Origin of the sequence: Microcoleus sp. AT9b-C3 (assembly GCF_036705485.1) — a bacterium.
In the GTDB taxonomy this organism is placed as follows: domain Bacteria; phylum Cyanobacteriota; class Cyanobacteriia; order Cyanobacteriales; family Microcoleaceae; genus Microcoleus.
Map to the genome: position 1 here is coordinate 47,194 of NZ_JAUBUR010000017.1, position 56,696 is coordinate 103,889.

General features: G+C 46.1%; 58 protein-coding genes and 1 pseudogene (1 of these 59 running past the window's edge). 28 read left to right on the forward strand and 31 right to left on the reverse strand.

Annotation, left to right across the window (positions count from 1 at the left end):
- Positions 1-342: 342 nt before the first annotated feature.
- Positions 343-1,020 (reverse strand): hypothetical protein, encoded by a 678-nt coding sequence (locus QUB77_RS16560; RefSeq protein WP_333175030.1) that lies wholly within the window; start codon positions 1,018-1,020, stop codon positions 343-345.
- A 281-nt stretch (positions 1,021-1,301) separates the two neighbouring features.
- Between QUB77_RS16560 and QUB77_RS16565 the strand changes: the two genes are divergently transcribed.
- Positions 1,302-1,781, forward strand: a complete 480-nt coding sequence (locus QUB77_RS16565) for a hypothetical protein (protein WP_333175028.1) — start codon at positions 1,302-1,304, stop codon at positions 1,779-1,781.
- A 132-nt stretch (positions 1,782-1,913) separates the two neighbouring features.
- Here the strand turns inward: QUB77_RS16565 and QUB77_RS16570 are convergent, their stop codons facing one another.
- Positions 1,914-2,417, reverse strand: coding sequence for a hypothetical protein (locus QUB77_RS16570; RefSeq protein WP_333175026.1), 504 nt, complete (start codon positions 2,415-2,417; stop codon positions 1,914-1,916).
- A gap of 445 nt (positions 2,418-2,862) precedes the next feature.
- Between QUB77_RS16570 and aroA the strand changes: the two genes are divergently transcribed.
- Positions 2,863-4,218, forward strand: coding sequence for a 3-phosphoshikimate 1-carboxyvinyltransferase (gene aroA, locus QUB77_RS16575; RefSeq protein WP_333175024.1), 1,356 nt, complete (start codon positions 2,863-2,865; stop codon positions 4,216-4,218).
- A gap of 162 nt (positions 4,219-4,380) precedes the next feature.
- Here the strand turns inward: aroA and QUB77_RS16580 are convergent, their stop codons facing one another.
- Both QUB77_RS16580 and QUB77_RS16585 read right to left on the reverse strand, forming a co-directional pair.
- Entirely contained in the window at positions 4,381-4,818 is a 438-nt protein-coding gene (locus QUB77_RS16580) for a CAAD domain-containing protein (protein ID WP_333077422.1), read from the reverse strand.
- Positions 4,819-5,014: 196 nt separating this feature from the next.
- Positions 5,015-6,022, reverse strand: coding sequence for a 2-hydroxyacid dehydrogenase (locus QUB77_RS16585; RefSeq protein ID WP_333175021.1), 1,008 nt, complete (start codon positions 6,020-6,022; stop codon positions 5,015-5,017).
- A gap of 244 nt (positions 6,023-6,266) precedes the next feature.
- Between QUB77_RS16585 and QUB77_RS16590 the strand changes: the two genes are divergently transcribed.
- On the forward strand, positions 6,267-7,271 hold the full coding sequence (locus QUB77_RS16590) for an ion transporter (protein WP_333175020.1): 1,005 nt from the start codon (positions 6,267-6,269) through the stop codon (positions 7,269-7,271).
- 104 nt (positions 7,272-7,375) lie between these two features.
- Here the strand turns inward: QUB77_RS16590 and arr are convergent, their stop codons facing one another.
- The 4 genes from arr to QUB77_RS16610 form a co-directional block, all read right to left on the reverse strand.
- On the reverse strand, positions 7,376-7,792 hold the full coding sequence (arr, locus tag QUB77_RS16595) for an NAD(+)--rifampin ADP-ribosyltransferase (RefSeq protein WP_333175018.1): 417 nt from the start codon (positions 7,790-7,792) through the stop codon (positions 7,376-7,378).
- 247 nt (positions 7,793-8,039) lie between these two features.
- Positions 8,040-8,774 carry an ABC transporter ATP-binding protein gene (locus QUB77_RS16600; RefSeq protein WP_333175016.1) on the reverse strand — a complete coding sequence of 245 codons (735 nt, stop codon included), beginning with the start codon at positions 8,772-8,774 and terminating at the stop codon, positions 8,040-8,042.
- 219 nt (positions 8,775-8,993) lie between these two features.
- Positions 8,994-9,668: an energy-coupling factor transporter transmembrane protein EcfT gene (locus tag QUB77_RS16605; RefSeq protein ID WP_333175015.1), complete on the reverse strand. Its 675-nt coding sequence runs from the start codon at positions 9,666-9,668 to the stop codon at positions 8,994-8,996.
- Positions 9,661-10,590: an energy-coupling factor ABC transporter permease gene (locus tag QUB77_RS16610; RefSeq protein ID WP_333175013.1), complete on the reverse strand. Its 930-nt coding sequence runs from the start codon at positions 10,588-10,590 to the stop codon at positions 9,661-9,663. Before QUB77_RS16610 ends, QUB77_RS16605 begins: the two co-directional genes overlap by 8 nt.
- Before the next feature lie 2 nt (positions 10,591-10,592).
- On the opposite strand from QUB77_RS16610, the gene QUB77_RS16615 reads away from it, so the two are divergent.
- The 8 genes and pseudogenes from QUB77_RS16615 to QUB77_RS16650 all read left to right on the forward strand — a co-directional run bounded on the left by QUB77_RS16615 (position 10,593) and on the right by QUB77_RS16650 (position 17,290).
- On the forward strand, positions 10,593-10,724 hold the full coding sequence (locus QUB77_RS16615; protein ID WP_333175011.1) for a hypothetical protein: 132 nt from the start codon (positions 10,593-10,595) through the stop codon (positions 10,722-10,724).
- 494 nt (positions 10,725-11,218) lie between these two features.
- Positions 11,219-11,518, forward strand: coding sequence for a hypothetical protein (locus QUB77_RS16620; protein ID WP_333175008.1), 300 nt, complete (start codon positions 11,219-11,221; stop codon positions 11,516-11,518).
- A gap of 256 nt (positions 11,519-11,774) precedes the next feature.
- Entirely contained in the window at positions 11,775-12,248 is a 474-nt protein-coding gene (locus tag QUB77_RS16625) for a hypothetical protein (protein ID WP_333175006.1), read from the forward strand.
- 116 nt (positions 12,249-12,364) lie between these two features.
- On the forward strand, positions 12,365-12,799 hold the full coding sequence (locus tag QUB77_RS16630) for a ferritin-like domain-containing protein (protein WP_332954961.1): 435 nt from the start codon (positions 12,365-12,367) through the stop codon (positions 12,797-12,799).
- Positions 12,800-12,909: 110 nt separating this feature from the next.
- Entirely contained in the window at positions 12,910-13,872 is a 963-nt protein-coding gene (locus QUB77_RS16635; RefSeq protein WP_333175004.1) for an FTR1 family protein, read from the forward strand.
- A 598-nt stretch (positions 13,873-14,470) separates the two neighbouring features.
- Positions 14,471-15,208, forward strand: coding sequence for a response regulator transcription factor (locus QUB77_RS16640; RefSeq protein ID WP_333175087.1), 738 nt, complete (start codon positions 14,471-14,473; stop codon positions 15,206-15,208).
- Between the two features lie 549 nt (positions 15,209-15,757).
- Positions 15,758-16,234, forward strand: a pseudogene (locus tag QUB77_RS16645) (chlorophyll a/b binding light-harvesting protein); the annotation flags it as partial.
- Positions 16,235-16,774: 540 nt separating this feature from the next.
- Entirely contained in the window at positions 16,775-17,290 is a 516-nt protein-coding gene (locus QUB77_RS16650) for a transcriptional repressor (RefSeq protein WP_333175001.1), read from the forward strand.
- A 251-nt stretch (positions 17,291-17,541) separates the two neighbouring features.
- On the opposite strand, the gene QUB77_RS16655 is transcribed toward QUB77_RS16650, so the two are convergent.
- The gene (locus tag QUB77_RS16655) at positions 17,542-18,393 is read right to left on the reverse strand and encodes an Npun_R2479 family HD domain-containing metalloprotein (protein WP_333174998.1); all 852 of its coding nucleotides are present in this window, start codon (positions 18,391-18,393) and stop codon (positions 17,542-17,544) included.
- Between the two features lie 221 nt (positions 18,394-18,614).
- A complete protein-coding gene (locus QUB77_RS16660) occupies positions 18,615-18,818 on the reverse strand; it encodes a hypothetical protein (protein WP_333174995.1) in 204 nt (67 codons plus the stop codon).
- Between the two features lie 216 nt (positions 18,819-19,034).
- Between QUB77_RS16660 and QUB77_RS16665 the strand changes: the two genes are divergently transcribed.
- The 8 genes from QUB77_RS16665 (at position 19,035) to QUB77_RS16700 (ending at position 26,751) form a co-directional block, all read left to right on the forward strand.
- A complete protein-coding gene (locus QUB77_RS16665) occupies positions 19,035-19,178 on the forward strand; it encodes a hypothetical protein (protein ID WP_333174992.1) in 144 nt (47 codons plus the stop codon).
- A 99-nt stretch (positions 19,179-19,277) separates the two neighbouring features.
- A complete protein-coding gene (gene rpsL, locus QUB77_RS16670; RefSeq protein ID WP_006632197.1) occupies positions 19,278-19,658 on the forward strand; it encodes a 30S ribosomal protein S12 in 381 nt (126 codons plus the stop codon).
- A 144-nt stretch (positions 19,659-19,802) separates the two neighbouring features.
- On the forward strand, positions 19,803-20,273 hold the full coding sequence (gene rpsG, locus QUB77_RS16675; RefSeq protein WP_006632196.1) for a 30S ribosomal protein S7: 471 nt from the start codon (positions 19,803-19,805) through the stop codon (positions 20,271-20,273).
- 345 nt (positions 20,274-20,618) lie between these two features.
- Complete coding sequence (fusA, locus tag QUB77_RS16680) at positions 20,619-22,691, forward strand: elongation factor G (protein WP_333174989.1); 2,073 nt, start codon at positions 20,619-20,621, stop codon at positions 22,689-22,691.
- Positions 22,692-22,793: 102 nt separating this feature from the next.
- Positions 22,794-24,023: an elongation factor Tu gene (tuf, locus tag QUB77_RS16685; protein WP_190660866.1), complete on the forward strand. Its 1,230-nt coding sequence runs from the start codon at positions 22,794-22,796 to the stop codon at positions 24,021-24,023.
- A gap of 190 nt (positions 24,024-24,213) precedes the next feature.
- Positions 24,214-24,531 carry a 30S ribosomal protein S10 gene (rpsJ, locus tag QUB77_RS16690; RefSeq protein ID WP_006632193.1) on the forward strand — a complete coding sequence of 106 codons (318 nt, stop codon included), beginning with the start codon at positions 24,214-24,216 and terminating at the stop codon, positions 24,529-24,531.
- 408 nt (positions 24,532-24,939) lie between these two features.
- Positions 24,940-25,581: an LON peptidase substrate-binding domain-containing protein gene (locus tag QUB77_RS16695; RefSeq protein WP_332977659.1), complete on the forward strand. Its 642-nt coding sequence runs from the start codon at positions 24,940-24,942 to the stop codon at positions 25,579-25,581.
- A 219-nt stretch (positions 25,582-25,800) separates the two neighbouring features.
- Positions 25,801-26,751 (forward strand): PspA/IM30 family protein, encoded by a 951-nt coding sequence (locus tag QUB77_RS16700; protein WP_333174984.1) that lies wholly within the window; start codon positions 25,801-25,803, stop codon positions 26,749-26,751.
- Between the two features lie 33 nt (positions 26,752-26,784).
- Here QUB77_RS16700 and QUB77_RS16705 read toward each other — a convergent pair whose 3' ends face one another.
- Together QUB77_RS16705 and pheA are read right to left on the reverse strand one after the other, a co-directional pair.
- Positions 26,785-27,426 carry a pentapeptide repeat-containing protein gene (locus QUB77_RS16705; protein WP_333174981.1) on the reverse strand — a complete coding sequence of 214 codons (642 nt, stop codon included), beginning with the start codon at positions 27,424-27,426 and terminating at the stop codon, positions 26,785-26,787.
- Positions 27,427-27,476: 50 nt separating this feature from the next.
- A complete protein-coding gene (gene pheA, locus QUB77_RS16710; RefSeq protein ID WP_333174979.1) occupies positions 27,477-28,403 on the reverse strand; it encodes a prephenate dehydratase in 927 nt (308 codons plus the stop codon).
- A 219-nt stretch (positions 28,404-28,622) separates the two neighbouring features.
- On the opposite strand from pheA, the gene QUB77_RS16715 reads away from it, so the two are divergent.
- The gene (locus tag QUB77_RS16715) at positions 28,623-29,201 is read left to right on the forward strand and encodes a DUF1997 domain-containing protein (RefSeq protein WP_333174977.1); all 579 of its coding nucleotides are present in this window, start codon (positions 28,623-28,625) and stop codon (positions 29,199-29,201) included.
- A 169-nt stretch (positions 29,202-29,370) separates the two neighbouring features.
- Here QUB77_RS16715 and QUB77_RS16720 read toward each other — a convergent pair whose 3' ends face one another.
- From QUB77_RS16720 to pgl, 6 genes are all read right to left on the reverse strand, one after another.
- Complete coding sequence (locus tag QUB77_RS16720) at positions 29,371-29,823, reverse strand: FHA domain-containing protein (RefSeq protein ID WP_333174975.1); 453 nt, start codon at positions 29,821-29,823, stop codon at positions 29,371-29,373.
- The gene (locus tag QUB77_RS16725; protein ID WP_333174973.1) at positions 29,820-30,509 is read right to left on the reverse strand and encodes a hypothetical protein; all 690 of its coding nucleotides are present in this window, start codon (positions 30,507-30,509) and stop codon (positions 29,820-29,822) included. Before QUB77_RS16725 ends, QUB77_RS16720 begins: the two co-directional genes overlap by 4 nt.
- A 31-nt stretch (positions 30,510-30,540) precedes the next feature.
- Complete coding sequence (locus QUB77_RS16730; RefSeq protein WP_333174971.1) at positions 30,541-31,278, reverse strand: PRC-barrel domain-containing protein; 738 nt, start codon at positions 31,276-31,278, stop codon at positions 30,541-30,543.
- Positions 31,279-31,333: 55 nt separating this feature from the next.
- Positions 31,334-31,825: an FHA domain-containing protein gene (locus QUB77_RS16735; protein ID WP_333174968.1), complete on the reverse strand. Its 492-nt coding sequence runs from the start codon at positions 31,823-31,825 to the stop codon at positions 31,334-31,336.
- An 82-nt stretch (positions 31,826-31,907) separates the two neighbouring features.
- Positions 31,908-32,696 carry an FHA domain-containing protein gene (locus QUB77_RS16740; RefSeq protein WP_333174966.1) on the reverse strand — a complete coding sequence of 263 codons (789 nt, stop codon included), beginning with the start codon at positions 32,694-32,696 and terminating at the stop codon, positions 31,908-31,910.
- Positions 32,697-32,902: 206 nt separating this feature from the next.
- The gene (gene pgl, locus QUB77_RS16745) at positions 32,903-33,622 is read right to left on the reverse strand and encodes a 6-phosphogluconolactonase (protein ID WP_333174964.1); all 720 of its coding nucleotides are present in this window, start codon (positions 33,620-33,622) and stop codon (positions 32,903-32,905) included.
- A 463-nt stretch (positions 33,623-34,085) separates the two neighbouring features.
- Here pgl and QUB77_RS16750 point away from each other — a divergent pair, with 463 nt between their 5' ends.
- The gene (locus QUB77_RS16750) at positions 34,086-35,450 is read left to right on the forward strand and encodes a hypothetical protein (protein ID WP_333174961.1); all 1,365 of its coding nucleotides are present in this window, start codon (positions 34,086-34,088) and stop codon (positions 35,448-35,450) included.
- A 172-nt stretch (positions 35,451-35,622) separates the two neighbouring features.
- Here the strand turns inward: QUB77_RS16750 and QUB77_RS16755 are convergent, their stop codons facing one another.
- The 6 genes from QUB77_RS16755 to QUB77_RS16780 form a co-directional block, all read right to left on the reverse strand.
- Positions 35,623-36,789: an LptF/LptG family permease gene (locus tag QUB77_RS16755; protein WP_333174958.1), complete on the reverse strand. Its 1,167-nt coding sequence runs from the start codon at positions 36,787-36,789 to the stop codon at positions 35,623-35,625.
- An 81-nt stretch (positions 36,790-36,870) separates the two neighbouring features.
- Positions 36,871-37,599, reverse strand: a complete 729-nt coding sequence (gene lptB / locus QUB77_RS16760; protein WP_333034782.1) for an LPS export ABC transporter ATP-binding protein — start codon at positions 37,597-37,599, stop codon at positions 36,871-36,873.
- 172 nt (positions 37,600-37,771) lie between these two features.
- Positions 37,772-38,242, reverse strand: coding sequence for an LptA/OstA family protein (locus QUB77_RS16765; RefSeq protein ID WP_172186331.1), 471 nt, complete (start codon positions 38,240-38,242; stop codon positions 37,772-37,774).
- Positions 38,243-38,543: 301 nt separating this feature from the next.
- Complete coding sequence (locus QUB77_RS16770; protein WP_333174954.1) at positions 38,544-38,930, reverse strand: cytidine deaminase; 387 nt, start codon at positions 38,928-38,930, stop codon at positions 38,544-38,546.
- Between the two features lie 149 nt (positions 38,931-39,079).
- The gene (locus QUB77_RS16775; RefSeq protein WP_333174952.1) at positions 39,080-39,487 is read right to left on the reverse strand and encodes a DUF309 domain-containing protein; all 408 of its coding nucleotides are present in this window, start codon (positions 39,485-39,487) and stop codon (positions 39,080-39,082) included.
- 147 nt (positions 39,488-39,634) lie between these two features.
- Positions 39,635-39,997: a ferredoxin-thioredoxin reductase catalytic domain-containing protein gene (locus QUB77_RS16780; protein WP_333174949.1), complete on the reverse strand. Its 363-nt coding sequence runs from the start codon at positions 39,995-39,997 to the stop codon at positions 39,635-39,637.
- A 300-nt stretch (positions 39,998-40,297) separates the two neighbouring features.
- Between QUB77_RS16780 and cas6 the strand changes: the two genes are divergently transcribed.
- A complete protein-coding gene (cas6, locus tag QUB77_RS16785) occupies positions 40,298-41,422 on the forward strand; it encodes a CRISPR-associated endoribonuclease Cas6 (RefSeq protein ID WP_333174947.1) in 1,125 nt (374 codons plus the stop codon).
- A 70-nt stretch (positions 41,423-41,492) separates the two neighbouring features.
- Here cas6 and QUB77_RS16790 read toward each other — a convergent pair whose 3' ends face one another.
- Positions 41,493-42,929, reverse strand: a complete 1,437-nt coding sequence (locus tag QUB77_RS16790) for a DUF2079 domain-containing protein (RefSeq protein WP_333174944.1) — start codon at positions 42,927-42,929, stop codon at positions 41,493-41,495.
- A 9-nt stretch (positions 42,930-42,938) separates the two neighbouring features.
- Entirely contained in the window at positions 42,939-44,531 is a 1,593-nt protein-coding gene (locus QUB77_RS16795; RefSeq protein WP_333174943.1) for a DUF2079 domain-containing protein, read from the reverse strand.
- A 279-nt stretch (positions 44,532-44,810) separates the two neighbouring features.
- Between QUB77_RS16795 and dxr the strand changes: the two genes are divergently transcribed.
- Positions 44,811-46,001 carry a 1-deoxy-D-xylulose-5-phosphate reductoisomerase gene (gene dxr / locus QUB77_RS16800; protein ID WP_333174941.1) on the forward strand — a complete coding sequence of 397 codons (1,191 nt, stop codon included), beginning with the start codon at positions 44,811-44,813 and terminating at the stop codon, positions 45,999-46,001.
- Between the two features lie 228 nt (positions 46,002-46,229).
- On the opposite strand, the gene QUB77_RS16805 is transcribed toward dxr, so the two are convergent.
- Entirely contained in the window at positions 46,230-46,742 is a 513-nt protein-coding gene (locus QUB77_RS16805; protein ID WP_333174939.1) for a phosphoribosyltransferase family protein, read from the reverse strand.
- Between the two features lie 116 nt (positions 46,743-46,858).
- Between QUB77_RS16805 and QUB77_RS16810 the strand changes: the two genes are divergently transcribed.
- Positions 46,859-48,046: an RNA-guided endonuclease TnpB family protein gene (locus tag QUB77_RS16810; protein ID WP_333174935.1), complete on the forward strand. Its 1,188-nt coding sequence runs from the start codon at positions 46,859-46,861 to the stop codon at positions 48,044-48,046.
- A 96-nt stretch (positions 48,047-48,142) separates the two neighbouring features.
- Positions 48,143-48,892 carry a pentapeptide repeat-containing protein gene (locus tag QUB77_RS16815; RefSeq protein ID WP_333174933.1) on the forward strand — a complete coding sequence of 250 codons (750 nt, stop codon included), beginning with the start codon at positions 48,143-48,145 and terminating at the stop codon, positions 48,890-48,892.
- 327 nt (positions 48,893-49,219) lie between these two features.
- Here QUB77_RS16815 and QUB77_RS16820 read toward each other — a convergent pair whose 3' ends face one another.
- Positions 49,220-49,420: a hypothetical protein gene (locus tag QUB77_RS16820; RefSeq protein ID WP_041622289.1), complete on the reverse strand. Its 201-nt coding sequence runs from the start codon at positions 49,418-49,420 to the stop codon at positions 49,220-49,222.
- A 711-nt stretch (positions 49,421-50,131) separates the two neighbouring features.
- Positions 50,132-50,329 (reverse strand): hypothetical protein, encoded by a 198-nt coding sequence (locus QUB77_RS16825; protein ID WP_333174931.1) that lies wholly within the window; start codon positions 50,327-50,329, stop codon positions 50,132-50,134.
- A gap of 1,633 nt (positions 50,330-51,962) precedes the next feature.
- Here QUB77_RS16825 and QUB77_RS16830 point away from each other — a divergent pair.
- The gene (locus QUB77_RS16830) at positions 51,963-52,148 is read left to right on the forward strand and encodes a hypothetical protein (RefSeq protein ID WP_333174930.1); all 186 of its coding nucleotides are present in this window, start codon (positions 51,963-51,965) and stop codon (positions 52,146-52,148) included.
- A gap of 315 nt (positions 52,149-52,463) precedes the next feature.
- On the opposite strand, the gene QUB77_RS31775 is transcribed toward QUB77_RS16830, so the two are convergent.
- Both QUB77_RS31775 and QUB77_RS16835 read right to left on the reverse strand, forming a co-directional pair.
- Positions 52,464-52,631 (reverse strand): transposase, encoded by a 168-nt coding sequence (locus QUB77_RS31775; protein WP_333295977.1) that lies wholly within the window; start codon positions 52,629-52,631, stop codon positions 52,464-52,466.
- A gap of 83 nt (positions 52,632-52,714) precedes the next feature.
- A complete protein-coding gene (locus QUB77_RS16835) occupies positions 52,715-52,963 on the reverse strand; it encodes a hypothetical protein (RefSeq protein ID WP_333174928.1) in 249 nt (82 codons plus the stop codon).
- A gap of 541 nt (positions 52,964-53,504) precedes the next feature.
- On the opposite strand from QUB77_RS16835, the gene QUB77_RS16840 reads away from it, so the two are divergent.
- Both QUB77_RS16840 and QUB77_RS16845 read left to right on the forward strand, forming a co-directional pair.
- A complete protein-coding gene (locus QUB77_RS16840) occupies positions 53,505-54,371 on the forward strand; it encodes a calcium-binding protein (RefSeq protein WP_333174926.1) in 867 nt (288 codons plus the stop codon).
- 278 nt (positions 54,372-54,649) lie between these two features.
- Positions 54,650-56,696, forward strand: partial view of a tetratricopeptide repeat protein gene (locus QUB77_RS16845; RefSeq protein WP_333174923.1) — the 5' portion only. It continues 785 nt past the right edge of the window; the window shows 2,047 of its 2,832 coding nt (coding positions 1-2,047); the start codon lies at positions 54,650-54,652; its stop codon lies off the right edge, out of view.

Below are 56,696 nucleotides of genomic sequence, written 5' to 3' on the forward strand. Positions count from 1 at the left end.
TTTGAGATTTGAGATTTGAGATTTGAGATTTGAGATTTGAGATTTGAGATTTGAGATTTGAGATTTGAGATTTGAGATTTGAGAATTGCAGCATTGACCCCACGGATAAATTCGGGGGGCAAGTTTCATCGGATACAGGTTTTTTATTTCTGGGTTCTGAGTCTGCTTTCGGAATGAATCCGGGGGCTTGTATCCTGGATGCTTTCGGTCAACGGCAGTAAAATCAGTCCTGGACGCGCTCAAGTCTCAGAAACCCGGTTTCTTCCCAAATTCTTCGCTACCAACCGCAGAGCGTTGTATAAACCCGGTTTATTGATATATTTTCGTCAATACCGGAGAAACTCAATCTTTGGGATAAAATCGCTTGTTTTCTGTAGAATATTCCCAGGCGATAGCCTCCGGGTCTTTTTCGCGGCTCCACTGAGCAAACTCCGGCTTAAGTTTCCACTTGCCGATCGTAGTTGCGTGAACTTTGAACCTGCGGGAGAGTTCCGTCTGGGTAAAAGAGATTTTGGGTTTTTGAGGAGTCTTGGTTTGAGTAATGGGGAATAAATTTGGTTTTTTATCTTGTGCTTTTTCCCGATTTGTGGGAGGCTCTTGAACAGCTATTCCCGCATTAAATGTTTCGCTTTGAGTGACAGGTGGAGCTATTTGAAAATAATACAAAATTCCGCCTTGTTCCGTCACCTCAAAATCTGCGGCAAACTCAGAGGCTCTTTCGTCGAGATACTCTTGAACCTTTTCTCCGGGGAGTTTCGCATTCATCGCCAAATCCAAAGCCGTAACTCGCCCTTGATTTTCCTTGATTAACTTATAGAAAACCGAGTCTAAATGAGCGAGTTTGTGTTTTTGTTGCTGCTGGTAGAGCATCCAAGCCCAAGCAATGCCCGCTGTGGTGGCGATCGCCCAAAACATCGTTCCCGACTCGAAACTGGCAACCGCCGTTAAGGAAATAGGCAAAAGCAGGGTAAGATATCCCCAAATGCTTCCCTTCTTTAGGTTATTGCTGTTTTTGACCATAGTTCCTAAACAGGTACGTAGTTTAGCTTAGTAGAGCGTGTCTGAATGCCGCGAAAGTTTTTCGACAGTCGATATATCGATCGGCCCGCTGACACACCCAAAAACGGATACTGTGCCGCGTACACTCGCCTTGTGGACAATCCCTAATTTTAGACCAAAGTTCCAGCTCCTTTGATTGAATGTCGCAAGTAAATCGAAAATCGAAAATCGAAAATCGAAAATCGAGTGACGCACTCTACTACACCATCCCAGAATCTACTTTTTTTTGCAACCGAGGGTTCATGTACTTTTTTCGCAAACAGATTGCCATCCTGCTGATAGTTGTTGCTTGCTGTACGCTGACGATTAGTTGCAGCGATAGCCGAGCTGTCCAGTGTACTAAATTTACTGAAATTGTCAACAAAGGCAACGCTCTCATTGATGTTGATAAAGACAGCAACGATGCTGCAACGACCGACCATTTAGCTAAAAATTTGAACCTGATAGCGAATGAACTTGAGGCTCTGCGAATAACAGATCCAACCCTCAAAGAAATTCAGCAGCCCTCGGTTAAATCCTTCCAGGAAATTAGTCAAGCACTCGGCGACATAAGCAAAAGTCTTCAGGCTGGCAATCTCGCTTCTACAAGTATAGAAGGTCGAGAGCAAATCCAAACAGCTCAAGCAGATATTATTAGAGCCGGCCAACAGGCAAATCAAGCAGCCGCCAATCAAGACGCTTTGACTAGCAAACTGATTAATTATTGTAAGAGCGATCGCTAAAGGCTAAGAGTTTTGAGTTGTGAGATGGCCACGCGAACCCCCAAAACCCACGGGGGGTGAATGAATTTGAGGAATGCGTCGCCTTCACCTACTCTCTACCCCTTTGCAATTACCCCTTTGCAATTACCCAATTTAGTGATGAATTTCTAGATTCAAAATATAGCGACCGAGTTGTACCTTCTCCGACCACAACTCGTATTCTAACTGCAAGTGTTCCGGTTCCGGCTTTCCTGTCAGCGTCAAGTTGCGAGTGAAGTTGCGGAGTCGCAACTGTTCGGGAGTTGCCAGCGATTCGCCCTGAAGCCAATAACGGCTCAGGCCGTACATTCCTCGTTCCCAGCAGTGGCGGTAGCTGTATTTGCCGTTTCCTTGCATGGTCATAATGACTCGATAGGGCGAAACTTCTAGCCAGAGCAACCGGGGTTTTGTAGTTGGGGGCAAGATTGTAACTTGCTCGGCAGATTCGTCGGAACCGTCGGCAAATTGGCGATCTATTATTGCTGGTTCGTGCAACAACAAGTGAAAGCGATCGCGGTCTTTTTGATAAACCGTAGCAGCGGTTTCAACGAATGACCACAAAGGTAAATCTGTGGATACCAGCGATAAACTTACAGGCTTGCGGTGATGGGTCAGCATAAATAAAAGTTTAGGATTTGTGGTGAATTGGGCGGTTTGAGATTTGAGATTTTAGGCTTTATATTTTAGATTTTAGATTAGCTGGGTTCCAAATTCCGGAGCTTTTGCTTAAAAAAATGAAAAACCTACAACTCGCCATCGAAAATCTAAAATTGTTCAGTCAAAATTCAATCATCTGGTCGATAACTGATAGCAGGAAATGAAATCTAGGCAAATACACGGATAATATTTGTGAAATTAATGTGAAATTAAAGTAAAATCCGTGCCGCCCGGCCCGCTCTCTCTTGTCGCTGACAACTGACAGCGCACTGTCCCGGAGAGTTTAATCAGCCTTGGAGTTAACCGGACACATTGGGAAAAAACCCGCAGGCCGTACAAACGACGACTGACTTAGGACTGGGAAAAAGGTAGGATAGCTAACGCCATCTAATCCTAGTTTATCTCAATGCAAGCTGACATTATAACTACTACGCTTCTTGACAAAAGCCAAACTTTAAGCATTCAAAAACCGACCTCGGGCTTGTCGCTGGTAGGGAGGATTCGAGTTCCGGGCGATAAGTCGATTTCTCACCGAGCTTTGATGTTGGGTGCGATCGCCCAAGGTGAAACTACTATTGAAGGACTACTCCTAGGGGAAGACCCCCGCAGCACGGCTAAATGTTTCTCGCTGCTGGGAGCCAAAGTTTCTGAACTCAACGCGGAACGGGTGATAGTCACGGGCGTCGGAATTGGCGAGTTAGAGGAGCCTGTAGAAGTCTTGGACGCTGGCAATTCCGGCACAACGATGCGGCTAATGTTGGGAATTTTAGCGTCTCATCCGGGGCGTTTTTTTGCAGTAACGGGTGACAGTTCTTTGCGATCGCGCCCCATGTCGCGCGTCATTAAACCGCTGCAACAAATGGGAGCGCAAATTTGGGGTAGAAAGAGCAATTCTTTAGCTCCTTTAGGGATACTCGGACAGCAGTTAAAACCGATTCACTACCATTCTCCGATCGCCTCGGCTCAAGTTAAATCTTGCATTTTGCTCGCCGGTTTGATGGCGGAGGGAGACACTACAGTCACAGAACCCGCTCTGTCGCGGGATCACAGCGAGCGGATGCTGCGAGCGTTTGGAGCTCAATTGAGCGTCGATCCAGAAACTTGTAGCGTGACAGTTACTGGGCCGACACAACTGCAAGGGCAGAATGTGATTGTACCGGGGGATATTAGTTCAGCGGCATTTTGGCTAGTTGCTGGGGCCATTGTCCCGGGTTCGGAGCTCGTAGTCGAAAATGTCGGCGTCAACCCTACTCGTACAGGGATTTTGGAAGCTTTGGAAATGATGGGCGCGGACATTGAACTGCAAAATCAGCGAGAGGCCGCTGGGGAACCGGTAGCCGATATTTTGGTTCGCAGTTCCGGTCAATTGCGGGGATGCACCATTGCGGGCGACTTAATTCCCCGACTGATTGACGAAATCCCGATTTTGGCAGTAGCGGCGATCTTTGCGTCGGGTACTACAATAATTCGAGATGCGGCCGAGTTGCGGGTCAAAGAGAGCGATCGACTGGCCGTGACTGCTGCCGAACTCAACCGCATGGGAGCCCAAATTTCCGAGTTACCCGACGGTTTAGAAATTACCGGGGGAACTCCTTTGATCGGTGCCGATGTTGACAGCTACACCGACCACAGAATAGCGATGAGTTTGGCGATCGCAGCGCTCAACGCCACAGGTATTACTAACATTCACCGGGCCGAAGCCGCTGCCATTTCCTACCCCGACTTTACCGCCACTTTACAACAAGTTTGCCATCCAAATTGAGAGCGGGAGAGTTGGAGAGAGGGAGAGGGAGGAGAGGGAAGAGTGGGAGATTAGGAAGGAGATGAGAGAGCGGGAAAAACCCTCTTTCTTCCTTTTTCCTGACATCCGTTACATCCGTGGAGCGAATCCGTTGCCGAACTTCCCTCTTCCTTCAACATCCGTTTAAGAATCCTTACCTACAACTTGTTCTTTTAAAGAATCAATTTCCGTTAACAACTCTTGGCGATCGGAAGCCTTGAGCAGATAGCGATAAACAAACCAACCCGTATATCCCATGCCAATCAACTCAAAAATTGGAGCTACCAAAGGGACATCATTAAGAGCACCTAAAACTCCCAGCATCACCTTAATACTAATACCGCCTGCTAGAATTAAACCAACAGTTATGAGGGGCTTTTGGTAGTCAGCAAAAAAATTAGAGAGATAGGCTGGAAGTTCCGACAAAATTGTAATAACTTGGTCTTTAATATCTTGGAACTGGCTGGCCGTTGTTTCCGTGGTTGTCACTGTAGTCATGACCCCCGGTTTGTCCTCCACCAGATCTACTGTCACGACTTCAGTGATTGTTTGTGTCTCGTCCGAAAAGTTAGCTTGTGTCATTGAATACTTCCTCCGTTGTCAGGTAAAATTGCAGGCTGTCAATTGCTGCCAGTATAATTCTCCGGCAATTAGCACAGCATCCGCGCTGCAGGGACTAATTGATGAGACTAAGGCAGAGTTTCACAAATTGCAAGCAAAAATAACGATATGACTTGATTTTAAACAATTGCCTCCGCTGCCAAATCGGTCTTTTGACTCATTTTTTCACTTGATCGAGGTCGATTTGATTCGGGCAAGGGCGTCCTTGTTCAAAGTCGGTGATATTGGCGATCGTGGTTTCGGCGATATTTTTCAAAGCTTCCTCGGTGAAAAAAGCTTGGTGTCCGGTAATCAGGACGTTGGGGAAAGTTAGCAAACGCTGAAAAACGTCGTCTTGAATGACCTGATTTGACAAGTCTTCAAAAAACAGATCCGTCTCTTGTTCGTAAACATCTAAACCGAGGTAGCCAATTATACCAGACTTCAGTGCTTTGGTAACAGCTTTAGTGTCAATCAACTGACCGCGGCTGGTATTGATCAGCATCATTCCCGGTTTCATTTGCTCGATCGCCTCTGCACCGATTAAATGATAAGTTTCCGGTATCAGCGGACAATGGAGGCTGACAATATCAGAGGCGCCGAACAGTTCCGGGAGAGCGACATATTCCATGCCTAGGGCGAGGCAATCTGGGTTTTGGTAAACATCGTATGCCAACAGGCGACACCCGAATCCGTGCAGAATTTTGGCAGTAAGTGCGCCAATTCTCCCTGTTCCGACGATTCCCACCGTTTTGCCGTGGAGGTCAAAACCCAAGAGGCCGTCTAGGGCGAAATTGCCTTCGCGGACGCGGTTGTAGGCCCGATGGATTCTGCGGTTGAGGGACAAAATCAGAGCGACTGCGTGTTCGGCCACTGCGTAGGGAGAATAAGCCGGAACTCGGAGGAGAGTTAGATCTAAATCCTTCGCTGCTGCTAAATCGACGTGATTGAATCCGGCCGATCTCAGGGCCAGCAAGCGGACGCCTTTTTCGGCAATGCCCAGCAGCGTTTTCGCGTCCAAGGAGTCGTTCACGAACGCGCAGACTGCCGGAAATCCAGCAGCCAAAACGCTGGTTTCCAGGTTCAGACGCGGTTCAAAAAAAACTAAATCGTGTTTGCCGCCGACATTCGCTGCTTCCAGAAATGTGCGATCGTAGGATTTGGTGCTGAATACGGCTACCTTCATGATTTTTGCCTGCAAACCCAGTAATAGTTGGAAATTCTTTCCAGATTAACTCTAAATTTTACTAGAACGCCGTTGCCCCAAACAACCCACTTTCCCTGAGCAATATTGAATTTCTTAACAAGAGCGTCTCTGAAGAAGCCCATGTTTTAGCTTTAGAGTCACTCCGGCTTAATTTTTTGAATTTAATTGCTTATACTGGAGTCAACCGCGAGCGTTAATTGCTAAGTTTTTAGGACAAACTCAGATGCGTAAAAAAATCAAAACTATAATTTATGAAATTTTAGAAACCTCAGAAGCAAGCAATTTATACAGTTTAGTAGATGATGTTTTCATAACTTGTTTAATCCTGATAGATGTTGCAGCTTTTATTGCTTCTACTTCGCCCACATTGTCGCCAGAATACACATCGCTTTTAGCAAACATAGAATTTTTTTCCTCTTTAGTATTTACAATAGAATATATTTTGAGGCTTTGGGTGTCTACAGTCGATCGCAGATACAGCCATCCGCTTTGGGGAAGATTGAGATATGCTCTTACACCGCTAAGTTTGATAGATTTAATTTCCATCTTACCTTTTTGCTTATTGCTGTTATTTCCTCGTTTAAACTTCGTTAATTTAATTCGTGTTCTGCGCTTGTTACGCTTGCTAAAAATGAGCCGTTATTCAGAGTCCTTCCGAACGCTAGGCTCAGTATTGTACGCTAAAAAAGAGGAGTTAATTGCCACTGCATTTGCAGTTTTCATTTTGTTAATATTTGCCTCTAGCGTCATGTATTTTGTTGAAAACGAGGCGCATCCAGAGACTTTTGGGAGTATCCCCGATGCAATGTGGTGGGGAGTTGTAACATTAACTACTGTCGGTTACGGCGATATTTATCCAATCACTGCTTTAGGGAAATTGTTAGGAGCAATGTTAGCATTTTTGGGTATCGGAATTTTTGCGTTACCTGCAGGGATAATTGCGGCCGGTTTTTCTGAGGAACTACAAAAGAAAAAGCAGGAAAAAAGAGCTGACAATTTAGAGGAATTTGCGAATTGTCAATCGGTCAAAATGCTGACAGAAATCGCGCCCAGTTTTGAAGAAAAGCAAACGGCGATCGTACTTCACGTGGAAAGTTCATCAGAATTGATGAAAATGTGTGTTCAAATGGTAAATCAGAAGTTAGGAAGTGAGTTTCAAAATGAACAAATTCTGCGCGATTTAGCTATTCATCTGTACAACGAGACAGTTCGTAAATTCCAGCTTTAATTACAGCCATAGCAGAAGGAAGAAGGAAGAAGGCTATAAAGGAAGGGCGCATCATCGAATCGTATCCACACGCTCATCGACTGCCCGATAATGCGGGGAGTAACTTAGTCGTCGATTGCCTCAACACCAAGTTGCCTAAGTCGCTCAATGTTGTCCTTCATTGCTTTGAGCGCTTCGGGGGAGTGTCCCTGCCAATCCATGACCTCACCCGTGACGCGCAGCGGCTCTCGGGATCGGTATGACTTCGTGGGATTACCCGGGTATTTCTTGTCCGTCAGATTGGGGTCATCCATAATCGGGCCAGTGGGTTCCACCATGTAGATTCTGCCGGGTCCTTCGCCGAGGGCCAGCTCGGCCCCCCAAGTAGCCGCATCCAAGGTGGCAGTCAGATAGACGTAGACTGCCTTATTCCTCTTACCGTAGTTAGAGTTGTAGCCGGGCACGATTAGGTCTCCCGGCTTCAGATCTGCCCGTGTGCCATGATAGAACTGCTGCGGAATTATATCGTCAGTGGCTGTCATCGGCTCGCTCCTGATACTGTTTGTCCTCCGCTGGCAAATCTCGCGCCTGTCTCGACAGGGAGTAGGTTGAGCTGAGACAAGGGCGAACGCATCTAAATTTCATGTTAACAGAATATGGTATCTTGCAATACGGTTGACTTAAGAACAATCTGACTTTCAAGAAATGCCTGTATTGTCTATAAAATCCTGAGATTACATTCGTCAAAAAGCGTTAAATAAACCGTTTCGCGAGCTAAGTAACGACTAATTACCAATCTGGCGGCAAATTATAATATTCGAGGGTTGATTTGTCTGCCAGCAAATCTTGGGTTTTTCTGTCAATTTTAATCTCACCATCCGCTAAAACTAAAGCCCTTTGAGTCGTTTTACCGATCCAATTCAAGTTGTGAGAAGCGATCAAAATTACCTCGATCGGCAATTGGGACAAAACAGACGCCAAGTGACGCCGCCACGAGGGATCTAGTCCGTTAGTCGGCTCATCTAAGATTAAAATTGCCGGCTCTAATGCTAAAATTGCTGCCAAGGCTGCTAATCTTCTTTGACCTCCCGAAAGTTCGTGGGCAGAACGGTTGGCAAATTCTACTAAACCAAATTCGTCTAATAGGGCTAAAGCTCGATCGCGCGCTACTCCCGGCGGCACTCCGTAATTGCGTGGCCCGAACATAACATCCTCTAAAATAGTGGGCATAAATAGCTGGTCGTTAGCGTCTTGAAAGCAAAATCCAATCTGCCTGCGCGCCTGCGATAACGTTGCCTCTTCCAACTTTTTTCCCTGCACTCTAATCTCACCGGATTGAGGCATTTTTAAGCCGATCAAGTTTTCGAGCAAAGTGCTTTTACCAGCACCTGTCAGGCCGAGTAAAGCAACTCTTTCTCCCGGTTGCAACGTAAAAGAAATTCCCCGCAATACTGGCTTTTGATCGGGATAGCCAAATACTAAGTCTTGCACTTCGATTGTTGGGACTGATTTGAGTCTAGTCAATTTTTATTTTCCTCTATTTTAGGATTCAGAGTATTTAACCGCAGAGAGCGCAGAGGGCGCTGAGAGGGGAAGGGAGAAGGCAAAAGGTAGAGGCATGAATTAATCAATTAAGTAGGTGGATATCAATAAACACTATGATGTCATTGCGAGGAACGAAGCAATCGTAAGGCTTTGGGATTGCTTCGTTCCTCTCTTCGGACACGCAATATAGATGTCCAGCTACTTACCAATTGCCCATTCCCAATTACCATAAGAAGCTATTGTTAATCCGGCTGCTATTAAAATTGCTACGGTCAGCCCAATTCGCTCTTTAGGTGTTGATTTTGAGTCGGAGGGCAAACTTCCTTGATAGCCGCGAATTAGCATGGCTGCGTGTACTCTTTCGGCCCGATCGAGACTTCGCAAATAAAGCGCCCCGATCATGGAAGCACTGGCGTAGCGCAGCCATCCTCCGGTACCAGATAAGCCTCGCAGTTGCGCCGATCTTTTCATGCGGTTGACTTCGGCTAGCAAGATTTCTAAGTATTGTCCCGTTAAAAGTACAATGTCTTGCAAACCTGCTGGTAGGGGTAATCCTTTGAGGGCGATTCCGAAACTGTGGGGTGGCAAAGTTAGCAGAAAACTGTTCATAATTAGCAGGCAAATTAGGGAACGCAGCAACAGAAAACTGGCGCGTTCCCAACCTTGGGGCAGCACTAATAAGGAGAGAAAAAGCAATTCTGCTCCCAATAGTTGCGCTAGGGTTCGCACCGGCGCCCTCAGCCAAAATGACCAAAAAAGTGCGATCGCCCCATAGATTCCCAGCCACAGCCAAGCGCCAGTCTTCATAAAACCTATGCCGATGACAATTGTCAAAGACAGCCGCAATCGAAAAGGTATCGAGAGTTTAGACATCTTTAGGTTTTACCACCAACTGAGCAATCCCAAAGGCCGCGCCGAAGCTGAAGGCAGACCCTAAAAGTCCAGCAATGCTAGTACCAATAGGCTGTTCTTCTAATCCTTTAACTGTGTAATCTGCTAAAGGAGTGGGATTTTCGATCGCCACAGCTTCTTTATCTTTAAAGCCGTGTTTTTCTGCTACCGCTTCTAACCCGTCAGGCCAACTTGAAGCAAACAGCGAAAGCACCCCGGAAATTAATAAAACTCCGATTACTGGCACTACCCATTTCTGCAATTGCGGCTGTTCTCCCGGCAGTAAATCCGGCCGCACTTTGACGAGATAAGTTAAAACGCCGCCTGTAATTACCCCTTCGCCAATCCCAATTAAAATATGTACGCCTACCATTGCTGGCAATGCGATATTGAGCGCCACTGTACCAGAAATTGCCAATTGGATCGCCACGCAAATCGAAGCAGCAACGACGCTGAGGCCAGCGGCAATCCCTGCTGCTAGCGGCAAACGATTTCGGGAACCTCCCAATAGTTGCTGTAACGGCTGCAACAGCCACCAGCCCGCCCAAATTCCAACTAGCCCCATGTTAAAAATATTGGCTCCCAGGGCGGTGATGCCCCCGTCGGCAAACAAGACGCTCTGAATTATAAAAACTGTGCTCATCGCTAAAGTTGCCGCCCAAGGGCTCCCCAAAACAACGGATGCCAGCGCCCCTCCCAATAAGTGGCCGCTGGTGCCGCCGGCTACGGGAAAGTTGATCATCTGGGCTGCAAACACGAAAGCTGTAGTTAAGCCCATGATTGGGGCTTGTCGGAGTCCAAGACTGGCGCGGGTTCGATTTAGGGCAACTGCAATTGCTGCTGCGCTTGCTATGCCGGTGGCAACGGCTACTGGCGGTGAAAGAAAACCATCAGGTATGTGCATTGATGTATCCAAACGAGAGAACTTCCAAGTCTTTAGTCAACTATTTTTTACAAAAATTTAAAACCCCCTCTGGGGGCATTAATGCGATCGAGCGATCGGGGGATTTGCGGCGGGCGATCGCTTATGGGATATAGATTAGCGCCTCAGGGGCAGAATTTTGAGGATGAGAAATTTTACCTTAAATAATCCTGAAGAATTATTCGGATATTTTACCGGCCACCCTCACCTTGAAGCTTTTTGATAAGAATTATTAATATTTGTTTACAGATTCAAATCCAAAATTGTATTCACCGTCAAGCTCAAACAAGAATTTTAAAAAAATATAAAGAATAGACTGAAAATCTTTCATTGGTTTTATTCTCAACTCTTGAGAATAAATAGCATTAAGTTTTTGACGACCGCAACAATGAAATTAGCAGATAGCTAGTCCCAGCCAAAGTATTGCGTGTTATAGAAACTAAAAAGTCCGAATTATTGCTAGTTCATATAGTTAGCAGTATTTTTGCGGTTGTCGATCGCGCCAATGTGCGATCGGCTTTGCCCGCACGAGCTGCATTATCAAGAAACTCAAAATACTAATGCGCTTATTCTCAAGTAATTTTCCGCACAACCTACAGGATGTTTGCCAGTGGTGCAGCACTCAACCCAAGACTCAACTACCGATTTAGTTCCATCTGAATTTCCCAAACAGTTAGATATCGCTCAAGTTTCTGTCTACGGACTTAGCTTTTTATCCGCTGGTTTATTTCTGTTTTTACCTTTAGTTAACCTACTGCATCCAAGCCCTTGGCAGCGGTGGATGGGAACCATTCACGGCATGGGTGCAATGTGGGCATTAGTGGTAATGGTTTATACAGGACATTTAACTTTTCCCTTGTGGCAGGTTGCCGATAAAACCTTGCCACAAATGGGTACATTAGCTTTTTAGTAAACGCCAGGGAGATGAACAAAATTGTTTGGGTTAGCGTCGGAGCTTTGACTCTTTTATTTATGACTTTTCCCATCGCAATGTGGCACATTAGCCAAAAAGAAAAGTTTTGCGGTTTCCACCTCAAGTCTTTGACAATCGAGCGGCAAAATCCCGCTAATGCTGTTGCTAAGGGGGTGGCTCAGCCAGCTATTGCCCGTAGCAGTGCGCTTCCGGCTGCAAATAATTTCAGTTTACCTGTTGACCGCCAAAAAATTTGCCTGACAAGTCTCCAGACGTTTTACATTTCACTAATACGCCTACAGAAATGGCTATTGCGAGTAACCCTACAGATAAGACTGTCCAAGCTGTACCTGTATCAGCAGCCCAGCCGAAAGTTCAGGCGGTGGATGGAACAAATCAGACAGCAGAAATTACAGATAGCGTAAAAATAGATCAGTTAGCTCTAAAACTCTACGATCGCATCGATCGAACTTGGCAAACTAGCCCTACGTTCAATCAAAATCTAGTGTATCGAGTCACTACAAGTCAAGATGGGGCGATGGCGTTCCGCCCCGCAAGCTACGGCAATTTCGAGCCACTCAATCAACCAGCCAAGGATTACAGCCAAGAAACTCCTTTGCCAAATCTGCTGACATCTTCCGAAACTAGCAGCGGTAACAGTGCAGCAGCATTCGTTAAGTTTACTGTAGTGTTTGCTCCTACTGGAACCTTAGAAGTTAGCCCGTAACTCACATACAACATCTCTCCGGTAAGGTGCGCCATCCGCACCTTACTTTTGATTTTTAACTTAAATGTGATATTATAAACACCGCCATCTAAGGCCTGCTACTTCTAAAACAACAAATGAAAGAACTTGACGAGAAAAAAACCCAGGAACTGCTATGCACCATCATGGAATGGGAACTTGCAGGTGTCGTGCGCTATACCCACTATTCACTAATGGTGACAGGGCCAAACCGGATTCCCATCGTGCAGTTTTTTAAAGCACAAGCAACGGAATCCCTACTCCACGCCCAACAAGCAGGAGAAATTCTCACCGGTTTAGAGGGGCACCCTAGTCAGAAAATTGCTCCCATCGAAGAAACCTACAAACACTCGGTGAAAGACTTATTGGAAGAAAGTTTAAATCACGAGAAAAAAGCGCTTAAAAAGTATAAATCTTTACTTGAAGTTGTGACTGACTCCAGCGTTTATTTGGAAGAATATGCCCGCAATCTGATTGGACAAGAAGAATTGCACCAAGTAGAATTGAAAAAAATGCTGCGGGATTATAGTTGATTTAATCATTAGTTAGTTGTTATTGGTTATGGGTTATGGGTTATTGATTATTGGTTATTGGCAATCACCAATGACCAATAACCCATGCCCATGCCCCCTGATTATAAAAAATGAATTTTAGTGAAGCCATACCCACTTTTGTAATTACCCTGCGCGAAGGCGTAGAAGCCGCCTTAGTCGTCGGAATTGTACTAGCTTGCCTCAAAAAAGCCGAGCAAAGTCACCTCAATTCTTGGGTTTATGCAGGTGTCGCAGCCGGCATCGCTGCTAGCGGTTTTGTGGGTGTTCTATTCAATGGATTTCTCACAGCACTATCGACATCAGAGCAGCCTTACGCACCAGTAATTAAACAGCTATTAGAGGGCGTGTTGGGCATTGTGGCGATCGCAATGCTAAGCTGGATGCTAATTTGGATGACTCAGCAAGCGCGCTTTCTCAAAGCAGAAGTTGAAGGAGCAGTTACAGCAGCTTTGACAGAAAATAGCAATGCCGGCTGGGGCGTATTTGGCTTAATTTTTATTGCGGTACTGCGCGAAGGTTTTGAAACAGTTATATTTGTCAGCGCTCAGTTTCAACAAGGTTTGAGTCCCGCTTTGGGAGCTTTGGGCGGTTTGACTGGGGCGGCAATCATTGGCGCGCTACTGTTCAAGTGGGGTGTCAAAATTGATATCCGCCTGTTTTTCAAGTTTATGGGGATTTTGTTGCTGTTAATCGTGGCAGGTTTGGCAGTATCTGCACTCAAGCATTTTGACCAAGCCGCTGGGATTTTGTCGCAGATGAATAGCAAGTATGCAGCGATTTGTTTTTATTACGATCGCCTCGCACCACTCCACTCTTGTATTTTAGGCCCGATGGTGTGGAATGCAGCGGAAATTTTGCCCGATCGGGAATTTCCGGGAGTCGTTCTCAAAGCACTATTTGGATACAGAGATCGACTTTATCTCGTCCAAGCGGCGGCTTACACAATATTCTTAGCCACCATCGGCACTCTTTATTTCCAAAAATTAGGCTCTAAGGCGACTGTTCCCAACAAAAATGCTCCGCCCGATCCAGCGCCAACTCGCCCTCAGTAGCTATGCAACGGGTTTTTATCGGTTGTTTTGCTGATTCGATGCCCATAAAAAAATTAGCCGCACCGACCAAAAATTGACCAAAAATTGTCAAGTTGCTGGATTGATTATTTGACTTTTATATGATCTCATTTAATGATCGCAATATTGTTTATTTATTTTATAATAATTTATATTATTATCATTTAATAATACCGTCAATCCCCCAAAAAAGCAAGCCCTACCCCCTCAAAAAACACAAAAATTTTATAAGCAAAATTAACTAAGTTAAAAAATTTACAGTTAACGGTTAACAGGGTTATGCAAAACGCGGACTACCGTTAGGGTGCGCCTGGGGCTTCACAGGAGGGCCCTGCATAAGTTAAGGCGGTTCTTGCCGACCAAAAATCTGTCCCCAGCAAGATTTTTGGTCAACAGTTTTCTGATATGTGCTCTTAGGGCTTATAATTAGTACAAGAATATTTACAGAGCCCCGAAAGTTCTTAATCAACCTTATAATCCTTACATGAAGCTTAAAATTAAAAAATTGTTCGTTAAAGTTACCTGGAACCCCCAGAAGGCTGTAGGATCTGCCATTCGGTTAGCGGTGAGATAAATAATGATGCCCCGGATACTTGTTATTGATGATGACGCGGCGATCGCCGAACTCGTAGCCGTCAACCTAGAAATGGCTGGCTACGAAGTCACCCAGGCCGAAGACGGCATCAAAGGTCAGGCACTAGCCATACAACTGCTCCCCGACCTGATCATGCTAGACCTGATGCTGCCTAGAGTAGACGGATTCACCGTATGTCAGCGTTTGCGGCGTGACGAACGCACAGCCGACATTCCCGTCTTGATGTTGACCGCCTTAAGTCAAACTCAAGACAAAGTAGAAGGCTTCAACTCCGGCGCCGACGATTATCTGACCAAACCCTTTGAACTAGAAGAGATGCTAGCCCGAGTGCGAGCTCTACTAAGGCGCACAGACCGCATCCCCCAAGCTGCCAAACACTCCGAAATCCTGAATTACGGCCCGCTGACCCTTGTCCCCGAAAGGTTTGAAGCTGTTTGGTACGAGCACACAGTCAAACTGACCCACCTAGAGTTTGAGTTGCTGCACTGCTTGCTTCAGCGCCACGGTCAGACAGTCTCTCCTAGCGAAATTCTCAAAGAAGTGTGGGGTTACGACCCCGACGACGACATCGAAACTATTCGTGTACACATCAGACACCTGAGAACCAAGATGGAACCCGATCCCCGCCATCCTCGGTACATCAAAACCGTATACGGGGCCGGTTATTGCCTGGAGTTGCCCAACAACGAGCAAGTAGCTGAAGAAACCAAATCCTCTGCTTGAGCTCGCGCGCCAAATGCAACAAGCTGTTAAAAATCCCGCTAGAAAAGCCTGAGAGCAAATGCTCTCAGGCTTGGTTTTTTGGAGTTTGAGAGGAATATGTCAACAAGTAGGCATTAACTCTCTTGATTCGGAAAAAAACCATGCCGCACCCCCCTCTAACCGTACTTTTAGAGAAGCTTGTCCATAGGAAAGTACCGGATTTCTTTTTCCACCTTGTCTTTTCCGAGAGGATTGGATAGCTACTTAAAGAATACTCTAGCCATAATACTCTTTAATAATATTATTTATCAATAAATTTAGAGGTATTCCTTTAGCTGCTATTTTGGCTAACGAGAAGACCAACTCCGCTCAAGCGCCAAAAACAGTCATAATCCTGATATAGCGAGGGTTTTTCCTAATGATTTACATACCTGAGCTTAAATCATTGAAAATTTTTCTCAAATACCCCTTGACGAAACTACTAAAATTGTTGATTATCTATATCAATAACCTGCGATCGCTTAAAACTCCCCTGACATCTTTCTCAAGAGGTAAATGGCCGTGACCAGCATGGCAAAAAAATCCTTCCCAGCCGAAGGAAAATTATTTCCCTGGTGGGTCGGCAACGCCCGCTTAATCAACTTTTCCGGCCGTTTGCTCGGTAGCCACGTCGCCCACGCCGGCCTCATCGTCTTCTGGGCGGGAGCCCATACCCTATTAGAGGTTTCTCGCTTTAACCCAGAATTGCCCATGGACGAACAAGGCTTACTCCTGTTGCCAAACCTAGCCAGACTCGGCTTGGGCGGGGGTGCGGGAGGCAAAATTGCCGATACCGATGGGTACTTCGCCGTTAGGGCGACTCACCTAATCAGCTCAGCCTTTCTCGGCTTCGGTGGCATCTTTCACTTGCTCAAAGGGCAAGCCACCCTCGAAGCAAGAACTTCTTTCTTTGGATAAACATGGGAAGACGCAGACAAAATGACGACCTTTTTTGGCATCCACCTAGTTTTGCTGGGTGTCGCTACCTTCTGGTTAGTACCCAAAGCATCGATGGTGCAATTCCTATTTTTTACCTACAAACGCCGTTCAGATTTCGGTCAACCTTGAGACAATAACCGTATGACTGTCTTTTTCTAATATTTAGGTATCGCCACTTTGATTGTTTTTGTGGAGTCTGTCCGTAACATTGCCAGAACGAGTGCATCAAATCAAGCGCTTGTATCCAATTCCTTGTTATTGGGATTGTTTTACTAACGACTACCGCCTCACATTTACAGTGGGCCCGTGCGTTGGTTGTACTGAAGATGCGGTTGCACTGGGTTTGAGCCTAAGATTTGTTTTACCAATGCTTATCAGCAACATTGCTAGAAACTTCACAAAAATTACCCATAAATACCAAAAACTACTTTTTCAGTACCACTTTTACCAAGGGGATAGATGGCTAGCAGATTACCCTTAACTAAAGCAGAAGTCGAGAATTAGATGGAGTATCACGGGAAATACACTTTAGGAGAATCTAAAAAAGAGCGCGAATAAATAACAGATAATCCACTAGAAGCCTCATTCAAGTTTTTTATTTTTGGCGACATGAATTTATACAGTGCTAACTCACTCAAAGTCGAATTAAACCAGAGAGGTTGCCGCCTGACTCCCCAGCGAGAAACTATTTTGAGTGTCTTTCAAAATCTGCCACAAGGCAATCATTTAAGTGCGGAAGAGTTATACAGGACCTTACAGAATAAAGGAGAACGAATAGGCTTGTCTACTGTCTACCGAACCCTGCATTTATTAGCAAGAATTGGAATTTTGCGTGAATTAGAATTAGCAGAAGGGCACAAACATTACGAACTGAATTTTCCCGAATTGCACAACCATCACCATCTGGTTTGCATTCAGTGTCACAAAACCTTTGAATTTAGCGATGAATCCATTTTAAGAATTGGCAAAAAGCAAGTTGAAAAAGCTGGGGTCGAACTGCTTGACTGTCAATTAACTGTGCGAGCTGTTTGTTTGGAAGCGCTGCGGGAGGGATGGCCTTCTTTGGTGCCGAGCAATTGGTTGTGTCCCAGATATCATTCAGAAGTTGATGAGGAAATTAGTTGATTGGGATGAAATACACTTAGGTAATGGGGAAGTGGTAATGGGTCATTGGTAATTGGTCACTCTTGAACTCAGGTAGGACAATAGCGTTGCAACGAATGATAGCGAAGTGATTCTTAGGAAAGTAATCTCACGGATTCAAAACTCCTTCTTCTTAATAGCATGGGAAGGAATTTTAAGGAATGTTAGCGACGCAATTATTAGAAAAGCAATGTCACGCATTCAAAAATTGTCGCCTTTCCCTTCGCCTTCCGTCAAGCAACCTCAGAATCGCCACGTTGGTGTTCCATCCGAAATATGTTAGCGTACAAACTAGCAACAATCTGTTTACCTTCCTGCGTCAACTGCAAGTAACCGAGAGATTCACTGATGTGAGGATAAATGCCGCTCCAGTAAAACTTAGAGTAGCTTTGCAGCAAATCGCCCGGATGTCGATAGCCCAAAACTTTAGTAGCACCGCTTTCTTCCAACTCGTAAAACAGCGCACCAATTTTCTGCAAATATTGGGGGTTGCTGAGCTGACCTATCAAGTCAGCACCGCGCACTAAACTAGAGTAATTAACTGCATCCTCATCAGTGTTACCGTCTAGCACCGAGAAACGAGTCTGTTCTATGTTCTGCTTAATTATCTCAGCATTAATGAGCTTGTGGTTGCCGAAGCGCTCGTCAATGAACAATTTAGCTCTGTCAACTCGGTAAGGAGCTAAGCTAGCCGCTGTTGCACCGGGAGCAAGTGCAATTCTCATGCCATCTTTTCCGGTAGCATACAATCCTTCTGATTCTTGGTCTTGCCGGCAAACTCCTTTGACATATCCGATGTCTTGGCACAGCAAAGAAATGATGAAGTGCAGCCAATCTTCGCAGGAAACTCCCCCCTTGCGAATGTGTTTTCCACGCAAGATTTCTTGACCGACTAAGCTAATGCAAATGGCGTGTTCTACATTGTGATAAAGAGCGTCGCTGTTGGCGATATTTTCTAACGCCATTGCCCCCACCCAGCCAATAATGTCAGCATAGTCTGATTTGTAGCCTCCGTAAGTGCGGCTGTAGCCGTTCTGAAGTTGTTCGATGAAAGCCTCGATCAGCAGTTCTGTAGAATTAAACATACCCTGTCCTTTTACCTTAATATTTCCTTTTAAGTTAAGAGCGGTGCATCTATATGGGGAACCCTCTTATTTTGAGGAGATTTTAGTTCGCAACTCATTCACCCCGTGTGCGTTGTGCTCTGTGGGTGGCAGGTGGGTGGTAATCTCAAAACTCATTGACGCAGCTACGCCTGGTGAGTCACCAAGCAATCTCGCGCCCTGAGTCAAAATTCGCAAGTAACTCAGTCCATCACGGACACCCATCCCCGCCGTACTGCATACAGCAGCCTGCTGACAATTTTTCGCTCCTCTGAACTTTTTAAACTGTGAGAATTAATTGCGTATTGAATTTGCTGGAACACAGTCCGATCGATCTTACCGGAATTCCAAATATTCAAGTAAAGTTCGGAAATTTTATATTCAGGAATATAAGCTTTGGTTGTCATCTGCCGTCAACTCAATGTATATTTCTTATTGTCGGGTCATTTTAGATAACTTTATGTGATGTCGATCGGCTATAGACTGTGATGCGATCGCACGCTGGAGTTAATGCACCTCTCCTAAAGAATGGTAATTTGAGCGAAAAAGCGCGATATTGCGATCGTCATAAATTGTGCTGACGGCTGTGACAATCATCATCATAGTTGCGCGTAAATTATAGGATGTCACATACCATTCGCCCGTTGCGCTCCCCCCCTCCCAACTTGCAGCAAGGAAGGAAGTTTGAGCGCTGGTCGCGCAAATTTCTTGCCAAAGAAACTCGTGTCGTGTACAATATAGAGTCTGGTATCCTCACTTACCCATAATTATTTTCATTCATCCCGTCCCCCCAGAGGGGAAGGGACTTTCAGTGCGGATGCAGCCAAATCACTATATTCAGCAAAAAGCTAGAAATGCCGTAACTCATGCCCACTATTCAGCAACTCATCCGTTCAGCACGGGAACAAACGCAGAAAAAAACCAAATCGCCAGCTCTCAAGAGTTGCCCCCAGCGGCGCGGAGTTTGCACCAGAGTGTACACAACCACCCCGAAAAAACCCAACTCGGCGCTGCGGAAGGTGGCTCGGGTAAGGCTGACCTCTGGTTTTGAAGTCACCGCCTACATCCCAGGGATCGGTCACAACTTGCAAGAACACTCGGTAGTAATGATCCGGGGCGGTCGGGTAAAAGATTTGCCCGGAGTTAGATACCACATCATTCGCGGTACATTAGACACCGCTGGGGTGAAAGACCGCAAGCAGGGTCGTTCCAAATACGGGGCCAAGCGTCCTAAAGAGAAAAAATAACACGGAACTCGCCAGATCGCGGGGTTGGGAAGCCAAAAAAAATCTGCTGGCGCCGATCAATTGCATGCTCGATCGTCATAGATCGAGATCTGATCCCAAAACCCCAAACTCAATCATTCAAAATCAAAAATCCCAAATAGAACTATGTCTCGCCGCACAGTTATTCAAAAACGTCCAGTTCCACCAGATCCAACCTACAACAGCCGGTTGGTAAGCATGATGGTGAGACGGATCATGCAGCACGGCAAAAAATCCGTTGCCTCCAGCATCGTCTACGACGCCCTCAAAACCATCCAAGAGCGCACAGGGGCTGAACCGTTAGACTTGTTTGAAAAAGCAGTCAAAAACGCGACACCCCTGGTCGAAGTCAAAGCCCGCCGGGTAGGTGGCGCCACCTACCAAGTGCCGATGGAAGTGCGTTCCGATCGCGGTACCACCCTCGCCCTCCGCTGGCTGATCAGATTTGCCCGCGCCCGCACCGGCCGCTCGATGGCAGCCAAGCTAGCCAACGAACTGATGGATGCAGCTAACGAAACAGGCAGTGCTATTCGCAAGCGCGAAGAAACACACCGCATGGCTGAAGCTAACAAGGCTTTTGCTCACTACCGCTACTAACTGCAACATCGGGCATGGAGAAAAGCGCGATCGTGCGGTATAAAAGCATCGGGTGAGAAATTGGAAAGTGTAAGTTTTGAGTGTTGAGATTGCTTCTCTTGGCGCAATTGCGATTCGTGAAGCAAACTCAAAACTCCCAAAATCAAAACTCACGCACTCAAAATTCACGCACTCTCTAAATCCTCCATGTCGCATCCTTAATATTTTTGTAAACAAATCTTGCAAAAAATATTAAAATGTAACAATAAGCTCCAGAGACTTTTGTAAGTCCCTGGGGAGTGCAAAATAGGGTTACTGTGTAGTATAATAGTATTATAACAGCAACACAAGATTAAGGAGGTAGCTGTGGCACGTACCGTCCCGCTAGAAAAAACTCGCAACATCGGCATCGCAGCCCACATCGACGCGGGCAAAACAACAACAACTGAAAGAATTCTGTTCTATTCAGGCATGGTTCACAAAATGGGTGAAGTGCACGAGGGAACAGCAGTCACTGACTGGATGGAGCAAGAGCGGGAGCGGGGAATTACGATTACTGCCGCTGCTATCACCACCAGTTGGAAAGATTACAAAATCAACATCATCGACACTCCCGGACACGTAGACTTCACGATCGAAGTCGAACGCTCGATGCGAGTGCTCGACGGAGTGATCGCAGTGTTCTGCTCGGTAGGGGGAGTGCAGCCGCAATCCGAGACAGTTTGGCGACAAGCCGATCGGTACAAAGTACCGCGGATCGTGTTCGTCAACAAAATGGATCGGATGGGCGCAAACTTTTACAAAGTCTACGCCCAAATTCGCGATCGCATGAGAGCGAACGCCGTACCCATCCAAATCCCGATCGGCAGCGAAGAAAACTTCCGGGGAATTGTAGATTTAGTAGAGATGAAAGCCTACATCTACAACAACAACACGGGAACCGACATCGAGGAAGTAGAAATCCCCGATGAAGTAAAAGAGCTAGCAGCAGAATACCGCACCAAGCTGATCGAGTCGGTAGCAGAAACAAGCGACGCCCTCACCGAGAAATACCTCGAAGGCGAAGAGTTAACCGAAGACGAAATTCGCTTGGCCCTGCGTCACGGCACTGTCGAAGGTACGATCGTCCCCATGTTGTGCGGTTCGGCGTTCAAAAACAAAGGCGTTCAGCTTTTGTTGGATGCAGTGATCGACTACCTGCCGTCGCCCTTGGAAGTTCCCCCAATTCAAGGACTCCTCCCCAACGGCGACACAGCAGAGCGGTTTGCCGACGACAACGCCCCGCTGTCAGCCCTGGCATTCAAAATCATGGCTGACCCCTACGGCCGCCTGACCTTTGTTCGCGTCTACTCCGGTATCCTCAAAAAAGGCACCTACGTCCTGAACTCCACCAAAGACAAAAAAGAGCGGGTTTCTCGCCTAATTGTACTCAAAGCGGACGATCGGATAGAAGTTGAGGAACTCCGAGCCGGAGACTTGGGAGCAGCCTTGGGTTTGAAAGACACCTTCACCGGCGACACCCTCTGCGAAGAAGGAGCGCCAGTGATTCTGGAATCTCTGTTTATTCCAGAGCCAGTCATCTCGGTGGCTGTCGAACCCAAAACCAAACAAGACATGGAGAAGCTCTCCAAAGCCCTCCAGTCACTCTCGGAAGAAGACCCCACCTTCCGAGTCAACGTTGACCCAGAAACCAATCAGACAGTCATCGCCGGCATGGGCGAACTGCACCTGGAAATCCTGGTAGACAGGATGCTGCGGGAATTCAAAGTAGAAGCCAACGTGGGTCAGCCGCAAGTAGCCTACCGCGAAACCATTCGCAAAGCCGTCCGCGCCGAAGGTAAATTTATCCGCCAAAGCGGCGGTAAAGGTCAGTACGGTCACGTCGTGATCGAACTCGAACCAACAGAAGTAGGAAGCGGCTTTGAATTTGTCTCCAAAATTGTTGGTGGCACTGTACCCAAAGAGTACATCGGCCCTGCAGAACAAGGGATGAAAGAAGCCTGCGAATCAGGTATCGTAGCAGGGTATCCCGTGATTGACCTCAAAGCTACTATGGTAGACGGGTCTTTCCACGACGTAGACTCTTCGGAAATGGCATTTAAGATCGCCGGCTCAATGGCGATCAAAGAAGCCGTGATGAAGGCTTCGCCTGTGCTGCTAGAGCCTATGATGAAAGTAGAGGTGGAAGTTCCCGAAGATTACATCGGGAACATCATCGGTGACCTCAACTCGCGTCGGGGTCAGATCGAGGGCCAAGAGACGGATCAGGGAATTGCCAAAGTTTCTGTAAAAGTTCCACTAGCAGAAATGTTTGGCTACGCCACTGACATCCGCTCGAAAACCCAAGGTCGAGGCATCTTCACAATGGAATTCAGCCATTACGAAGAAGTGCCGCGAAATGTGGCTGAAGCCATCATCGCTAAGAACAAAGGTAACTAACGATTTTGAATTTTAGATTTTGGATTTTGGATGAAATCCAAAGTCTAAAATCTAAAATGTTAAAATCTAAAATCGCTAAAAGAAACAAGGAACAAATCGAGAATGGCACGCGCAAAATTTGAACGGAATAAACCCCACGTAAACATCGGCACGATCGGTCACGTTGACCACGGCAAAACAACTTTGACCGCCGCGATTACGATGACTCTCTCTGCACTAGGTCAAGCAAAGGCTAAGAACTACGCCGACATCGACGCTGCGCCAGAAGAAAAAGCACGGGGTATTACGATTAATACTGCTCACGTGGAATACGAAACCACAGGTCGGCACTATGCCCACGTAGATTGCCCCGGACACGCTGACTATGTGAAAAACATGATCACCGGTGCTGCTCAAATGGACGGCGGCATTCTAGTAGTGTCAGCAGCAGACGGCCCCATGCCTCAAACTCGCGAACACATCCTGCTAGCTAAGCAAGTTGGCGTTCCCAGCTTGGTTGTGTTCTTGAACAAAGAAGACATGGTGGATGATGCTGAACTGTTGGAATTGGTAGAACTGGAAGTTCGCGAACTTTTGAGCTCTTACGATTTTCCGGGCGATGACATCCCCATCGTCACAGGTTCGGGATTGAAAGCTCTCGAAGCGATGCTTGCTAATCCCAAGACTGTCAAGGGCGAAAATGAGTGGGTTGACAAAATTTACAAGCTGATGGAAGAAGTAGATGCTTACATCCCCACCCCAGAACGCGAAGTTGACAAGCCTTTCTTGATGGCAGTTGAAGACGTATTCTCGATTACTGGTCGGGGTACTGTCGCCACAGGCCGGATCGAACGTGGAACTATCAAAGTCGGCGAAACAGTCGAATTGGTGGGTCTTAAGGACACTCGCAGCACTACAGTGACTGGTGTGGAAATGTTCACCAAGTCTCTGGAAGAAGGTTTGGCCGGCGACAACGTTGGTCTACTGCTGCGGGGGATTTTAAAGGCGGATATTGAACGCGGAATGGTGATTGCCAAGCCGAAAAGCATCATGCCTCACACTCAGTTTGAATCTGAAGTGTACATCCTCAAGAAAGAAGAAGGCGGCCGGCACACGCCCTTTTTCTCTGGCTATCGCCCTCAATTCTACGTCCGTACCACTGACGTGACCGGCACGATCGCACAATTCACCGCTGATGACGGTAGTGAAGCAGAAATGGTGATGCCTGGTGACCGGATCAAAATGACTGTTGAACTGATTCACCCGATCGCGATCGAACAAGGAATGCGCTTCGCTATCCGCGAAGGCGGCCGCACCGTGGGCGCTGGCGTTGTTTCCAAAATCCTCAAGTAGGACTCCGATAACAGCTTAAATAGCAGAAAAGCCACCAAATTTAATCAGGCTTTTCTGCTATTTAGTGATTAGTTATTAATCAGAAAGTCTGCTGTTAGCAGTTAGCAAAAAAAAAACTGCAAATACACGACAGACGACAGACAACAGACAATAAACAACAAACTGAACCTCGAAAATTCAAGAAACAAAAATGGCAACAATTCAACAGCAAAAAATTCGCATTCGCCTCAAAGCTTTCGATCGCCGAATTCTAGACGCATCCTGCGAAAAGATTGTAGATACAGCAAATCGGACAGCAGCCACAGCGATCGGCCCGATTCCCTTGCCCACCAAACGGCGGATTTACTGCTTGCTGCGATCGCCCCACGTAGACAAAGATTCTCGCGAACACTTTGAAACCCGCACGCACCGCCGGATTATCGACATTCACCAGCCATCGGCCAAAACAATTGACGCTTTGATGAAACTGGATTTGCCAGCCGGCGTAGATATCGAAGTCAAGCTGTAGATTGAGTTATCGAAAACTCGGAAAGAAGGAACAAAGATTAAATAAATTGTTCCTTCTTTTTGTGGAAATTTTCTTAGTCATGAGTTATTAGGTATTAGTTATTAGTTAATAATCAGCAATAATTTCTGCTGCGGCACGAACTTAAATAATTATTTTTAATTAAGGCGCGATCACTACAAAAACGCTCCTTTAGCAGTCGCTATCATCGCCTTCGGACTCACTTAGTTTAGCAAAAAGGTATATTTAACATTTTGACGAAATAACGCCTTTGTCAAGCTGCCAGCACCGGATATAGCTCGCCGTCGCTTCCGTTGCCACCGAAAAAGCCCGATCGCTCCTGCCCCGGAATTGCCTTTAATCAGTTAAAGTAAGAAAAATAAGCGCAAGTACCGTCACTTTTGAGCGACAATGGCATCCTCTTCCTCTGTAGCAGTTCGCGAACTCCCCTTATTTCCGTTGCCGGAAGTGGTTCTATTTCCAGGTAGGCCCCTCCCACTGCAAATCTTCGAGTTTCGCTATCGAATCATGATGAATACGATTCTGGAGGGCGATCGGCGTTTCGGTGTGCTCATGTGGGACCCCAACCAAAACAAAGTCTCTGCCGTTGGCTGTTGCGCCGAAGTGATTCACTGCCAACGCCTGCCGGACGATCGCATGAAAATTATGACTCTCGGACAGCAGCGGTTCCGAGTGCTCGACGCCGTTCGGGAAAAACCCTATTTAGTCGGTCTAGTAGAATGGATTGAAGACGAACCGCCGCAACAAGACCTCAGACCTTTGGGAAAAGATGTCGAACAACTGCTGAGAGATGTAGTTCGCCTCTCCAGCAAATTGATGGATCAGCCGATCGACCTGCCGGAAGACATTCCCAGTTTGCCTACAGAATTGTCCTACTGGGTAGCCAGCTACCTGTACGGCGCCGCGACAGAACAGCAAACTCTTTTAGAATTGCAAGATACTGCTGCGAGATTGGAACGCGAAACCGAAATTTTGACTTCTACTCGCAATCACTTGGCAGCGAGGACTGTACTTAAAGATACGCTCAAGTAGCCAATTTACTTAGGAAAAAGCACGATCGGTTTGACCTGCATTGAAGAAAGAATTACACACAAATCATTCGATTTTCGATTTTCGGTTTTCGATTTTCGATTGGCAATGAGTTATGAACTAAGAGTTGGGAGATGGCTTACAGTTTCATTCTTTTTGGGAACTGGTATCTGTTTAATTCTTAACTTCAAACAGGTTCGGATAGGTTCCTTATAGCAGTAAATGCTTGTGTTAGAAAATCACGACCAACCGAAACCATACGATGCAGTTAAAGGCGGTCAACTGCCACCTCCTGTGGGCGGTGTAGTGCTCGGCGGACTAGCAGGAGTGAAACATCGGCTGTCTAGTTCTGTCAGCGAACATCGCATCGCCGCCTTGAGAGAGACATTGAATTACGGCGATGCCGGCTTAAAAATAGTCATCAAGATTTGTCAAAGCGAAACAGGGCTGGTGCAGCGGGCGGCCTGCGATTTGCTTCGGCAAAGGCTGAATTCGATCGCCCGCGAAAAATTACAGGCCTTTGTAGCTTCAAGTTCTGATTCAGAAGCTAAGGTAGACAGCAAGGTAGACAGCACTGAAAAAATATTAAAGCACTCATCCGGTGCAGTCTCAGAAAAAAATTACGATCGGCAAATGTCCGAAGCAGAGTTAATATTTGAGACAATTACGCAGCAGATGCAACCAAATTTGTTGCTGTTAGAAGCACTGGTAGCCTCTGTAGAACGCGAAGAATTTACCAGCGAACTGATGAATCTTTGGGAACTATTAATCTTAGAAATTCAGGAACCTCTCAAAGAACTGCGTCAGGCTGTTGGCAGTGCGATTTCCGCCCAACTGCGGATTCAGTGGCTGTACAATCAAACTGAATCTCAAGCCAACCAGTGGCAGCAGCGAGCTTTGCTAGCTCTTCAGACACAGGATGAAAATGCAGTGCGCCTCGCCGTGGTTCGCCAGCAGGTTCAATTCGATCAGGCTGCAGAACTAAAAATTGACTTAGACTACCAAACTGTGCGAGTAGAAAATCTCAACCGCAACTTGCTGGCTTGGGAAAGTAAGATTGCTCAAGCTAATTCCAAGAAAGAGATCCTCAAGATGCAGCTTCATTTTGCCAAAGTACAGCAGCAAATAGACTTCACTTTCAGCCAAGTCAATAGTATATTTTTTAGTCCTTAGTTGTCGGATTCTCCGGTTATATATTACGTGATATCAAACTTGTCTGACGCAAAAATGTATAGCCCCACTTAAAATTGCCTCATCTAGCTTAGCTCCCTCAAGATTAGCACCGCATAAAAATGCGCCGCTCAAATTAGCACCGCTCAAGTCAGCACCCCTTAAATCAGCGCCCTCAAGGTTACTTTCACACAAAAAAGCGTTTCTCAAGTTGGCTCTTCTCAGACTCGCTCCCCGCATTTTAGCGTCGCTTAGGTTGGCTTTTTCAAGGTTGGTATTGTCCAAGCAAGCATCTAGGAGGTTTGCTTCCATCAAGTTGGCGTTTTCCAAGTTTGCTCCGCTCAAATTAACACCAATCATTTTGGTGTCGCTCAAGTTGGCGTTTTCCAAGTTTGCTTCAATCAGGTCAGCTCCTGTTAATCTTGCGAAAGTTAGATCAGCTCCGCTTAGGTTGGCCCCATTTAGGCGGGTCATCACCAGGCAAGCATTCTTTAGCTTGGCAGCTATTAAGTTTGCCCCCATTAAGTTCGCCAAAGCAAAATTGATTTCCTTCAGATTTGCACAGGCTAGATTAATATGAATTAGGAAAGCTTCTCGCAAAGAAGCCTCTTTCAAGTTGGTTTCATGAAAATTTCTTTCTCCGGCTGCGTATCGCTTGAGAAGTTCATCAGCATTCATCTCGCCAGCCTCCTAAGTTTTACTTAAAAAGTATAGTACATAAAAAGAAATTATACTACTGACAGTAAGCTGTAGCAACCAAAAATTTTTAAAGTTTCTGTGTGATTTTTTAACTCTTCGAGTGCCGAGCGAACAAATGCTTCGCAGGCGTTAGCCTCAACGTCCATAAAGAAAATATATTCTCCGAGCGATCTTTTAGTCGGTCTAGATTCAATTCGACTTAAATTAATACCCCGACTGGCAAATACTTGTAAGGGTTTTACCAGTGCTCCGGGCATATTGGCAGGTACGCTAAAAGCTAGTGAGGTATGGGTGCAATTAGACGGTGAAGCATCGAGGATCAACTTAGGAGCAGATTGTGTAATGGATTTAATGGATGAGCGCTCCCCTGGTTCTACGTTGGCGATTTCTTCCCCACTCCTGCTGAGTACCCAAAAGCGAGTGTAATTATCGGGATAATCATTAATGGGGTGAGCTAACACTGGCAAATGGTAAAGTTCAGCAGCTCTTGGGGAAGATATCGCTGCTACATTTCTATCTTCCAGATATTGCAATGCTTCCGTGGTAGAATTCGCCGGAATTAATTGAGCTGAGGGAATAAACTGCCCCAACCATACCTGACACTGAGCTAGCGCTTGCGGATGAGAGTAAACTTTTTGAATCTCGTTAAAATTTTTGGCATTAGATACCAGGGCGTGGGAAATTGGCAAAACTAAGGCGTGTTGAATGCGGAGTTGATCGAGTCGCCACAGTGTATCTAAGGTGACAGTCACGCTGCCTTCGATCGAATTTTCGACGGGCACAACTGAATAGTCAACCTGCCCTACGGCAGATGCCTCTAGCGCTTGGGAAATGGTCGAATAAGGACACAGGGTGCATTCCAAGTTAGTTTCCAGACTCAACCAATTGACATAAGCTAGAGCCGCTGTTTCTGCATTTGTACCAACAGGACCGAGATGTGCGATAGAAATTTTCATTTAGAGGCAATTTTAGGTTACAAATGTTTGCTTTACTCTCATCAGCTAGGAAGTATGATGAAAAATTACCGATGTCGCGAAAGGTTTTATCAGTGATTTCTCGGATGACATTGCTGGGCGCGCGACTTAGTGTGCTACGTATGTCACACGTATGTCACCTTAAAAAAGGTGATAGTTTATTAAGATATGCTTAGGAATCCTATATTTTGATATTTTCTCATGTATATCCGCTTTAATTCTTCCCAATCCGTTGAGATCGCCGTACCAGAGGAACGGGTCCCCATTCAACATTATCTGCGCCAACCGAGGCGACTGGTTAACGCCCTTGTCGATCAAAGTCGCACACAACAGCTAAGCGAGGACTGTTTCCGCCTAAAAATGCGACCGTTACAATTTATGATGCTGAGCATTCAACCCACCGTAGACATGAGGGTGTGGGCTGAGTCGGATGGCACAATCAATTTGGAGTCCGTCGCCTGCGAAATTCGTGGCGTGGGTTATATTAACGATCGCTTTGCTCTCAATCTCAAAGGAAAGCTTTGTGTACACCAAAGCAGCGGGGTAGCATACTTGAAAGGAAAAGCGGATTTGGAAGTGCAAGTAGAATTACCGCCGCCGTTTTGGCTGACGCCCAAACCCATTTTAGAAGCAACGGGAAATGCTTTGCTCAAGAGCGTACTGCTGAGCGTCAAACAGCGGTTGATGTACCAGTTGCTCTCCGATTACCGCCGCTGGGCAACCAGCGAAAGTGAGCTAATATCGATCGAGATCCCCCCAATCTTATCTTTAGAAGGGTGAAATCCTAGTAGAGTTAAACTAAATCGCCAAATAGTTTGCCAAACTTGTCCATAATTTACCAAACAAGCAACTCTAGGTAAGCTTAATTATGTTTGCTATCAAACGATCGCTAAAATGGAATAACTGGGCATCTGAGCTTTGTTTGAACTAGCCTGCAGATAGCTGCCGGTCAGTCAAGATCGATTTGAGTCAGCCCTCCCAGTTCATCGTCTTCGATGATTCCCACGCCCCCAAGCCAAGCTGTTGACCTGTCTTGTGAAACTTCGTCCTTTTGGCGGAGTTCGTGCTGGGGTGGCTTGATTATTTTGCCCGGTTGATTCGTGGCGCCCACCCGAATCCTGATTTTTGGCCCAGAATTGCCCAAGCGAATGGTCATCCCGTCTGCCACTGACACCTGAGCGATCGGTCTATCATCTACATAAGTGCCATTAGCACCAAAATTAATAATTTCCCAACCATGGGCGTGATTCCACAGCTCTACGTGGTGGCGGGAAACTACAGCGCTGTAAATAATTACATCATTGTCGTTCGATCGACCGATCCGAACCACCGGTTCTGATTCAAAACACCAACTTTGAACCGGGACAGACTGGATAGGATGTAAAAGAGTTAAGGTAATCACTGATGTTTTGACACTCCACCGCCAGACAGAAACGGGGATACTTCCAGAGAGATTTTTTCGGAGAAAACTGCAAAAAATTTGATTTTTAAAGGCGTCATCAGTGCGCCCTGATTCCCTCGCTCTGCCGTAAAAGTCGAACTTTTGGCTGCTTGATGCATTTGAAGCAACTTTTGAGGGTTAGCTTTTGGCGCCGGCGCAAATTTTTGCAGTCCTCGGTAACAACCAAACACGATGTTATTAATCGGGTGAACTTCCCAGTGATGGACAGCGGTTTTAACCGTTTGATTAATGCGCTCTGTGAGGGCGCGATTGTCCTCATGGGTGAGCCGATCAATTCGATCTGCTAAATAATCCTTTTCCCGCTGATGAACCAGAGAATTTAACTCAGACCCATGCTGGTTGCACCGCTGATTCGAGTTCTCGATCGGGCGACAGTCACTGCTCAACGACTCGCTGTTTATAAAGAAAGAAGTTAACCAATTATTAATCCTGGGGTCTCTAGATAAAATACTTGTTGATTGTATCAAACAGCATAGGTCTTTTTGAGTTGCTAACATTTTCCTTATTGATGCGATACCTTTAAAATACAATGCTTTGAGCAGCAGTGGAATTTTGAGCGACAACGCATCAATCTCTAATACCGATCGACCTTCCTCGCGCGCGCGACCCCAAAATGTGAGCGGCAATTAGTCCCCCAGCGAGCGGGAAGGCCAAACTTCAGCTCAAATCTGACTCAGGCGGTTCCGGGTTCGGCTCTGGCGGGACAGATTCTTGCCTTTGCCGCTTCAACTCTGCAACTTTTTCTTGAGCTACATCCCTGACTTCGAGAGCTTTATCTTGGAATTTTTCCGCCAGACTTTGAGCGCCCCGCTTCACACCTGCCACATTTTTGAGAGTTCTGTCGAAATCTTCGTGTAAAAACTCTGCTACCAGACCGACTTTTTTGTGCAGTCCCTCCGCGTACTGCACTGGCTCCGATACAGCAGCTTCAGAGACGATCGCCCGCTTGCTGCCGATGGTCAAAATAGCTGCCACAGGTAACAAGTAAATGTCGTCTAAAACACCGCGCCAGCCGCTCGATTTAAATAGGTAGTGGGTGACTGAACCCGTGCGGACATCAAATAGGTAGTCAACCACTGCACCTGCCTTATTCCCAGCGTCCGTGAGCACCTCAAGCCCGATCGGACAAACAGCTTGTTCCGGCTGATGCAATTCCGGCAGTTCCGGGTTAATGGTGACAAAAACATTTTCCCCCACCGTATCAACTTGCGCCCAAGCGAACCAAGTTTTTTTGCTGCCCAAAAGTCCCGACTTGCAAGTAAAGCCGATCGCCCGCTGGGAGTGAGCATCGAGCCAAACCCTATCTACCCTGCCGACCTCTTCCGCCGTTCTGCGGTCGATGGTGCGGCGGCCCTGCAGTTCGCTGCGCCTAACAATCTGTGGTGATGTACTCATAAATAAACTCCTGAGTGCCGCCTTTGAAAAATGTCGATCGTCCAAAGAAGCCGATTTAATATTCTTCTTCCGAATAATGGCGAGTATGATCTGCCTCCGTTAACTCCTCCTCATCCCTAGAAGTGCCAACTTCTTTTTGGTCGGGAACAGGAATCGTGCTAATTTGCACGCCGCCCGAGGGAGCGTGAATTTCCTTAGCCTCCCTGGGCTTGACGGTAATTTGTCCTAACTGGACTGAGGACTGATTCGGGCCTACGTTAATTTGAATTTTCGGACCTGAGCGAGCCAAGTGAACGATCAGACCGTCCACAATGGGAACCTTAGCGATGGGCTTACCATCGAGGTAAGTGCCGTTGGTACCTAAATTGATCAGTTCCCAAGTTATGCCGCTGCGCCGCAATTCGATGTGGCGACGAGAAACCACAGCGCTAAAAAGAACGACGTGGTTTTCGGTCGAGCGCCCGATCCGGACGACCTGCTCGTCTTCAAAGATCCAACTGCGGACGGGTATAGACTGGAGTGGATGTAGCAAGGTCAGCTTAATCACATTGGCAGCATTGAGTTTTGGTAGAGCGCCTCAAGATGCGATTTTAGATTTTAGACTTTCTATCGCCCAATCCAAACTCGCTCTAAGAGATTTGAAATAAAAACGTAACCAGGTCTCCTTTGCCCAGAGAGATGCGGTCTCCCGGTCGCAACCGGTGGCGGTTTCCCTTGGGTAGCGGAGTATTGTTGACGTAAGTGCCGTTGGAACTGCCTACATCTTCTAGGTAGCAAGCATCTCCCTCCACCCGGAGATTTGCGTGTACCCGAGAAACTATCTCAGAATTAGCAAATCCCGAAACATCAATATCCGGCGGTACTAAGTCATTTGGCTTGCCTATGTGAACCACAGACAGACTGTGAGGCAATTCCATCGGCGTATTTGTCTGAACGTGTAGCAGGCGCGCCGACTGCTGTTGCAGTTGAGTTTTAGCTACACCTGCTGGCTGTGGGCCAGGCACCGGAGGAGAGATAGTTACTGGTGTTGCCACCGATTCAGTTGTAACAGGAACCGAGGGCGAAGGCGGGGGATCTGGAATCGTCGGAATGCTGGCGGGAGTTTTTTCCAAGTTAAGGCCCTTATTCAGGGTAACTAGAGGTTCCGCCATCAGGGGATCGGGTGGGACTAAATCCGGGGCCGGTGACGATACCACTGTGGGGCCTACAGGCGAGGGGGACGGTACTGTCACCTCAACTTCTGGAACTATGGAACCCGGACGCAAGTTAAAGCCACACTGGCCGCAAAATGCTGCATCTGTCTGAACTGCTGCACCGCAGTTCGAGCAACTTGCGGTAACAGGTAAAGGCGTGTAGCAAGCCTCACACTGGCTGGCCCCGTCGGGGTTCTGGTGATTGCAATTGGGACAGACAATCATCGATTTCTCCTTGCTATCGGCCAGATTTTCAAATCAGCCTCATAAAAATAGTCGTGTATATGGTCAAATTTTAACTTTAACCGCCACAATTCTTATATTGCTTCGCTAATACTAGCAACTGAGCTGACGCCGTGACGTTAGCTGTGATGAGCCTGATTGAGTTAGTGATAATGCTGACTGTGTTGGCACGCTTGCTGCTCTGTCGGCTATTTTACTGCTTCGCCAGCCGCCGCATCGAGCAGCCACCAAAGTTCGCCCTCTGGTTGAACGAGTCTGGCTGGATAGGTCATTTCGTCGGCTGCGGGGGCAAAAATTTGAGCGAGGGCGGGTTGTTTGCTGGCTCCTGCGACCATGAAGATGACGCACCGGGCCCGGTTGATTAATGGGACTGTAAAGGTAATGCGGGGCTGACCGTCTTTGTTGCCGACAGTTACTAGGGCATCCCGGACTTCCAAGGCTGCTGTGCCGGGAAATAGAGAGGCGGTGTGGGCGTCGTCTCCTATGCCCAATAAAATGATGTCGAAGGCAGGAAACTCGCCCTCGGATACTTTGAAGAACTGCTGCAATTCGGTTTGGTGCGCTGCAGCGTCGGCTGCGGGGTTGCCGGCGCCGGTGGGCATGGGGTGGATGTTGCTGGCGGGGATATTTACTCGATCGAGCCATGCGAGCCGCGCCATTTTTTGATTGCTGTCTGGGTGTTCTGGGGGAACGTAACGTTCGTCGCCCCAGAAAACGTGAATTTTGTCCCAAGGCAGGTCTTGGGCTGCTATCGCTCTGTAGAGCGGTTCTGGTGTGCTTCCGCCCGCTGCGGCGATCGTACAAAGTCCGCGTTCTGTTATGGCTTCTGAGATTTTAGACAGCACAATTTCCAGCGATCGATCTATTAGTTGTTCCCGATTTGCTAATACTTCAACTACTTTTTTCATTAATTTCCTCTCAACTTTCCTTGGGTGTTATTCTCAGCAATTGCCAATTTTACCTTGACATTTTGGTTTGAGGTCGATCTGCTGACAGACTCGGCAGGGCGGACACGGCAGCCCATAACATTTTATCATCTTATGCCCCTTGATTTAAGGAATGCAAGACATATTTCTACCACTGCTTTATGGATTTTCACTGGTTGCATTGAGCTTTGGCAACTTTCAATCAAAAGTGTGATCTTACTCGGAGCATCTCTGCAGAAAGTAAAAAGCGTTTTTTGGGAGTTCGATCCGTCTCGCACAGCAAAGTCTTTAAATATAGCGAGCCGGACGATCGCACACCGAAAGTAAAAGCCAAACCGAGATGCTCGCGATCGCACTTACCCCGGCATAGCAAAAATAATCAAGATTGATGTGGTAGACTAGGAAAAATAGTTTTAAATCCGCACGATCGGATGGAAGCAAAACTATGTCAATTTTAAAGCGATTTCCTACATCTGTCCGCTATCTAATAGCCCGGTTGCGCCACTGGACCCAACCGGCGGTTTGGGCTCCGTTAGCCGTGCTGTGTGCGGGAGGGTTATTTATCTGGGAGGTTTCTGTAAATCCAGAAAAGTTGAGCATAGATGGCGAAGAAGAAGTAGCCACAAACAATCCAGCTTCGCTATCGGGACTATCTGCTGAAGATACCGCCATTGCGGCTGAAATCGACAGCTCACCAGTGCTAGTCAATCAGTTTAATGGCTCTACTGCTTCTGAAGTGAACTTGTTAAATTCATCAGTAGTAAAAAGCAAAGGTTTATTCGAGGAACTTCGAGATCGGGAATTAGAAACTCCTCAGCCATCTCCAGCCCCCAATCGAGTAGGAAGCAGCGGATTTTTCCCCTTGCCAAATTTAGCAACACCTGCTGTCGAGGCCGGAAACAATAACCCCCAAAATTCCAGCTTGCCAACTTCAAACGCCACATCAGCGTTGAGTTTATCTGGTAGTGGGAGACTGACTTCCGGGATAAAAACGATCAAGCCTGAGTCTGGGGGTACAGCGACAGCAACTTTATCGCAGGCGTCGAGTGATGCTAATTCAGATAAACAAAACGAAAATTCTCTGCCTTTGAGTCCGCTGCAAGCAGCTATGAAAAAATACGTCGTTGCTAACCCTTCGGCAACGCTGGCGGAGGCTGAGAAAACAGCAGACTCGGCTACATTGCTCGATCGACCGGCTTCCGATCCGGCAGAAGTAAATGCGACAAATTTGCTCCCAACGACCGCTACAGCTCAAAGTGGAGCAAATCCTGTGAATGTTCCCACAGCACTTCCCCCTATTGTGGCTCCGACAAATACTGTGAGCAAGGAATCTCAAGAATTCTTAAAACCGACAGCTACAGTCCCTGAATCATTGGCTGGGTTAAATTCCCGAGTACCGCTTCCCGAAATTAATGCAGGGGCTGCAACGGTGGCTTTGCCCAAAAATCCCTACCAAACTAATTTATCTGGCTCAGGCTTCGCACCTGAAGTTCAACCTGTGGCACTTCCAGTAGCCATACCTTCGCCAACACCTCTACTTCCAAATGTCGGCCCATCTCCCTTTCCAAGTGGGATTGGGGGAAGCAAGATAATTAGCCCTCAATTCTCTCCCAATGCAGCGAATTCTCAATTTCAAACACCTCCACCCAGTCAGCTTAATTTGCCGGGTCAGCCTAACTTTGGAGTTGTTCCCCAAAACACAAATCAGGGCGTGCAGCCCATTCAACCTCAAACTTTTGCTACACCCGGCTCCCTGGCTCCGGGACGCTACATTGGCGGTGGCGAAATCAATACTTTTTCTAATCCTTAAATGAAAGAAGTTCGGCCACGAAAACGATATTATCAATTCCCAAGACTTAGGCTACGCGGTTCCTGGCCTTCGACTTCGGTTCTCCTCAGCGTAGTTGAAGGGAAGGGAGCCGAAGGCAGTGGAAGGGCACTACAAGTTCCGAATTACCCATTCTCAATGTTAGTGGTAAAACTTACCTAGCGGCGGCCCGCACCAACAACAATCCCCCGATTCCCAAGCCAAACACGATAGGCAGCCAAGCCGACAGAATCGGAGTCAAAACAGCTTTCACGCCCATAGAACTGGTGATGAAAGAAAATACGTAGTAAGTAAAAATCACAACTACGCTAATACCAAAACTCGTTCCTCGACCGGAGCGGCGTGGTTGAGTTCCCAAAGCTGCTCCCACTAAACCAAATACCATGCACACGAAAGGAAAAGCATATTTTTCTTGAATTCGCACCTTTAATTTGCGAATTTGTGGTTCGTCGCCACTGTTTTTAATGATCTCCAAACGCTCTAAAGCTTGGGCAATGTTCATTTCCTTGAAATCCCGCGCTCTAGCCGCTAAATCTAAGGGCGTGCGGGGGAGTTGCAATTGCTGGTGTTGAAACCTAACTATATTGCGGTAAGAGCCATCAGGAGCTACTATATAAGCGGTTCCGTTGAAAAAATCCCAGGTATTTTCTGAGGGATTCCAAGTAGCGGATTCTGAAGAAACGATTTGATTGAGGCCTGGGGTGGAGCGATCGATAATTGTTAAACCTTTCATTTGCTGGCCGTCAAATTGTTCTGCATAAAAAAAGCGCGCCAGGATTTCGTCGCCGCCTTTTTCGGGTTTGCGAAATTCTGTGTAGATAATATTTCTATCTTGAAATGTCGGTTTTTCTCGCTTCAGGGCTCTGTCTAAAGTCACAGTAGCTCTGTAGCTGGCGGCGGGTACAACTAACTCTTGCAAAGCAAAGGTGAAGCCTGCAACAATTAAACTCATGATCACAGCAGGCAGTATCAATCGGTATACGCTGACTCCGCAACTGCGGAGGGCTATGAGTTCGCTGTCACTGGACATTCGGCTGTAGGCCATTAAGGTTGCTAGCAGCATCGACATCGGGAAAGCCAATACTACGAAGTAGGGAATTTGCAGGAGAAAAATTTCTATGGCTGCGCCGTAGGGGAGGCCGGATTCTGCTACTCTGCGGACTAATTCAAATAAAGCTCCAACTGTGACGGCGACGGAGGTAAAGAGTCCGACGCCAAAGAGAAATGGCCCGATTAGTTCTTTGGTAATGTACCAGTCCATTACTGAAATTCTCGGCAGCCAGTTGATGGGATTCAAAGAATTGGATATTGCTATTTTCATAGTGGCGCGTTCTCGCAGATTGCTCCTCAATCTAAAATCTAAAATCTAAAATTCGGCCGTTTGCCGAATGCCTTCAAAAGACTATCGCACGAAGTTGTCACCCAAGTAATACTGACGTACTAAAGGATTGCTGTAGAGTTCTTCTTCAGCCCCGGAGGCTAAAATTTGGCCGTCTCGCATGATGTAGGCTCGATCGGTAATTTCGAGGGTTTCTCGGACGTTGTGATCGGTGATGAGGATGCCGATTTTACGATCGCGCAATTTAGCAATAATGGTTTGAATTTCGTCTACTGCGATCGGATCGACGCCTGCAAACGGTTCGTCTAAAAATAGGAACATGGGCCCGTCTCGCCCTGCCGCTAATGCTCTGGCTAGTTCAGTCCGCCGCCTTTCTCCCCCCGATATTTGAATTCCCAAACTAGATGCTATTTTTTCTAAGCGAAATTCTTGCAATAGGAAATCGACTCGCTCACGCCATTCCCAGCGCGGCACTTGAGTTTGTTCTAGGACTAACAAAATGTTGTCCCGCACGCTCATGTTTCGGAAAATGCTTGCTTCTTGAGCGAGATAGCCAATTCCCAAATGCGCTCGCTGGTGCATCGCCAATTTAGTGATGTCTAAATCGTTTAGCCAAACGGTGCCTTGATTTGGTTTTTCTAATCCGGTTGCTATGTAAAATGTGGTGGTTTTGCCGGCACCGTTGGGGCCTAGCAGTCCTACAATTTCTCCTTGCGCTACCGAAAGGTTGACGCGACTAACTACATTGCGTTTTCCGTAGGATTTGTGAATATTTTCGAGTACAATTTTCATTTTCGCTCCCGGCAAGCTCTACAAGCTAATTTCAGACTGCGGCTTTGTGCGATCGAGTCTCTAATTTAAATTTTACCTTTTCAAGTTTGTGAGTATTATAAAGACGAAATTTCGCATCTATCCCAAGTAGTAGGTTTTGGCTGAGGCGAAATTTCGCTGCTGCGAGCCACTGTTACCGGGGAGCTGTAGTTGGACGTGGGGAACCCACTGCATTTTGAGCTGCCGCATCTTGTTCCGGGGCAACCAGATAAACAGATTCTACCTGTCCTGGGTTGTCTGGCAGGGCAATAAACCGCCCTTCGTCGATCAGGTATGTTATGGTTTCGCCGCGCAGGCTGTTGCCCTGCTGCAATACGTAAACATCTCCGCTGAGAATGATCCGGCGCTCGCGGCTGAAGTATTGAGCTTGAGCTGCGGTTGCTTGTATTTGGCGGGCTGGATAGTTGATTTGGACGTTGCCGCGGGCTGTCACGATGCCGGTTTTGGAGTCGGCTTCTTGAATGTCCGATCGCACACTGAGAGTGCGGGGCGGCCCGGCTTGCGGGTAGGTGGGAGAGGCAATCGCGCCTGCCAGAGTCAGGGGCAACAGCAGCGATAATCCTTTGAATATTCGGGAATTGAGTAGTTTAGCGGAGGGCATCATAGCTTACAAGCCTCAAATTTTGTAAAATTCCTGAAGGGTATCATTTCCAGCTTTGACACTGACAGATATTTTATTTTAACGAGCGGAAAGACTTTGGCACTTGTTGATCTGCCCGCGGGAGAAGGTCAATCAATTATCGTAGCAATCTTAGCAGCACTTTACTTCACTGGAGAAAGATGATTTGCTGGAGAAAGTCAGTTTTTTGACGGTTTCGGCGATCGGGAAGTTTCGGGCAGCCTGCAACCACAATCACGACTCGCTCTCCTAATCGAGATCGGACGCTGTTTTTGCCAGAACATCCTCAATCCATCCTCTGGTATTTTCTAGGCAATAATTGGCTGATAGTCATGATCTCCGCCTCCGCAATAATTACTTTGCAACCGGGAGCATAATCAGAAATCAACTCACGACACATACCGCACGGTGGCACAAATCGACCTTTACGATCTACAGCAACTATTGTTTCAAGTTCTGTATCTCCTGCTGCCGCTGCCATTCCGATCGCAATCGCTTCAGCACAAACCGCAACTCGCCCAACATACGCTTCCAAATGGACAGAGGAAAAGACTTTGCCCGACTTTGTTCGCAATGCTGCCCCAACATGGTGAAAGTCTTCTTTGAAACGCTTGTTGATTATGGAGCGAGCATTTTCAATTAGTTCTTTATCCTTCAATTCGATAGGAGACATAGGATTTAACTCATTGCAGTACAGCTTTCGATAATGAGTGTGTTGAAGTAAACCCACTCATAACCTCAAGATAACTTAGCCCCGATCGCCAACAGATTGCTTTTAAACTGCGAGCTTCACAGATAACTCAAGCCGTACAACGGCTCAAGTCAGCAGCGTTTTAGTTTGATAATGCGTGGCAATTGCAAGCCTGCAACTTCTATGCCTGTTAACAACGGTACAAATTCAGCGACTTTTTCCGGCCCAGCTTGTTGCAAAGCACTCAAAAGTTTAGCACTTTGTCCGAGCAAGTCTTCAACGGCAATTCCGGCATAACTCGGCTGATAATAACTGAGCCGATTTATTCCTTCTCCCAGCAAGATTACTGCACCGCGCCAGTTGTGATTTCCTAAGTGATAAAGCGCGACCGCAATTTGCAATATTCCCTGATAAAACCTTTTTTCCGGCTCGTCGGCTTCCATCCACAAAGCCTCTAAAGTATCGTGACAAGCGTAAAATTCTTGGCTGTTAAACTGTTCGATACCTTGGCAAAACTCCAGCGGGATTTCCTCTGTCATTCGATTGAAAGTTGGGGATTTTCGATTGCGGATGTGTGTTTGAGTAGGCGGCGATCGATTTCTTTTAAATAACTAAGTCTTAAAAGTAGGAAAAATAACAACCTGTTTTCCAAACTGCTGCCATTTCACGACCGCCTACTTAACCGATTACATAGTGTCTCTGACAGCTTTAATCTGATCCATTCCTATTTCCTGAGTAGTTCCAGCGAAATCGTTATCTGGCGTCAGAAATAACATACAGTGACACTCTTTGCGCTCGCGCATGGGAATGCACGGACAGTTCCAGTAGGCGGCTTTTACTTCGGCTTCTTTATCTTCGTAATGGCGACAAGGGCATAAGGGAGCGCCTAGTTCATCCTTGTGTTTTGCTAGTCCTTCTATCACGACAGCAGTGACAGAAGGCTCGGAACAAAAGTAAGTTCCGGTGCGCTTGGCGTAGGTTTCGGAGAAATTCTTCATCGCCTCCAAAGTTTTTTCGTTGGAGAGTTTAGATGTTTCTGTTGTGTTCATAGTTTAGGATCGGAGTTGAGGATGCTACGAGCTTTTGACAATTGTAGCGCAGAATAGGATTTTAAACACTTGTATATTTCTGTTTACTTACAATGAGGAAAACCTTGACAAAGATTGAGTTTTAGGTTGTCGGTTTTTTAGTGGTTTTTCTCTATCCCGGAGGGTTCGGGAAACTGGCTGCAGACCAGGTTTTTGGAGCTGCCAAAAGATTTGGGCAGTCGATCGCCCTCAACAATCATCCCCCAAAGGGGATTAAAATCGGATAAGATAGCACAGCCCTGTCCCTGTTAGTGGCATCTGATGGCAACTTCCCCGAACCGCACCCACAGCAAAAAATCTCCTCCGTCTGGGCTGATTTGGCCGGCTGACACCGAGTTAGTCGGATTAGTGTTTGAATTGACTCCCCGCGCTGCTAGCTATCTGTACGCGCAGTATGCTATAGGTTTGCACGCTTGGTTTTTAGGTCAAGTACAGCAAACTGACCCGGATTTATCGCAACTTTTGCACGATGAACAGTCAGAAAAAGCCTTTACTATTTCGGGATTGGAAGGTGATTTGCTCCCTGGCGGCAAAGAATTTCAGCTTTTGGGCGATCGAATTTATCGCTGGTACGTAACAGGACTTTCAAAGCCAGTGGTTCAGTGGCTGAGTCAGTGGCTGCAAAATTTGCCCCAAGAGATAGATTTGCGAAATGCTCCGCTGCTAATTCGCTCTTGGGATATTGCTTTTGCGCCCACAACTTACCAGCAATTATTAACAGCAGAACCCCCATTTTCGCCAACCATCAAACTTAGTTTTGTGACTCCTACAAGCTTTCGTAGCAAAGGCCATCACTTCCCTTTGCCAGTTCCCGAAAATGTTTTTCACAGCTATTTGCGCCGCTGGAATAACTTTTCGGGGGTAAATTTTGACCAAGCAGAATTTTTGAATTGGATTGATGAAAATGCAATTATTAGCCGCCACAAATTGGAGTCGCAAAAGGTAGCGGCGGGCAAAAAAGGCATGGTAACGGGATTCACTGGGGCTGTGGAATTTGGGCTAGGGCGATCGGCTCACAATCGTCCTGATTTTGTAAAATTATTTTATGCTTTAGGGCGGTTAGCGCCTTACTGCGGCACAGGCCACAAAACAACTTTTGGATTAGGACAAACGCGAGCACAATGGTTGACAGAAGCGCTACCTGAAGTGTCAATACAAAGCGTATTGGCAGCCCGAATAGATGAATTGACCAAGAAGTTTATGGCGAACAGAAAGCGTAAAGGTGGAAGTCGTGCTGCTGAGATTGCTGAAACTTGGGCAACGATTTTGGCGCGCCGGGAATTGGGGGAATCTTTGCTGGATATTGCTGCTGATTTGGAAATGCCTTATGAAACTGTGAAAACTTACGCGAAGTTGGCAAGAAGGGCTTTGAAAGTGGAGGATTAGCGCGAATTTGTTGACTGTTGACTGTTGACTGTTGACTGATGGCTACTGCCTACTGACTAATGACTGCTGACTAATGACTCTTAGTAAATAGGTATATGTCGTCTCGCTGATATTTTAGTTGAAATTGAGGGGTGTTTTTTAGTTGAGTTACTAGGTTTTCAACAAATTCTCGATCGCTCATCCAGCCAGGATATCTGAGGTTGAGCAATACATAATCAAATTCTGCGAGATTTGCAGGTGGCGCGTTAGCCTGAGTTAATCTTACTACAGGGCGGTGCGCTAAGTGCGGAGCAATCTGAGCAGTTGTTAAAACACTGCCTTTGGTTTCAACAAGAGAAATTGCTTCTCTGGTAGCGGGCAAAGTGTCCATCCCATTTAAATAAATAGTCCAAAAATAGCCGTATTTCGCTAAAGCTAAGAAAGCAATCAACGACCAAATTACAATGACTCTAGGCAATGGATAGTTAGGAAGTGGCAATCTATCAAATATTGTCTTTCCCTTTTGCTGATTGCTATATGCTAAACTGGAAATTACGGCAACCAATAAAAACGGCAATATCGGCACAGAATATTGATGAATTAAATCCCGCTGAGCGGGGATATCGGAAAGAATATTCATCGCCAACATCGGCACAGCACTAATTAAAGATGACAGATGAAGCGGGGACAGCCACCAAATTACTGGTAATAGCAATAACGCTAAATATTCAAAAGTCTCTAAAGAAAACAAACGCCCTAAAACTAGATTTGGTTTCACTATTAAATTAATAGCAATTTCCAAAACCGAGTTTCCCAAATATTGATATCGCCCGATTCCCGCGTGTTCTCTTCCCTGATTAAAATACGGTATAACTGCCTGAGTAACTACCAGGAACCAACCCGCGCCGAGAAATAGAGCTATCAGCCCACAATTGCGTTTCTTGTCAAAACACAACAACCACAAACCCATCGCAGCCACAGTTAAAGATAGCACGGCTTTGCAGCTCAAAACTAATACAATCGCAGCACAAAACCACAAGGTTTTATTCAGCCTCGCGGCTAAGATTGCCGCTAGCATTGCTGGCAAAGCAATTACTTCTGGGTGAAAGTCGAAGAGATTGACATTAAATACTGCGGGATAAAGCAGATATACGGCTGAAATTGCCATTGCTTTTCGTTCGTTTAATCCCGCTTGACGTGCCAAACTCCAACTCGGCCAAGCGCCTAAAGCTAGGGCAACAGCTTGCACTAAAAAAAGCCAGTGAACATCTGGATATATTTTGTAAAGTAAAGCTAGTGGATAGAAAATAAAAGCGGCGTGATCTCCCCAAATATTTATTGCCATTAAAGAGGAAAATGGCGTTTGATTTTGGGAGATTAAATAAATTGCTTGGTCAAAAATTGCTAAGTCGAATGCAGTTGACTGAAACAAAGCGTGCCGCGCGCTGCTGGCGGCAAATAAGACTATCGTTGTCACGACAATCATTAAAAATACTGGATGATATTTTAGGGATTTGAAAGTTAGCATTTTATTGGTTTAATCAGCCCTTCGTTTAAATAGCAGGACTTCGTTTTTTTGATAAGTTAATTTAAAATCGGGAGAAGTTTTAAGTTTATTTGCTAAGGTATCACCAATTTTTTCAGTATCAGGCCAGGGATGGCGCAGGTTTAATAATATGTATTGAAATTCAGCTAAATTTGTTTGGGGCGAAATTTGTGACAGCAATTTTACTATTGGGCGGTGGGTAAAGTGAGGGGCAAGTCTATTATCTGTTAAAATACTGCTTTGCGGTTGAACTTGTGCGACTGCTTCGCGTGTAGCTTGCCAGGTATCCAGTCGATTTATGTACAGATAAAAATCTTTATATTCGCCCACACATAGGAAAATTAGTAATGACCAAATTATCATGATTCTCGGCAATTGAATTCCCTGCCAAAGTTGAGAAATTCGGAAGTTTTTAAATTGTGGCAGATTGACCCATGTTAAAAAATGTTGCTTATTTACTTTATCCTCTTCCTTGTTGCCTTTTATTTCTTCCCTTCTCCTTGTTTCTTCCTTCGCGATAACTGCTAAAAATAAGAAGGGAATTACAGGCACTGAATACTGATAGGCTAAGCTGCGTTGAAATGACAAGTCAGAGAGGATATTGATGAGCAGGGTAGGGAGGGCAGGAATTAGCGCTGTTAAATATTGTAGGCGTAGTTTGCCAGAGAAGGGCAATAGCAGCCAAATCACCGGTAAGGTGAGGAGAAATAAATATTTGAATGTATCGAATGAAAGAATTTTTCCTAATACTAACTGTGGTTTTAATATGAGATTGATGATGATTTCTAGTACGGATTTGCCTAAATAGCTGTAGCGCCAGACTCCAGCGACTTCGCTGCCGCTAAAGAAGGGGATTATTTTCTGGGAAGCTATCAAAAACCAAGCTGCACCTAGCAAAAGTGCGATCGCCCCGTACCGTTGCTTTTTTTCGCAAAAAAACAGCCAGAAACCCATAGCAACAACGGTTAGGGACAAAACCGCCTTGCAACTGAGAACTAACACAATAGCGGTACAAAACCACACAATTTTATTTAAACGCGCAGCCAAAGTTGCTGCCAAAAGTGCGGGTAAAGCGATTACTTCCGGATGAAAATCAAATAAATTGATGTTAAATACCACCGGATAAAGCAAATAAATCAATGCGATCGCACGGGATTGTTCTTGATTTAAACCTGCCAAACGCGCTAAACTCCACGTAGGCCAAGCCCCCAGGGATAATGCAACTGCTTGTACCAACAGCAGCCAATGCACATCCGGGGAAATTTTGTACAGCCAAGCTAGCGGATAATAGATTACCGCTGCGTGATCGCCCAAAATATGAATCCCCATTAAAGAAGAAAAAGGCGTTTGGTTTTGGCTGATTAAGTAAATTGCTTGGTCAAAAATTCCCAAATCGAAAGCAGTTGATTGGAATAAAGCGTGCCGTAAACTGCTACACAAAAAGAAAATTGCCGCAGCAGTGGCGATCGCCCAAACCAAACTCGACGGTAGCTGCGATCGACCTTCTTCTATATTTTCGGCATTTTCGGCGATCGAGACACTGATTTCCTCACGGTCATCAGCAAAATTTTCCCTATTCTGCATGAAATCTGGCACGCTAGTGGTCAATCGATTTTAGATTTTAGATTTTAGATTTTAGAGGCGACCCCACGGATAAATTCGGGGGGCAAGTGTCATCGGATACAGGTTTTTTATTTCTGGGTCCTGAGTCGGCGAAGGAATGAATCCGGGGGCTTCTATCCTGGATGCTTTCGGTCACTCAAAATATGATTCCATCGAATGTGCTTTCCACGCAATAGTTAACCACTAATTTTTATCCCCGCAATCGTAATATTAGAATAATCCATTAAACATTAAAAAATTGTGAAAGCAATAACTCTTCTCGGCTCCACAGGCTCCATCGGCACTCAGACTCTGGATATTGTAGCTCAATACCCCGATCAATTTCGGATTGTCGGGTTAACCGCCGGACGAAATGTAACGTTGCTGGCCCAGCAAATTCGCCAGTTTAGACCGGAAATTGTCGCAATTTGCGACGAAGATCAATTACAGGAATTGAAAGAGGCGATCGCCGATCTCGACCCTCAACCTATTTTACTTGCTGGCGAGTCAGGCGTTGTCGAAGTTGCCCAATACGGCGACGCTCAAGCCGTCGTCACCGGCATAGTTGGCTGTGCCGGTTTGCTGCCAACAATTGCAGCTATCAAAGCAGGCAAAGATATCGCCTTAGCCAATAAAGAAACATTAATCGCAGGGGGCCCCGTTGTCAACCCCTTAATCGAAAAGTACGGCGTTAAAATATTACCTGCAGACTCGGAACATTCGGCAATTTTTCAGTGCCTGCAAGGTGTTATGGTTGGCGGGTTGCGGCGAATTATTCTCACTGCTTCGGGGGGTTCTTTTCGAGATTTGCCGATCGACAAATTAGCAGGAGTAACAGTAGCCGATGCTTTGAAACATCCGAATTGGTCGATGGGGCAGAAAATCACGATCGATTCTGCTACTTTGATGAATAAAGGATTAGAAGTAATTGAGGCTCATTACTTGTTCGGAATGGATTATGACAACATTGATATTGTCATCCATCCTCAGAGCATAATTCACTCGTTAATTGAGCTGCAAGATACCTCGGTTTTGGCGCAATTGGGATGGCCGGATATGCGATTGCCGCTGCTTTACGCTTTGTCTTGGCCGGAGCGAATTCATACCGATTGGGAACGGCTGGATTTGGTAAAAGCTGGAGATTTAACTTTCCGAGAACCCGACCACGAAAAGTATCCTTGTATGCAGTTGGCTTATGCGGCGGGACGTGCGGGCGGTTCGATGCCGGCGGTGCTGAATGCGGCAAACGAACAGGCTGTAGCGCTATTTTTGCAGGAGAAGATTCAGTTTTTGGATATTCCAAAGTTGATTGAGAAGGTCTGCGACAAACATCAAACTGATAACTGTGAAAGCCCTGCTTTAGACGATATTTTGGCGGCGGATAGGTGGGCGCGGCAGGAAGTTTTGGCAGATAGTATGGAATTGGGCGATCGGATTCTTTCGGTTCGCTAATGGTATCAGCAGATTGGTGCTTACCCACAAGCCCGCCGGGGAATTTATTCCCCGTCTCATAGCTAAAGTCGGTTGAAACCGACTGCCCAACCTTGATAAATATCCAGTCCTCTTTCAGAGGACTTTAGCTATGAGACAGGGGTTTTTAACCCCTGGCGGACTATGCCAAAAAGTGCAAGATATCGCCAAAACCTATAAAAAATTGACCTGATTTTAGCCTTTTATACACTAACTCCCAACTTTCGCCGCCAAATCAGCGGCACTCATCTTTTCGTACATTTCAAAAGGTTGGTGAATCCAAGGATTATCAGCCAAATAATCTACATAATAATCCGGCTTTGCAACAGAACAAGCCTTGTACCAGAGTACCGCAGTCCGAATTTCCTGAATATCCTCGCCGTAGCGACTCTTCAGCCAAGCGATACCTTGGTTCAAACTAATTCCCGAATCCACCAAATCGTCAATCAGGAGAATGCGGCTGCCCAAATTATCGCCCACCATTGTCAAATCGCGGGCAAACTCGATCGCACCCCGGACATTTCCCTCCGCCCCACCATAGGACGAGGCCGCTAAAATCGCCAATGGCTTGTCGAAAATCCGCGACAGAGTATCTCCAACCCGCAGCCCTCCCCTCGCCAGACAGACAATTCGATCGAATTTCCACTGAGATTCCTCAATTTTTACAGCCAAATCCTCAATTTTCCGATGGTACTCAGGCCAAGAAACGTAAATGTCGCTCATCAAAAAAATGGGTCTGAAACCCCGTCCTTTTAGGACGGCTTTACATGAATTTTTGTTAAGATATACCATTTCACACAAGACGTGCTATTATGTGAAATAGCGTACTTAAGGTCAGCATGACACTAAAAGCCTTCAGCTATCGATTCTACCCAACGCCGGAACAAGAAAGTTTGTTGCGACGTACTTTGGGTTGTGTTCGTTTGGTCTACAACCGTGCTTTAGCCACAAGAACGGAAGCTTGGTACGCAGAACACAAACGGGTAGGCTATGCTGAGACTTCTTCAATGTTAACCGAATGGAAGAAAACTGAAGAACTAGATTTTCTGAACAAAGTAAGCTGCGTGCCACTGCAGCAATGCTTGAGACATTTACAAACGGCTTATACCAACTTTTTTGATGGGCGGGCACAATATCCTCACTTCAAAAAGAAACGCAAGGGTGGTAGTGCAGAATTTACCAAGTCAGCATTTAAGTTCAAAGATGGACAAGTCTACCTAGCAAAAAGCACAGAAGCGTTACCCATTCGCTGGAGCCGGACATTACCTGATGGTTGCCGACCATCAACAATTACAGTAAAGCTTGCACCATCAGGTAGGTGGTCAGTTTCTCTGCTGGTAGAGGTTGAAATTGAAGCATTACCCAAAACAGATAATCAAGTCGGTATCGACCTGGGAGTTACAAGCTTGCTCGCTTTGAGCAACGGTGAAAAGATTGCCAATCCCAAAGGATTGAAGGCAAAGTATCGCAAGCTTAGAAAAGCGCAAAAATCTTTAATTCGCAAACAAAAAGGGTCAAACAACCGTCACAAAGCACGACTCAAAGTAGCGAAAGTGCATCAAGAAATTACTGATGCAAGGAAAGATAATCTTCACAAGTTAACAACGCGGTTGGTGCGTGAAAACCAAACCATCGCCGTAGAAGACTTAGCTGTGAAGAATATGGTTAAAAACTGGAAACTTGCCGCTTCTATAAGTGATGCAAGTTTGGGGGAATTAGTCAGACAACTAGAATACAAGTGCGATTGGTACGGTCGTACTTTAATTAAGATTGACCGATGGTTTCCGAGTTCAAAACGGTGTGGTAATTGCGGACACATCGTTAACAAGATGCCGTTGAATATCCGGGAATGGGATTGTCCTAATTGCGACACTCACCATGACCGAGATATTAATGCGGCAAAAAATATTTTGGCGGCAGGGCTTGCCGTGGCAGTCTGTGGAGCGACTGTAAGACCAGAACAGAGTAAATCTGTTAAGGCTGGTGCGAAACCCCGTAAGGGACAGAAGCAGAAACCTGAATCGTGAGGTTTGGGAATCCCCGTGCGTTTACGCCTGGGTGGATGTCAATCCTAATATTATTGAAATATCAAAGGTATTATTAATTATTTTGGGGAAAATGACATGGATGCAGATGAACTTCTCAGACGGTATGCAGCCGGAGAACGGGTTTTTCACAAAGTAGACATGGCCGGGGTCAATATGTCAAGGACAAATTTGCGCGATATTGACCTGAGTCACGCTAATTTAAAAGGTGCAAATTCGATCGGTCTCACCCTCTACAGAGCTAATCTGTATCAAGCAGATATCAGTCAAGCCAACCTCTCCCAAGCCAACCTCATGTCTGCTAATTTTGGTGAATGTGAGGCGGTGGGAGCGAACTTGAGCGGAGCCATCTTGCGGAGTGTCGTGTTCAGCGGGGCCGATTTAACGGGGGCGAGTCTCAGGGGTGCAGACATGAGAGATGCAAACCTTCAGGGGGCAATTTTGATTCAAGTTTATGCAGTTAACGCTAACTTGCAAGGTGCAAACTTGACAGAAGTGAAACTTTGTGAAATCAACCTCAGTAAAGCAAATTTAACCGACGCGAACTTAACACAAGCTGACCTTAGCCGTGCTAACTTAACTCAAGCAAATCTGAGCTGGGCAAATTTGACGGAAGCAAATCTGGAAAAAGCTGATTTGAAGGGAGCCGATTTGAGCGGAGCTAACTTGAGCTGTGCAAATCTCCATCGAGCAGATTTGAGCGGAGTTTCCCTTAAGGGTGCAAATCTCCGGGGAGCAAACTTGCATCAAGCTTCTTTGCGCGGGACAAATTTGAATGAAGCGAATCTCAGAGAGGCCATGATGCCTGACGGCACAATCTCTGACTAAATAAGCTGACAAAATAGAAGTTAAAACCGCAGGGTGCTTGTGGCGCACCCTACCTTTAGGCTAATGCCTGATTTTTTTAAGGGGATTTAATTCTGCGTTAATCTCAGGCGCCCAGAAATCGAGAGAAGCCCCGGACTCGTGTTGTGGAGAGGCAAAAATTTTAGAGTCTTGTTCAAGCTCCCAGATTCATCTGTGGAGTAAGTCTAAAATCTCAAATTGTTCGAGTAAGCGGGACTCCACGGTTCGACTGAGCGCTTGCGGAAGTCTAAAATCCAAAATTGAGTGACAGTTCATTTAAAGAAAGTGGCAAAAAAAGTTGGCGAGAATTTAATCTACAACCTTCAGCCAGCCCCGGCGAACGGCGTGGAGCAAGCGGTTGATGGCTGTTTGATCTTCTTCGGTAAGACAGTCATTTAACAGCGCTGTCTTGAGCTGTTGTCGGTGAGTGGGAGTCAGCAGACCGGAGTGATATACCTGGAAGACTAGCTCTGCAATAGTAAATTGAGGTAACAGCGTTTGGGTTTTCATCATGTGTTTTGTTTTTGAACTCACTTTTGACAGTATTGACTGATTTTTCCAAAATTTATGTGATTCAACTACCGAAGTAAATGTGATCGATTGGCTCTTGATGAGTGATTTGTGTCAGCGCGACTTGGGGATCGGATATTTCCTCGATCGCCCTTCTACTTGAAACACAAACCCCGTCCCGATTCCTCGCTTCTGGCAACCCCCACGTCTCTACTTTTGGTTAAGAAACGGTGACAAATAAATTAATATTTATCTATTATATAGATTACTAATCACGGCTAGAGAAATCGCTCGGCTTAATTCAACGTAAAACTTTTAGCGTGTTTAGAAGCCGGCTTTTACCTACATTTACCTAGTTTCTTGGTATGGTATTTCTTCCGTGTATATACTTAATGACCCGCCCAAAGACAGATACAAGTTTTCGATAGAAGTCCCCAGCCGCCCAAAATTTTAACCTTTAGTTCTAGCTCCCAGATTCATCTGTGAAGTCAATCTAAAATCTAAAATCTAAAATCTAAAATCTAAAATCGACTGGCTGCTTCAAATCAAAAATCCCGGCTTCTTCAAGAAACCGGGTCAAGCTTTTCGATCGCAGTACAATTTTTTTTTGAGAGGGTTAATGGAGCGACCTACTCACGAAAATCTTATTGTTGGCAAAGCTTGACAGGAGAGAAAGTAAAAATACTCATCTCAACTTTTTGTGTGAGGGGACTAATCGGAAATCCTGACCCATCCGCGGCGGATGGCGTGCAGCAGGCGGTGGACTGCATCTCTGGCGTCTTCGCTGAGAGCGCTTTGGCAGAGTTCGCGCAGTCCGTGGCTTTGAGTGCGAGTCAGATTGCCTGAATTAGTGACTTGATAGAACAGTTCAGCGATCGCGCGATCAGATTTTAAAGTCAGAGCTTGCATGAAATCTCGTTGAACTCGACTATTATAATATCGAGGATTTGAGAAAAAAGTAGGGTGATTGGAGTCGGCTAAGCTGTGTGATCGTTCTTGGCTCGATTTGTGACCGAAGTCTGCCAGTATAGGTGATTTAAATCACATAAAACCACAGACCTCGATCGCATAAGCTATAATTTGGGTGGTAGCCTCAAGGTTTGACAAAACCTCGAAAAGCCCTGAACACAAGGTTTTGAGTTCCCAAGACCGCCGCGCCGCGGAAGTAAGTCCCCTCAACATCGCCGGCTCTGGACTTGGATAGCTGTGAAACTTTGGGTTTTAGACACTTGCAGCTTGCAGCTCAGAGCATAAAGTTGCGATCGACGAGCCACGGCCTGAGATACAATAATTATAAATACTTCTATCCCATCTATAGGCAGGCAGGTAAAAAAATGATAATGATTAGCTACTTTTCGATTGCCTTAATCGTTTTTCTTGTTTGGTTCAAAAGTTTTTTGAATGATACTGCGACATCTAAAAAAGACGTGATATCTTGGATAGCCTTAATAATGGGGCCTTTGTTTTGGCCTGTTGTTCTGCCCCTATCCCTTTTGCAAATTACCAGCAAAAAGTCTGTTGTAAAAACAGCTCAATGTGAGCAAGAATTATAATAAATTGTGGAAGTAACTGGCTGCAACCCAGTCGCTTATCTCGTCCTAAATTATTCAGCGTGCATCGCTCCTGGCAGCGAATAATTTACCGTGTTTACTTATAAAAAAAATTCAGCGAGAAGGTAGAATCCAATAAAAATTCTGAATCCTAAAACAGTATTTTTTTACCGCTATCACATTCTGCCTTCTGCTTTTTGAACCCGCCCAAAAACGGATACAATTTTCCGACAGGAGTTTGCTGCTGCCCAAAACTTTAGGCGTTTGTTCAAGCTCTCAGATTCATCTGTGGAAGACATCTCAAATCTCAAATTGTTCAACTGAGCGAGATTGACTCAGCGCTAGCTGCAGGTCTCACGCCGAAGTCTCCAATCTACTGATGCCTACTTTTCTTCTGTCACATCGTGATTTAAGGGTGCGGCTCAGGCAAAATTGTCAGACTCAAATTATCGGACAACGACCACAACATTTTTTAACTCAAAAATTATCTGCCACCTCAACCAAGCTCAAAATTAATATGTAATGTAACATGGCCTGTTGCTTGCAAAAATATAACTTCAGATATATTTTCGCCTGCCGCTGACCAACTTAAGAATTTTTATACTACCGGCGGCTAGGTACCATTAATCGAATGTGGGAAAATCGTGGCTAGGCGTTGAAAAACAGCTAGGCTCTTTGCCCTTTAACCTTTTCCAGCTCCCTTTCATCAAATCGTAGCAGCTTTAAACGGGAAATTGTAGAGTTCGTTTGCGTCCAATTAGCCTAACTCTTACCGCAGTTAGATAGACAATTCAAGGCAGAGACTGCAATATGAAATAGGCAACAAAAACAGTTTCAAATCTCAAGTACGACTTATTTTTGGCGATCGAGCATCAGGAGTGTATAACGGGAGCCAGCGAAATTTTTAGAGGTGCGAGATGTTTGGGAACTTCTAAAAAAAACTGCCGTCACTGTATCCAAATTCGCTATTTGCATAAAAAGTAGGAGTCAAAATGAACCAAGTATCTGAGAAACCAATTTATAGAGTTCTTAATCTCTTGTCGCTGCTAGCGCTGAGCTACTATGCAGCTACTTCCATCAATTATATTTTCGAGAGTGACGCTCAAATTTACAGGTACGACAGCCAGAGTAATTCCAACGCATCACCAGCGCAACTAGAAGCACACCGCTTGGAATAAATAGTAGAGATTTTCTCGGAATTAATGCCGAACCAAATTTCGGATAATTTGCTAATCGTTAATGATCAGCTCGAATTTAACAACAATTAGTAAGCAAGTATTGGCGAAAAACTTAATATTTGAACTCACAGGTATCAGCCATCGAATTTACCACAAAAATCACTATTTAGTTTGTTCTCAACAGAGACCAGAGTGATGAAAGGATGAGCAAGCATTTTCATCAGTAAAAGCCTTAATAGCTTTAGTACTCGCTTCATCAAGAACATTTGAAAGTGGATATGCTTCAGAAGGGAAAATCGCTTTGATTTTGGTCCACTACAACTCTATCGGAGATAAATCCGGCGAGTAGGCAGGTAAGAATTTTACCTTGGCTCCGATAGATGCCCTCAAAAAATTGATGGCTTCAGCATTATCAACAAATAAATTATTCATAACTACAATTGCGCCAACCCATAACAGGGGCTGGATTCGCCTGCCGCCCAAAATTTTATATCTTAGTTCCAGTTCCCAGATTCATCTCTGGAGTAAATCTTAGATCTAAAATCTAAAATCTAGTTACAGTACAGTCACAAATCTACCGGCCCACCGTTCATCCCAACTTCACCAAAAGACGGGCGCTGCATTGTCTGATTGTCCGGATGGATGTAGAACGCGGTGGAAATGACGGATTGGGGTTGAAAAACTGGGTTTTTTAGCCAAAATCCTGTATGGAGCGTGAGGGATTCCGGTGGAAACATCAAGGTGATGAGGCTCAAAAGTCCTTCCGGGACTGTGTTGGGATGCACTTTTGATTGAATCCGACCTCCAGCGTGCACGGGCTTGCTTTCAAAGCCAGCTAAAAAATTTTGATTTCTGGGGAACTATTGGCGAAAATCAAAAGTCTGGTCAGGTACAGTGTACTTAAAAGAAATCGCAGCTCAGTTCCAGCCCCATTGCGGGCGATCGAACTTCCGGGCGATCGACAGTGCCAAAGACCCGGTGCAACTTCTCAATCTTGAGAGCATACTCCGATTAAAAATGGTCTCTGTGTATCTTCCGGGTATTGTTTTAATAATGACTAGCCACACCGACGGTCATTATGGTAAACTCGCAAACGTTTAAGTGGAATATTTTCGTGTTAGAGGAGGCAGTGGTGGAGTCGAGAGTCAAAAGCAGGAAACAACCGAGATTTGCTGCTCAACGAATACAGGATTCAACTCGCGCTCCGAGGCTCGCTGCTGACAATTTAAATTACATGACAGCTTATAGCAGCCGGGTCAATTAGGGTCTCAACCGATGTCCGGTTTCATTTATTGAATCCCTTTGGAGGGAAAAGTGTATTGTAGAAAAATGATTGATCTTTTAGGAGGAGTGTAAATGACACAGGTAACTAATCCAACACAGCCAGCAAGTTCACTACCAGGTGGTGGTGGCGGTGGCTCAACCGTTATCGGCATCGCCGGCGCCAACAGGTTGAACGCCAGCGAAGGCAGCGATATCATCCTGACTTTTGCGGGCGCTGATGCCATCGCTGGTGGCGGTGGCGACGACCTGATTATTTCCGGAGGCGGAAATGACAGTATCGGTGGCGGCGGCGGCAACGATAATATCTTTTCAGGCAGCGGCGCTGATGTGGTCGCTGGTGGGACTGGCGATGACCGGATCTTTGCCGGTAAAGGGGATGACCTCGTTGATGGCGGTGATGGCAATGACTTGCTTTCTGGCGACAGAGGCAACGACACTGTACTCGGCGGATCGGGCAGCGATACAGTCTTTGGCGGCCAAGGCAACGATATTGTCAGCGGCGGCGACGGCAACGACAGCCTGTACGGCGGTAAAGACAACGATACTGTCGATGGTGGCGCTGGCGCTGACTTTATCTCTGGCGACAGAGGCAGCGATGTCCTGACGGGCGGTGCTGGCAGCGATACGTTCTACTTCTTCTCCAGCGGTGGCGATTACGGCGTAGATACGATCACTGACTTTACCCCAGGTGAAGATAAGATCCGCTTGCAGGCGACAGGCGGTGGTGTGTTCTCTGCTTTGGCCAGCAACGGCTTAGAGGCGAGCGAGTTTGTCGTCGTTTCTGGTTTCAACGCTAACAACCCAGGAGCCACAACGAACAAGTTGATCTACGATCCCACAAGCGGTGCGTTGTACTTCAACGGCACCAGCGGAGTGCTAACTGTTGCTCAGTTGCAGCCTGGCCTGACAATTACCACGAACAACTTCGAGTTGTTCTAAAACAACTGGCTGTTGTGGGGCGGCACCGGATAAGATTCGGGGCTGTTCTCACAAAGCCCTTAGTTTTAAAGGATTTCAACCTCACTCGGCTACAAGCGGGGTGAGGTTGAAATATTTAATGCAGGAACTGAAGCAGGGGCAGTTAAAAAAAATAGATCGACAGTTATTGATAAAATTAATCGATCGCCCGATCGGGCAAAATATAAATACAAAGTTTTTAAATTAGAAATTCTAGGTTTTACTGAAGCGGTAAAGAAACCGCAACTGCACCGCTAGCAATGAGCACTGAAGAATATATCCGGCAAGCCCAAATTTATTTGAACCGGGGGAAGTTAACTGAGGCGATCGAGTTTTGCAAAAAGGCGATCGAACTTCAACCATTTTCGCCCTCGGCTTACACTACTTTAGGCGAAATTCTCGAAGCTCAAGGCGATCCGACGGCGGCAAGAGACGCTTTTGTGCAAGCTTTGGAGATTTCGCCGCAGTTTTTTCTGGCTCATGCTTATTTGGGTCAACTTTACAGCGACTATGCGTGGCTGGATGAAGCGGTTTTTCACTACCGACAAGCTCTGGATTTGAAACCAGATTGGGCGGAACTTCATTATAACTTGGGAAATATTTTTCACAGGCAGGGTAATTTGTTGGGGGCGATCGACTGTTACCGAAATGCGATCGCCCAAAAACCGGATTATCTCGATGCTTTATACAATCTGGCTGTGGTTTTAGATGAAAATAGTCAGCTCGAAGCGGCAATGGATACCTACCGACAGGCGATCGCCGTGGCGCCGGATTACGTGAAAGCTTACAGCAATCTGGGTGTGATTTTGCTCAAGGACGATCGGGCTGCTGAGGCGATCGAGCTTTACCAGCGGGCGATGGAGATTAAGCCGGATTGGGCAACGCTGCACAATAATTTGGGCCAAGCCTTGCTGGACAAAAGTCCGGATCGGGCGATCGCATCTTACCTCACAGCTATTGAGTTGGAGCCGGACATGGTTTTGGCTCACTACAATTTGGGGAAAGCGTGGCAATTACAGGGGGAACATTCGGCGGCGGTTGCTTGTTTCGATCGCGCGATCGAGATCAATTCCGACTATATTTCGGGCTATACAGACGCCGGGTTTTCTTTGATGGTTTTGGGCAAAATTGCTGAAGCCATGCCTTATTTTGAGCGAGCAATAGCTCTGAAGCCTAATTTTGTTGAGGCTTACTGCCGTTTGGGAGAAAGGCGCAGAGGTGCTGCTGTAGAAGATGATGAATTGTCAAGGGCGATCGCTGCGTGCGATCGATTTCTCACAGCACTAACTGGAAGTTCGGCAACGGATTTTGTACCGGATGTAACGGATGTCACGGATGTCACGGATGTCACGGATTTAACAGATTTAAAAGTAAATAAAAAAGATGGTGTGGCTAGATATTTGTCAAGTGCAGCTTGCGAATTACCAATTGCTGAAATTTGCGATAATTTAGCCGAAATTTACTTGCATTTGGGAAATGCTTTAACAGAGTACGGCGGACACGAATCGGCCGCCGTTTATTATCAAAAAGCTTTGCAAATTCAGCCGAAAAATGCAGAGCTTTACTGGCGAGTGGGAAATTCCTTAGCCCAGCAAAAGCGGTTCTGTGCAGCAATTGCAGTTTACCGCATGGCTTTGACGATTCAACCTGCTTTACCGCAGGTTTATTTTGAGTTGGCAAAACTGCTGGAAAAACAGGGGCGCTGGGAACGGGCGATCGATTATTATCAAAAAGTTTTAGAGCTGCAATTGCACGGTTATGGAAATCAGCTAGAGTGGAAAAAAAAGAGCTTTATATTGCCAGATAGCACTTCTATAAAACCTCCTCAGGGTATTTATTTATCGAGTTGGGATTGGTTGGTTAATGCTAAGTTAGATGCTGACAATTATGTGGAAATATTTTGGAAATCTGCACCAGAAGCAAGTACAGAAAATATTCCCAATTCCCAATTTGTTAGATCCAATTCCAAGTTGGCAAATTCCGATTGTGCCGGGTTAACTTGCGGGCTGTGTTTGCAGCGACTTTCTAAGTGGTTCGATCCGGTGCATTTGGGTTGGGGAGTGTGCCGTTTGTCCAACTCGCAACCGATACCTGTGCAGTCGCCCAAAACTTTTGTGGCTGCAATTCCCAACGGCCGAGTTTGGATTGTGCCACAAGAAAATTATTGGCTGATTTGCAAGGCGATAGCTGTAATTACTCCTGACAATTATTTGTTGGCTGATGTGTCGAGAGATTATCCGGGGTTTTTACCTGGATGCGAAAAGCATGATGTTAGAAAACACAGTGTTTTTCAGTTAGAATCCTTCC

Coding starts and splice junctions, on each gene's coding strand:
- QUB77_RS16765 (WP_172186331.1), bottom strand. CDS start 38,242: ATGATGCCCTCCGCTAAACTACTCAATTCCCGAATATTCAAAGGATTA.
- QUB77_RS16560 (WP_333175030.1), bottom strand. CDS start 1,020: ATGGTCAAAAACAGCAATAACCTAAAGAAGGGAAGCATTTGGGGATAT.
- QUB77_RS16650 (WP_333175001.1), top strand. CDS start 16,775: ATGAATTTATACAGTGCTAACTCACTCAAAGTCGAATTAAACCAGAGA.
- lptB (WP_333034782.1), bottom strand. CDS start 37,599: ATGAAAATTGTACTCGAAAATATTCACAAATCCTACGGAAAACGCAAT.
- QUB77_RS16810 (WP_333174935.1), top strand. CDS start 46,859: ATGACACTAAAAGCCTTCAGCTATCGATTCTACCCAACGCCGGAACAA.
- QUB77_RS16715 (WP_333174977.1), top strand. CDS start 28,623: ATGTATATCCGCTTTAATTCTTCCCAATCCGTTGAGATCGCCGTACCA.
- QUB77_RS16565 (WP_333175028.1), top strand. CDS start 1,302: ATGTACTTTTTTCGCAAACAGATTGCCATCCTGCTGATAGTTGTTGCT.
- QUB77_RS16660 (WP_333174995.1), bottom strand. CDS start 18,818: ATGACAACCAAAGCTTATATTCCTGAATATAAAATTTCCGAACTTTAC.
- tuf (WP_190660866.1), top strand. CDS start 22,794: ATGGCACGCGCAAAATTTGAACGGAATAAACCCCACGTAAACATCGGC.
- QUB77_RS16635 (WP_333175004.1), top strand. CDS start 12,910: ATGAATTTTAGTGAAGCCATACCCACTTTTGTAATTACCCTGCGCGAA.
- rpsG (WP_006632196.1), top strand. CDS start 19,803: ATGTCTCGCCGCACAGTTATTCAAAAACGTCCAGTTCCACCAGATCCA.
- QUB77_RS16750 (WP_333174961.1), top strand. CDS start 34,086: ATGTCAATTTTAAAGCGATTTCCTACATCTGTCCGCTATCTAATAGCC.
- QUB77_RS16775 (WP_333174952.1), bottom strand. CDS start 39,487: ATGACAGAGGAAATCCCGCTGGAGTTTTGCCAAGGTATCGAACAGTTT.
- QUB77_RS16585 (WP_333175021.1), bottom strand. CDS start 6,022: ATGAAGGTAGCCGTATTCAGCACCAAATCCTACGATCGCACATTTCTG.
- QUB77_RS16820 (WP_041622289.1), bottom strand. CDS start 49,420: ATGAAAACCCAAACGCTGTTACCTCAATTTACTATTGCAGAGCTAGTC.
- QUB77_RS16570 (WP_333175026.1), bottom strand. CDS start 2,417: ATGCTGACCCATCACCGCAAGCCTGTAAGTTTATCGCTGGTATCCACA.
- QUB77_RS16795 (WP_333174943.1), bottom strand. CDS start 44,531: ATGCAGAATAGGGAAAATTTTGCTGATGACCGTGAGGAAATCAGTGTC.
- QUB77_RS16730 (WP_333174971.1), bottom strand. CDS start 31,278: ATGAGTACATCACCACAGATTGTTAGGCGCAGCGAACTGCAGGGCCGC.
- arr (WP_333175018.1), bottom strand. CDS start 7,792: ATGACAGCCACTGACGATATAATTCCGCAGCAGTTCTATCATGGCACA.
- QUB77_RS16815 (WP_333174933.1), top strand. CDS start 48,143: ATGGATGCAGATGAACTTCTCAGACGGTATGCAGCCGGAGAACGGGTT.
- QUB77_RS16830 (WP_333174930.1), top strand. CDS start 51,963: ATGAACCAAGTATCTGAGAAACCAATTTATAGAGTTCTTAATCTCTTG.
- QUB77_RS16700 (WP_333174984.1), top strand. CDS start 25,801: ATGCTTGTGTTAGAAAATCACGACCAACCGAAACCATACGATGCAGTT.
- rpsJ (WP_006632193.1), top strand. CDS start 24,214: ATGGCAACAATTCAACAGCAAAAAATTCGCATTCGCCTCAAAGCTTTC.
- QUB77_RS16640 (WP_333175087.1), top strand. CDS start 14,471: ATGCCCCGGATACTTGTTATTGATGATGACGCGGCGATCGCCGAACTC.
- QUB77_RS16805 (WP_333174939.1), bottom strand. CDS start 46,742: ATGAGCGACATTTACGTTTCTTGGCCTGAGTACCATCGGAAAATTGAG.
- QUB77_RS16695 (WP_332977659.1), top strand. CDS start 24,940: ATGGCATCCTCTTCCTCTGTAGCAGTTCGCGAACTCCCCTTATTTCCG.
- QUB77_RS16840 (WP_333174926.1), top strand. CDS start 53,505: ATGACACAGGTAACTAATCCAACACAGCCAGCAAGTTCACTACCAGGT.
- pgl (WP_333174964.1), bottom strand. CDS start 33,622: ATGAAAAAAGTAGTTGAAGTATTAGCAAATCGGGAACAACTAATAGAT.
- QUB77_RS16740 (WP_333174966.1), bottom strand. CDS start 32,696: ATGATTGTCTGTCCCAATTGCAATCACCAGAACCCCGACGGGGCCAGC.
- QUB77_RS16630 (WP_332954961.1), top strand. CDS start 12,365: ATGAAAGAACTTGACGAGAAAAAAACCCAGGAACTGCTATGCACCATC.
- cas6 (WP_333174947.1), top strand. CDS start 40,298: ATGGCAACTTCCCCGAACCGCACCCACAGCAAAAAATCTCCTCCGTCT.
- QUB77_RS16580 (WP_333077422.1), bottom strand. CDS start 4,818: ATGACACAAGCTAACTTTTCGGACGAGACACAAACAATCACTGAAGTC.
- pheA (WP_333174979.1), bottom strand. CDS start 28,403: ATGAAAATTTCTATCGCACATCTCGGTCCTGTTGGTACAAATGCAGAA.
- QUB77_RS16825 (WP_333174931.1), bottom strand. CDS start 50,329: ATGCAAGCTCTGACTTTAAAATCTGATCGCGCGATCGCTGAACTGTTC.
- QUB77_RS16665 (WP_333174992.1), top strand. CDS start 19,035: ATGTCACATACCATTCGCCCGTTGCGCTCCCCCCCTCCCAACTTGCAG.
- QUB77_RS16790 (WP_333174944.1), bottom strand. CDS start 42,929: ATGCTAACTTTCAAATCCCTAAAATATCATCCAGTATTTTTAATGATT.
- rpsL (WP_006632197.1), top strand. CDS start 19,278: ATGCCCACTATTCAGCAACTCATCCGTTCAGCACGGGAACAAACGCAG.
- QUB77_RS16615 (WP_333175011.1), top strand. CDS start 10,593: ATGTATCCAAACGAGAGAACTTCCAAGTCTTTAGTCAACTATTTTTTA.
- QUB77_RS16755 (WP_333174958.1), bottom strand. CDS start 36,789: ATGAAAATAGCAATATCCAATTCTTTGAATCCCATCAACTGGCTGCCG.
- QUB77_RS16705 (WP_333174981.1), bottom strand. CDS start 27,426: ATGAATGCTGATGAACTTCTCAAGCGATACGCAGCCGGAGAAAGAAAT.
- QUB77_RS16780 (WP_333174949.1), bottom strand. CDS start 39,997: ATGAACACAACAGAAACATCTAAACTCTCCAACGAAAAAACTTTGGAG.
- QUB77_RS16610 (WP_333175013.1), bottom strand. CDS start 10,590: ATGCACATACCTGATGGTTTTCTTTCACCGCCAGTAGCCGTTGCCACC.
- QUB77_RS16590 (WP_333175020.1), top strand. CDS start 6,267: ATGCGTAAAAAAATCAAAACTATAATTTATGAAATTTTAGAAACCTCA.
- QUB77_RS16770 (WP_333174954.1), bottom strand. CDS start 38,930: ATGTCTCCTATCGAATTGAAGGATAAAGAACTAATTGAAAATGCTCGC.
- QUB77_RS16655 (WP_333174998.1), bottom strand. CDS start 18,393: ATGTTTAATTCTACAGAACTGCTGATCGAGGCTTTCATCGAACAACTT.
- QUB77_RS16605 (WP_333175015.1), bottom strand. CDS start 9,668: ATGTCTAAACTCTCGATACCTTTTCGATTGCGGCTGTCTTTGACAATT.
- aroA (WP_333175024.1), top strand. CDS start 2,863: ATGCAAGCTGACATTATAACTACTACGCTTCTTGACAAAAGCCAAACT.